Annotated in this window: 45 protein-coding genes, 2 tRNA genes and 1 pseudogene; 28 read left to right on the plus strand and 20 right to left on the minus strand. The window is 60.7% G+C overall.

What is annotated here, in order from left to right; all coding sequences use genetic code 11:
- Positions 1-594: 594 nt before the first annotated feature.
- The 8 genes from H7847_RS24125 to H7847_RS24160 all read right to left on the minus strand — a co-directional run bounded on the left by H7847_RS24125 (position 595) and on the right by H7847_RS24160 (position 5855).
- Positions 595-897, minus strand: coding sequence for a hypothetical protein (locus H7847_RS24125; RefSeq protein WP_227272053.1), 303 nt, complete (start codon positions 895-897; stop codon positions 595-597).
- A 60-nt stretch (positions 898-957) separates the two neighbouring features.
- Positions 958-1311: a MerR family transcriptional regulator gene (locus H7847_RS24130; RefSeq protein ID WP_227272054.1), complete on the minus strand. Its 354-nt coding sequence runs from the start codon at positions 1309-1311 to the stop codon at positions 958-960.
- A complete protein-coding gene (locus H7847_RS24135) occupies positions 1308-2255 on the minus strand; it encodes a DnaJ C-terminal domain-containing protein (RefSeq protein WP_227272055.1) in 948 nt (315 codons plus the stop codon). The genes H7847_RS24130 and H7847_RS24135 overlap by 4 nt, the downstream gene beginning before the upstream one ends.
- 130 nt (positions 2256-2385) lie before the next feature.
- On the minus strand, positions 2386-3765 hold the full coding sequence (locus tag H7847_RS24140; RefSeq protein WP_227272056.1) for a Do family serine endopeptidase: 1380 nt from the start codon (positions 3763-3765) through the stop codon (positions 2386-2388).
- Positions 3766-3826: 61 nt separating this feature from the next.
- Positions 3827-4318, minus strand: a complete 492-nt coding sequence (locus H7847_RS24145) for an Hsp20/alpha crystallin family protein (protein WP_227272057.1) — start codon at positions 4316-4318, stop codon at positions 3827-3829.
- A 37-nt stretch (positions 4319-4355) separates the two neighbouring features.
- Positions 4356-4763, minus strand: a complete 408-nt coding sequence (locus tag H7847_RS24150; RefSeq protein WP_227272058.1) for an Hsp20/alpha crystallin family protein — start codon at positions 4761-4763, stop codon at positions 4356-4358.
- A gap of 15 nt (positions 4764-4778) precedes the next feature.
- Positions 4779-5207 carry an Hsp20/alpha crystallin family protein gene (locus H7847_RS24155; protein WP_227272059.1) on the minus strand — a complete coding sequence of 143 codons (429 nt, stop codon included), beginning with the start codon at positions 5205-5207 and terminating at the stop codon, positions 4779-4781.
- A gap of 270 nt (positions 5208-5477) precedes the next feature.
- Positions 5478-5855, minus strand: a complete 378-nt coding sequence (locus tag H7847_RS24160) for a M48 family metalloprotease (protein ID WP_227272060.1) — start codon at positions 5853-5855, stop codon at positions 5478-5480.
- Between the two features lie 29 nt (positions 5856-5884).
- Here H7847_RS24160 and H7847_RS24165 point away from each other — a divergent pair, with 29 nt between their 5' ends.
- The 13 genes and pseudogenes from H7847_RS24165 (at position 5885) to H7847_RS24225 (ending at position 19748) form a co-directional block, all read left to right on the plus strand.
- On the plus strand, positions 5885-6817 hold the full coding sequence (locus H7847_RS24165; RefSeq protein WP_227272061.1) for an MFS transporter: 933 nt from the start codon (positions 5885-5887) through the stop codon (positions 6815-6817).
- Positions 6818-6893: 76 nt separating this feature from the next.
- Positions 6894-7139 (plus strand): EF-hand domain-containing protein, encoded by a 246-nt coding sequence (locus tag H7847_RS24170; protein ID WP_227272062.1) that lies wholly within the window; start codon positions 6894-6896, stop codon positions 7137-7139.
- Between the two features lie 44 nt (positions 7140-7183).
- A complete protein-coding gene (locus H7847_RS24175; RefSeq protein ID WP_227272063.1) occupies positions 7184-7357 on the plus strand; it encodes a hypothetical protein in 174 nt (57 codons plus the stop codon).
- 311 nt (positions 7358-7668) lie between these two features.
- Positions 7669-8547: a zinc metalloprotease HtpX gene (gene htpX / locus H7847_RS24180; protein WP_227272064.1), complete on the plus strand. Its 879-nt coding sequence runs from the start codon at positions 7669-7671 to the stop codon at positions 8545-8547.
- 69 nt (positions 8548-8616) lie between these two features.
- Entirely contained in the window at positions 8617-10464 is a 1848-nt protein-coding gene (gene htpG, locus H7847_RS24185; protein ID WP_227272065.1) for a molecular chaperone HtpG, read from the plus strand.
- A 17-nt stretch (positions 10465-10481) separates the two neighbouring features.
- Positions 10482-11516 (plus strand): S1C family serine protease, encoded by a 1035-nt coding sequence (locus H7847_RS24190; protein WP_227272066.1) that lies wholly within the window; start codon positions 10482-10484, stop codon positions 11514-11516.
- Positions 11517-11792: 276 nt separating this feature from the next.
- Entirely contained in the window at positions 11793-12104 is a 312-nt protein-coding gene (locus tag H7847_RS24195; RefSeq protein WP_227272067.1) for a co-chaperone GroES, read from the plus strand.
- A gap of 30 nt (positions 12105-12134) precedes the next feature.
- Entirely contained in the window at positions 12135-13766 is a 1632-nt protein-coding gene (gene groL, locus H7847_RS24200; protein ID WP_227272068.1) for a chaperonin GroEL, read from the plus strand.
- A 189-nt stretch (positions 13767-13955) separates the two neighbouring features.
- Positions 13956-14903: an ABC transporter ATP-binding protein gene (locus H7847_RS24205; RefSeq protein ID WP_227272069.1), complete on the plus strand. Its 948-nt coding sequence runs from the start codon at positions 13956-13958 to the stop codon at positions 14901-14903.
- A 14-nt stretch (positions 14904-14917) separates the two neighbouring features.
- The gene (locus H7847_RS24210; RefSeq protein ID WP_227272070.1) at positions 14918-15664 is read left to right on the plus strand and encodes an ABC transporter permease; all 747 of its coding nucleotides are present in this window, start codon (positions 14918-14920) and stop codon (positions 15662-15664) included.
- Positions 15665-15666: 2 nt separating this feature from the next.
- Complete coding sequence (locus tag H7847_RS24215; RefSeq protein ID WP_227272071.1) at positions 15667-17556, plus strand: GldG family protein; 1890 nt, start codon at positions 15667-15669, stop codon at positions 17554-17556.
- Positions 17557-17580: 24 nt separating this feature from the next.
- Positions 17581-18594: a DUF4340 domain-containing protein gene (locus H7847_RS24220; RefSeq protein ID WP_227272072.1), complete on the plus strand. Its 1014-nt coding sequence runs from the start codon at positions 17581-17583 to the stop codon at positions 18592-18594.
- A 521-nt stretch (positions 18595-19115) separates the two neighbouring features.
- A pseudogene (locus H7847_RS24225) lies at positions 19116-19748 on the plus strand (tyrosine-type recombinase/integrase).
- Positions 19749-20228: 480 nt separating this feature from the next.
- Here H7847_RS24225 and H7847_RS26875 read toward each other — a convergent pair.
- The 3 genes from H7847_RS26875 to H7847_RS24235 form a co-directional block, all read right to left on the minus strand.
- A complete protein-coding gene (locus H7847_RS26875) occupies positions 20229-20363 on the minus strand; it encodes a hypothetical protein (protein WP_264479696.1) in 135 nt (44 codons plus the stop codon).
- Between the two features lie 32 nt (positions 20364-20395).
- Positions 20396-21649, minus strand: a complete 1254-nt coding sequence (locus H7847_RS24230) for a tyrosine-type recombinase/integrase (RefSeq protein ID WP_227272073.1) — start codon at positions 21647-21649, stop codon at positions 20396-20398.
- Between the two features lie 236 nt (positions 21650-21885).
- Positions 21886-22197, minus strand: a complete 312-nt coding sequence (locus H7847_RS24235) for a DUF6476 family protein (RefSeq protein WP_227272074.1) — start codon at positions 22195-22197, stop codon at positions 21886-21888.
- On the opposite strand from H7847_RS24235, the gene H7847_RS24240 reads away from it, so the two are divergent.
- Positions 22196-23230 (plus strand): RluA family pseudouridine synthase, encoded by a 1035-nt coding sequence (locus tag H7847_RS24240; RefSeq protein ID WP_227272075.1) that lies wholly within the window; start codon positions 22196-22198, stop codon positions 23228-23230. The genes H7847_RS24235 and H7847_RS24240 overlap by 2 nt on opposite strands.
- Positions 23231-23407: 177 nt before the next feature.
- Positions 23408-24304 (plus strand): RNA polymerase sigma factor RpoH, encoded by an 897-nt coding sequence (gene rpoH, locus H7847_RS24245; RefSeq protein ID WP_227272076.1) that lies wholly within the window; start codon positions 23408-23410, stop codon positions 24302-24304.
- 118 nt (positions 24305-24422) lie between these two features.
- Here rpoH and H7847_RS24250 read toward each other — a convergent pair.
- A tRNA-Tyr gene (locus H7847_RS24250) sits at positions 24423-24506 on the minus strand.
- Between the two features lie 111 nt (positions 24507-24617).
- Between H7847_RS24250 and rlmB the strand changes: the two genes are divergently transcribed.
- From rlmB to H7847_RS24265, 3 genes are all read left to right on the plus strand, one after another.
- The gene (rlmB, locus tag H7847_RS24255) at positions 24618-25400 is read left to right on the plus strand and encodes a 23S rRNA (guanosine(2251)-2'-O)-methyltransferase RlmB (RefSeq protein WP_227272077.1); all 783 of its coding nucleotides are present in this window, start codon (positions 24618-24620) and stop codon (positions 25398-25400) included.
- A gap of 14 nt (positions 25401-25414) precedes the next feature.
- Positions 25415-25729, plus strand: coding sequence for a hypothetical protein (locus tag H7847_RS24260; RefSeq protein ID WP_227272078.1), 315 nt, complete (start codon positions 25415-25417; stop codon positions 25727-25729).
- Between the two features lie 212 nt (positions 25730-25941).
- The gene (locus tag H7847_RS24265; RefSeq protein WP_227272079.1) at positions 25942-26409 is read left to right on the plus strand and encodes a CoA-binding protein; all 468 of its coding nucleotides are present in this window, start codon (positions 25942-25944) and stop codon (positions 26407-26409) included.
- Positions 26410-26425: 16 nt separating this feature from the next.
- Here the strand turns inward: H7847_RS24265 and H7847_RS24270 are convergent, their stop codons facing one another.
- From H7847_RS24270 to hisA, 3 genes are read right to left on the minus strand one after another with little or no spacing between them, the layout of a single operon-like run.
- Entirely contained in the window at positions 26426-26731 is a 306-nt protein-coding gene (locus tag H7847_RS24270; RefSeq protein ID WP_227272080.1) for a phosphoribosyl-ATP diphosphatase, read from the minus strand.
- Complete coding sequence (gene hisF, locus H7847_RS24275) at positions 26728-27489, minus strand: imidazole glycerol phosphate synthase subunit HisF (protein WP_227272081.1); 762 nt, start codon at positions 27487-27489, stop codon at positions 26728-26730. Before hisF ends, H7847_RS24270 begins: the two co-directional genes overlap by 4 nt.
- A gap of 46 nt (positions 27490-27535) precedes the next feature.
- Positions 27536-28258: a 1-(5-phosphoribosyl)-5-[(5-phosphoribosylamino)methylideneamino]imidazole-4-carboxamide isomerase gene (gene hisA, locus H7847_RS24280; protein WP_227272095.1), complete on the minus strand. Its 723-nt coding sequence runs from the start codon at positions 28256-28258 to the stop codon at positions 27536-27538.
- A gap of 160 nt (positions 28259-28418) precedes the next feature.
- Here hisA and H7847_RS24285 point away from each other — a divergent pair, with 160 nt between their 5' ends.
- Positions 28419-28805, plus strand: coding sequence for a DUF2147 domain-containing protein (locus tag H7847_RS24285; RefSeq protein ID WP_227272082.1), 387 nt, complete (start codon positions 28419-28421; stop codon positions 28803-28805).
- 126 nt (positions 28806-28931) lie between these two features.
- Positions 28932-29693, plus strand: a complete 762-nt coding sequence (locus tag H7847_RS24290) for a copper chaperone PCu(A)C (RefSeq protein ID WP_227272083.1) — start codon at positions 28932-28934, stop codon at positions 29691-29693.
- Between the two features lie 3 nt (positions 29694-29696).
- Here the strand turns inward: H7847_RS24290 and hisH are convergent, their stop codons facing one another.
- Both hisH and hisB read right to left on the minus strand, forming a co-directional pair.
- Positions 29697-30335 carry an imidazole glycerol phosphate synthase subunit HisH gene (gene hisH, locus H7847_RS24295; RefSeq protein ID WP_227272084.1) on the minus strand — a complete coding sequence of 213 codons (639 nt, stop codon included), beginning with the start codon at positions 30333-30335 and terminating at the stop codon, positions 29697-29699.
- 1 nt (position 30336) lies between these two features.
- Entirely contained in the window at positions 30337-30924 is a 588-nt protein-coding gene (gene hisB, locus H7847_RS24300; RefSeq protein ID WP_227272085.1) for an imidazoleglycerol-phosphate dehydratase HisB, read from the minus strand.
- Positions 30925-31070: 146 nt separating this feature from the next.
- Between hisB and H7847_RS24305 the strand changes: the two genes are divergently transcribed.
- The 8 genes from H7847_RS24305 to mnhG all read left to right on the plus strand — a co-directional run bounded on the left by H7847_RS24305 (position 31071) and on the right by mnhG (position 37841).
- Entirely contained in the window at positions 31071-31310 is a 240-nt protein-coding gene (locus tag H7847_RS24305; RefSeq protein ID WP_227272086.1) for an Lrp/AsnC family transcriptional regulator, read from the plus strand.
- A complete protein-coding gene (locus H7847_RS24310; protein ID WP_227272087.1) occupies positions 31307-31651 on the plus strand; it encodes a hypothetical protein in 345 nt (114 codons plus the stop codon). Before H7847_RS24305 ends, H7847_RS24310 begins: the two co-directional genes overlap by 4 nt.
- A 236-nt stretch (positions 31652-31887) precedes the next feature.
- Positions 31888-34758, plus strand: coding sequence for a monovalent cation/H+ antiporter subunit A (locus H7847_RS24315; RefSeq protein WP_227272088.1), 2871 nt, complete (start codon positions 31888-31890; stop codon positions 34756-34758).
- 1 nt (position 34759) lies between these two features.
- A complete protein-coding gene (locus H7847_RS24320; RefSeq protein ID WP_227272089.1) occupies positions 34760-35119 on the plus strand; it encodes a Na+/H+ antiporter subunit C in 360 nt (119 codons plus the stop codon).
- Positions 35116-36657 carry a monovalent cation/H+ antiporter subunit D gene (locus H7847_RS24325; RefSeq protein WP_227272090.1) on the plus strand — a complete coding sequence of 514 codons (1542 nt, stop codon included), beginning with the start codon at positions 35116-35118 and terminating at the stop codon, positions 36655-36657. The genes H7847_RS24320 and H7847_RS24325 overlap by 4 nt, the downstream gene beginning before the upstream one ends.
- Position 36658: 1 nt before the next feature.
- Positions 36659-37159 (plus strand): Na+/H+ antiporter subunit E, encoded by a 501-nt coding sequence (locus H7847_RS24330; RefSeq protein WP_227272091.1) that lies wholly within the window; start codon positions 36659-36661, stop codon positions 37157-37159.
- Entirely contained in the window at positions 37156-37443 is a 288-nt protein-coding gene (locus tag H7847_RS24335; protein WP_319799793.1) for a K+/H+ antiporter subunit F, read from the plus strand. Before H7847_RS24330 ends, H7847_RS24335 begins: the two co-directional genes overlap by 4 nt.
- Positions 37440-37841 (plus strand): monovalent cation/H(+) antiporter subunit G, encoded by a 402-nt coding sequence (gene mnhG, locus H7847_RS24340; protein ID WP_227272092.1) that lies wholly within the window; start codon positions 37440-37442, stop codon positions 37839-37841. Before H7847_RS24335 ends, mnhG begins: the two co-directional genes overlap by 4 nt.
- A 74-nt stretch (positions 37842-37915) precedes the next feature.
- On the opposite strand, the gene H7847_RS24345 is transcribed toward mnhG, so the two are convergent.
- The 3 genes from H7847_RS24345 to H7847_RS24355 form a co-directional block, all read right to left on the minus strand.
- A tRNA-Gly gene (locus H7847_RS24345) sits at positions 37916-37990 on the minus strand.
- Between the two features lie 105 nt (positions 37991-38095).
- Complete coding sequence (locus H7847_RS24350; RefSeq protein WP_227272093.1) at positions 38096-38929, minus strand: cobalamin B12-binding domain-containing protein; 834 nt, start codon at positions 38927-38929, stop codon at positions 38096-38098.
- Between the two features lie 174 nt (positions 38930-39103).
- On the minus strand, positions 39104-42544 hold the full coding sequence (locus H7847_RS24355) for a pyruvate carboxylase (protein ID WP_227272094.1): 3441 nt from the start codon (positions 42542-42544) through the stop codon (positions 39104-39106).
- Positions 42545-42792: the final 248 nt, after the last annotated feature.

Consider the following 42792-nt stretch of genomic DNA (forward strand, 5'->3'; position numbering starts at 1 on the left):
AAGACGTGCTTGCCATCGGCATCAATCACGCAAACGGCCACAGATCGTAGCGACACGTCCAAACCCACATAGTAATCCATCTCGTTCTCCTCAGGTTGCAGTAATCACCGCAACTCTATCGAGAACCTGACCCATCCAACAGGCCAGCCCGATTACTCATGCTGTGTCCCGCTGACCCGCCATGGGTCGTCCAAATTTAATGTCGGCTTTGGGCTGGCACCCGTCAACGATCAAAAGCGTCAGATGACGGCAGTGAGCCCATAGGAGACCATGCATTTTTTTGCTGCACGCGCTCGCAGCGCGGAAATCGCCGCATTTGCAAAGTTTTTATACCCACTGCTTCTTGGGAAAACCTGCCATTTATGCTCCGCGTAGCGAAGATCAGTCTGGAGCTTTACGAGGCACAGACAAAGCGACAATTAGATGGATATGAACGGCTACGGCTTTGATCCGGCGTATCAGTACTTCCGCTCCTCAAACGCTTCACTTTGTGACAGTAGAAGAGTGAGCCTCAGTGATTGCTTCAGGACTTAACATACGGCCCGGGATTTATGCTTCAGTTATGTTCAACGCACTTTGCCGACTATTAACTTCTCAAATTCGTACGCTCAGAAGGCGAGTTTCCCTTCGCATCTCTTGTCTCCGTGCAAGACGCGCCGTCGCGGCTCTGTATTTCGCATGACAAGACTGCAATCGGAGCAACGCCCGGTCGCGCGCCTCGCGCTGACGTCGAACGTACGACCCCGGCGCGCCGAGCGTGCCGGGATGCGGCGCGGTGCCGATGGGGAAGTAGCCATTCGCCTCGTCCAATGCGATCCTCAGGCTTCGTTCCGCTTCGAGGTACCGAAAATACGCGACCGTCAAGAGGCGGAAGTGAGCGGCGATGTCTTGGTGCATCTTGTTGTCCTCCTGTCCTGATACCAGTAATCGCATGGAACTCGCTGGCATTGACGAATGTCATCGATCTTTTTCGGGTGCGTCACCTTCCAGTTGCGCGCGAAAACGTGACGCGACGGCGCGCCTTACATCGCGCGGTTGATCGTCGAGGGCCGCGAGTAGCATGCGCAAATCACGCCGGGTTTGATGCAACCGGTCGATGAGGGACAAGACCATGTGAACCGCGTCGGAAGTGAGCGCCATCTCCTGCCGCAAATCACAAAGCAGACGCAGGCGCGCGACATCAATGTCATCGAACTTAGGGCCACTTTCGCTCATCGCGGGCCGCACCAAGCCCTCGCGCACCCAAACCCGCAAGTCACGACGGGTGAGCCTGCGTATCTCCGACAGGACCTTCTCTTCGGTATAGATCATGTCGCCCTCCGCAACTCAGTTCGCGGGTCGAATCCGGCCGTCTCGCGCCAGCGCTTCGCCAAATTCTCCATGTCCTTGTCGATCTTCTTCGGCAGCACAATCTTCAGCCGCAAGATCTGATCGCCCGCCTTTCCCTTGACCGGTTTGATGCCTTTGCCACCGAGGCGCAGGCGCTGGCCGGAGGACGCCCCTTTCGGGATGGTGAGCGAGACGGGTCCCCACACCGTGGGCACATCGACAGATCCGCCGAGCACCGCCTCGTCGAACGTGATCGGTAGCTCCAACTCGATGTTGTCGCCCGCACGGCCAAACACAGCATGCGGTCTGACCGAGACAGTGACCAGCGCGTCACCCGACGCGCCCTCACCGTACCCCGGTGCACCCTTGCCGCGCAGTCGTAGCGTCTGGCCATCCTTCAGGCCCGGCGGGATGCTGATTTCAATGTTGTTGCCATCGGGCATGGTCACGCGACGCTTTGTACCGCGCACGGCATCGAGGAAATCGACATCGAGATGGTAACGCAGATCCTGACCGCGCGCGTGGACCTCCCTGTGGAACCCACTCTGGCGTGGACCGCCGACGCGGCCGCCGAAAAACTGTGAAAAAATATCGCCCAAATCGTCGTCGCCGACACCGCCGCCGAAGCCAGGGCCGGGGTCGTAGCGGCGGCCAGCATCCTGTCCGGCATAATGATGATAGTACTGGCGTTCAGGGCGTTCCTGGCCGCTGGCGTCAATCTCGCCTGCATCAAAGCGACGGCGCTTCTCGGGATCGCTCAGCAGATCGTAAGCCGCCGAGACGGCCTTGAAGCGTTCCTGCTTTGCCGCGTCATCCGGGTGAAGGTCGGGATGCAACTCCTTCGCCAGCTTGCGATACGCCTTCTTGATCTCGGCCTGGGGTGCGCTCTTTGGAACACCTAGGACTTTGTATGGGTCGATACTCATCTTGTTTCGCTTTCAATCCCCTGGCCATGCCGCAAAACAGGCGAGGCGGGTGATTGCCAAAAGGCCAGTGGCATTACCCGAGATGCAATGTCAGACACCCGGGCGCGCCAAGGATATCCGGATCGACGGGTCATGATCTGAGCACAATCAACAGGGTCCGACCATCACGCCAGACGGTCAACGCCACCGCGTTTGGCGCGTCCTCGAGAGCGCGGTCGATGTCGCGGATCGACCCTACCGTTTGACGGTTGACCGCCGTGATGACGTCCCCCGCCTCCAGACCGGCCTGCGCGGCACGGCTGCCTGGCGCGATCTCCGAAACGACAACGCCGTCTGCGTCGCCCCAAGCCGGATGGTTCCGATCGAGCGGGGAAAGGCGAACACCCGCCAACGCATCAATTGCGCCACGATCGCGCTCTGCCAAGCGGGGGCCCCCGCCACCTGCGAGTGCGACCTGCGTCACGAGGCGCTCACCATCTCGAACATAGGCGATTTCGACCTCATCGCCCGGCCTGCGCAGGCCGATTCTCTGACGCAAGTCGGCGGATCCGTCGACACCCTCGCCGTCAACCGCGACAATGACGTCTCCGGCGGCAAGACCCGCGTCGTCCGCAGGGGTGCCCGGCTCGACCGAGCTGACGATGGCGCCTGTCTCGGCGTCGACACCAAGCGCTTCAGCCAGGTCTGGCGTCAGGTCCTGGATCATCACGCCAAGCCGACCGCGCTGGACTTCGCCGAACTCGACCAGCTGATCCATAACGGACAGCGCCATGTTGATGGGCACCGCAAAACCGATCCCGACGTTGCCGCCGCCATTGGGCGCAATGATCGCCGTGTTAATACCGACGAGATTACCATCAAGAGTGATCAGCGCACCGCCTGAGTTACCCGGGTTGATTGAGGCATCGGTCTGGATGAAGTCTTCATAGCCTTCGGGATTGATCCCCGACCGTCCAAGCGCCGAGACGATGCCGCTTGTCACGGTCTGGCCGAGACCGAATGGATTACCGATGGCGACAACAAAGTCACCCACGAGCAGGTTTTCAGAGTTGCCGAGCGGCACCTCCGTCAGGTCTTCCGCCTCGATCCTTAATACAGCGATATCCGTGGCCGGATCACGGCCGATCAACTCGGCTTCGATGGTCCGGTTGTCGCGCAGTGTGACGCGGATCTCATCTCCGTTTTCGATGACGTGATTGTTCGTCAGGATGTATCCCTCACCAGCATCGACGATCACGCCGGATCCAGCGCTCATCTGCCGCTGCGGTGGCAGTTGCTCGAGCGGCGGCAAGAAGGGCTGGAAGAACGGATCGCGAAAAAGCGGCGTCATCTGGGTGGGTCGCTCAGAGACAACCGCGATGTTGACGACAGCGTCGTCCACGGCGTCGATCAGCGGCGCGATGGTCGGGATGCCGCGTTCATCAGGCTCAACCGCTGCGATTTGGGCAACCGCCGGCCCCGCGACAAAACCAATCGAAAAGACGAATACAATAGCCAGACGGCTCAGCATGGTTCATCTCCTTTGCAAAGGCGCCGCCGGGATCGCGCACCGGCGGCGCATCAGGACGGGATCAGGCGGCCTGCACCTCGATGCGTTTCACCTTGGCCTGAGCTTCCGGGGTTTGCGGTAGCTTGATGGTCAGCACGCCGTTCCTGAAGCTGGCCTCGGCCTTTTCGCCATCGACGCCCGGAGGCAACGGGATCGTGCGGTAGATCGCGCCGTAGCTGCGCTCGGAGAGGTAGTAGCCCTTCTTCTCTTCCTGCCGCTCGACCTTCTTTTCGCCCTTCACGGTCAGCATGTCGTCGGTGACCGACACCTCGATGTCCGACATGTCCATGCCGGGCAGCTCGATCGAAACCTCGACATGGTCCTTAGTCTCGACCACGTCAGACTTGGCATCTCCACCGCCCCAGGGCCAGTCGAGGTCGCCGGCGCGGGTCCAGAAGCTTTCGAAGACCCGGTTCATTTCGCGCTGCAAACCGGCGATGGGGCTCTGATCATCGGCCTTCGGTTCGGGCGCATGGTCCTTGCGAACCCAGGGGATCAAATCTTTGATCTGCATGTTTTTTCTCCTTCATATCTGCGCGGAGAGCCCCGGATCAGGACCCTGTCACGGCGATCTTCTTGGGCTGGGCCTCGGCGGCCCGAGGCAGCGTTACGGTCAGCACGCCATGCGAAACCGACGCTCCGATCTTGTCCGGGTCGAAATCGTCGGACAGCGTGAAGGCGCGTTCGTAATCGCCTTCCCCATATTCGGCGTATGCCAGTTGCAGCTTCTCGGGATGCGTGCCCTGGATCTTGCCCCGGACTGTCAGCACGCGCTTTTCAAGCGTGACGTCGACGTCTTCGGCAGAAACGCCGGGCATTTCGAGCATCAGCGTCACGCCCTCATCCGTTTCCACGATATCTGTGAGCGGTTGATAGATGCGCCCGCCTGCCATGGTTTCGGGGCCCTGGGCCGGGGTTTTCTCAACCGTCTCAGGCGTGTGGGTCATTTGGTCCGTCATGTGCGTCTTCTCCTCTCAAGCGGCTTTGATCTCGATCTTCCGTGGCTTGTCCTCGTCCGGACGACCCACGACGATGCGCAGGACACCTGCCGTCATCCGTGCTTCGACCTTGTCGTCGGACGCGGCAAAGGGCAGCCGGATCGCGCGGGTGAATTTTCCGAAACGGCGTTCATTGCGATGCCATCGCGCGGCGTCCGGCACGTCCGGTGCCTTGCGCTCGCCCGAGATCGTCAGAACGTTGTCCTTGACGGAAATATCAATGTCGGACGGGTCGATACCGGGGAGTTCCGCCGTCACGGCAACGGCATCGTCGCCTTGCCAGACATTCACCGCCGGAAAGACGGATTGATCAGAGTTCGTTGGGATAAACCGGTTCACGTCGCGCAGCATGGAACGCATCATCCCAAAGGGGTCGCTGCGGCGCGTGTAGGTGGGATAGTACATGTCTTGCCTCCTCATTTTGCCAATCCAAACGTGCGACAAATGTCGCATGTATTCGAGGCGCCCGAGGAGGTCGGACATGTCTAAAGGTTCGCCGATTAAGCGGCGTTCGATGTCATTCGCGTTTCCGTTCCGCTCCCGAACTGGCGAGTGGCCGGTGGTCCGCTGTCAGAGCCGAACCTTTATGCGTATCCGTGAAACCCCATCTGGGCGTCTCACAGCTGATAAGGTGAGGTCAATCCCGGTTTTCAAGACGGGATCGTGGAAATTTTGTCAACGATAGACACCCCAAGGACCAAATCTCGGTGCATCAATGCGGACAACAACAGGGACGCGAACGGGACCGCGTTCGGCCGAAGACAACGCCTTGCCGGTCAGTTCCTGCAATCGACGGACCCTCTCTTCGGTGGGCGGATGCGTGCGCAACAGCGACGGGTCGGGAATCCGGCGACCGGGCAGGATCATCTCTTCCCAAAATCGCCCTGTTCGACGCTCTAACTTCAGTAGAGCGGAAGCTAAACCTGCGGGGTCGCCGGTCAATTCCGCGCCGCCTCGATCTGCATCGTATTCGCGCGTACGCGACAGTGCGAGCCGAAGAAGGGCCATGATGGTCGGCGACACGACAAGCAAGATGGGAACAATCCACGGCACATGCGCCACTCCGGCAAGGATATGCGGCGATGATCGTGGTTGTCGAAAGCTGGCTGAATGCGTCAACGCCGAGCAGGTCGCGCGGACGCGTCCTTGCAACCTATGGCGCGTTGATGATGGGGGCCTGGGCCGCGAGCCAGCCGTTGATCGGGCTCGCCGATCCTGAAGGCTTCGTGCTCTTCGCGATCATCTCAATTCTGGTGTCTCTGTCTCTCGTCCCATTGACGTTATCTCGGGGTGCAGTCTCTCCGGACATTCAGGCGAGCCGAAGTTCAATATCAAGGCTTTTTGCGATCTCACCTATTGCGTTGGTCGGCGGCTTTCTGATCGGTGTCTGGACGAGCGCGTTCTGGGGGCTGGGGCCAACCTACGGGCAGTTGTCCGGCCTTTCCGACACTGAGGTCGCGACCTTCATGTCCGTTGTCATGATAGGCGCGCTTGTTGCGCAGTGGCCGGTGGGCTGGCTCTCGGATTTGATCGACCGCCGCGTGGTTATCGGGCTCGTGACCCTCTTGGCAGGTTGCTGCGCTGTTACACTCACAAAAATCAGTACAGAAGACTGGGAGGTCTTTTTGTTGACCTCCGCACTCTATGGCGCCGCCAGCATCTCGATTTACTCCGTTTGCCTCGCCCATATCAACGACCGGATCGAGGCTGATGAAGTTGTCGCAGCAGCCAGCGCTCTGTTGCTCTTCTACGCGATCGGGTCGGCGCTTGGTCCGATTACGATCGGTATCCTCATCGAAGCGTTTGGCCCCGCGACCTTTTTTGCGGCTGCGGCTGCGCTTCAGTTCGGTTTCGCCGCCTATGTCATTTGGCGCCTGCTGACCGACAGCCGCCAGCCAGAGGGCGACAAGCAGGGCTTCGTTGCAATGCCCGCTAATTCCACAAGTCACATGGCGACAGAGCTGCATAAGCACGGGACCGCCGACGACAAAAAATTTGCCAGTCAGACCTCTTGAAATCGTTTTTGTCCCAACAAATCTCTGCAGCGCGTGGGAGGATGGTCCTCCCATAACTCAAAAAGGAGACACGCAAATGCGTCGTTTAGCAGTAGGTGCAACCGTGGCCGCTCTGTTGGCGGCACCCGCTTTCGCTCTTTCGGTGTCTGATGTCGACACCGACGGCGACAGCCTCATCTCTTTCGCCGAAATGGCGGAGCTTTACCCCGATCTGACCGAAGAGACCTTTGCCGAGGTCGACACCGGCGGTGATGAGTTTGTCGACGAGGACGAACTGGCAGCCGCACTCGAGGCTGGTCTGATCGAAGAACCCGCTGAGTAACCGGCTTTGTACAAACGTCAATCTTGATCAGGAGGACACTGCACATGGCTATGACTGAAAAACTCCCAAAGCAGATCAACTGGAAGATCTGGGGCGCAGTTGCCGTCGCCGCGATCATCATTCTTGGTGGCGCGGGATACTATTTCGACTGGTTCGGCTCCGGCGCGACCGAAGCCGCGGCTCCAGCCGTTGAAGAGGCGGCACCGGCCAGCGAATAAACGCCATTCCGCCGATGTCGAGAGCCCGGCGGACAAAACCGTCGGGCTCTTTTGTTTCATCTCGGTTATGGCGGTAGTGCCCAGACCGATTTCTTTTGAGTTTTTCTTCCGATAGGTACGTTGCCTTTGGCGCGCCCCGTAATAATGCAAGCTGAACAATCTTCCCATTTATTCCATCGGTTCGATCTCATGTCGCCAACGTTTCACTGAAATTGGAAGCAATTGAAGAAACTCATTGCGGTTTGGACGCTTATTGTCGCTGATTTCGGCCACACCTATATGCGGGTCATAATTACTCGGAGGGTAAACGGATGGTTCGCACCTTCATGCTTATGGCAGGCATGACCGCGTTTGTGGGGGTCGCCGGGCTTATGCTGGGCGGTGAGGCGGGGCTTGTCATTGCGCTTGCCATCGCGGCGGGCATGAACTTCTTCGCCTATTGGAACTCCGACAAGGCCGTTCTGCGGATGCATGGCGCACGGCCTGTGGATCAAAGGTCCGCGCCGGAACTGTGGGAGATGACGGCAAGCATGGCGCGGCGGTCCGGAATGCCCATGCCGGCGCTCTACATCATCGAGACCGAGCAACCCAACGCTTTTGCCACCGGGCGAAACCCCGAAAACGCGGCCGTTGCTGTCACACGCGGACTGCTCCGCAACATGAGCCGAGAGGAGGTTGCGGGCGTCGTGGCCCATGAGCTGGCGCATATCAAGAACCGCGACACGCTGACCATGACGATCACCGCCTCGCTGGCGGGCGCAGTGTCGCTGCTCGCCAACTTCGCCATTTTCTTCGGCGGCGGGCGAGACCGCCCGCTAGGGATGATCGGCACAATCGCCATGATGATCCTTGCCCCTCTTGCGGCTGCGATGGTGCAAATGGCGATCAGCCGGGTGCGCGAGTATGAAGCCGATGCGGAGGGTGCCGCGATCTGCGGGAACCCTGAGTGGCTGGCCTCTGCACTGAACAAACTGGGGGTCCTTTCGGGCCGGATCGACAACATCGCAGCCGAAAGAAACCCGGCCACCGCGCATATGTTCATCGTCAACCCGTTGCATATGCAGGCTGTGGACAGCCTTTTTGCCACGCACCCGCCCATAGAAAAGCGCATCGCGGAACTGCGGAAACTCAGCGGTGCATCCATGCGTCGTGCACCGCGCGCACAAGCAGGCGCGGGTCCGTGGAGCTGAACGACGCCTATTGAAGGCCCCGCCCGCGATCCATAAATCAGCGCCGCGTATGAAACTGGAGGAGAAAACATGACCGAAGTTCTTGAGAAAGAGACCTTTTCGTTCCAGACCGAGGTGGGGCAGCTTCTGGAGATTGTCGCGGGGTCGCTTTACTCCAACCGCGAGGTGTTCCTGCGCGAGCTTGTCTCGAACGCATCTGACGCCTGCGACAAGCTCCGCTACGCGGCGCTGACGGATGCAAGCCTCGCCCCCGCCGACGGGTTCGCGATCACGCTCGCTGCCGATAAGAAAACCCTTTCAATTTCAGACAACGGCATCGGCATGAACCATGCCGATTTGCTCGACACTCTGGGCACAATCGCCAAATCCGGCACCGGCGCGTTCATCGAAGCGTTGAAGGCCGACGAAAAGGATGCCCCCGGCCTTATCGGTCAGTTTGGCGTGGGCTTCTATTCGGCGTTCATGGTTGCGTCCAAGGTTGACGTGCTGACAAGCAAGGCCGGTGAGGACGAGGCCTGGCTCTGGTCCTCTGATGGCAAGGGCTCTTTCACCATCGAGCCTGCGACCCGCGATGCCGCTGGCACCACGGTGACGCTTCACCTCAAAAAAGATGCCAAGGAATTCGCCGACACCGCGCGCATCCGCCAGATCATCACGACCTATTCGGAACATATCAGCTTTCCGGTGAAGCTCGGGGACGAGACCCTCAACGCGGCGCAAGCGCTTTGGACGAAAGCGCCAAAGGACGTAACACAGGACCAGTACATCGAGTTCTACAAGCATACGTCGCATGCCTTCGACACCCCATGGCACACCATTCACAACAAGGTGGAAGGGTCGCTCAACCACACCAGCCTTCTCTTCGTGCCATCCGTGCAGCCGTTCGACCTGTTCGACCCGGAACGCAAAAGCCATGTGAAGCTTTACGTGAACCGCGTGTTCATCTCGGAGACGACGAAAGACCTGATCCCGGCCTATCTGCGGTTCCTGCGGGGCGTGGTGGACAGCCAGGACCTGTCGCTGAATGTCTCGCGTGAGATGCTGCAAACGGACCCGAAGCTTGCCCGGATCAAGGGCCAAGTCACCAAAAAAGTTCTGAGTGAACTCAAGAAGAAAGCGACAAAGGAACCGGACGACTACGCCACCTTCTGGGGCAACTTCGGCGCCGTCCTGAAAGAGGGCCTTGTCGAAGACCCGTCATTACGCGACCGCATACTCGCAGTCTGTCGTTTTGCGTCGACCGGACCCGAGGCGCTCACCAGCCTGTCGGCTTACGTGGAACGGATGAAAGAGGGCCAGGATGCGATTTTCTACATCGCGGGCGAAGACGCGGGCAAACTGGCGCAGTCCCCGCATCTCGAAGGCTTCAAGGCGAAGGGGGTCGAAGTATTGCTGCTGTCAGACCACGTGGACGAGTTCTGGCTCCAGCACATCCATGAATTCGAGGGCAAACCGTTCAAATCCATAACCCGAGGTGCTGCGGATCTGGATGCGATCAAGGCCGACGCGGACCAAGCCGACAAAGACGACGACGCGGCTGACCTGTCCAAACTCATCGCGGCGATCAAGGCAGAACTGGGCGAGACGGTCAAAGACGTCCGTCCGTCCAAGCGCCTGACCGACAGCCCTGTTTGCCTGATTGCGGATGAAGGCGACATCGACGTGAACCTGGAAAGGCTGCTGAAGCGCCACGGACAATTGCTGGAAGGCATGCCAAGGGTCCTCGAATTGAACCCAAATCACGCGCTCATCTCAAAACTGGCCGAACGCGCCGAGAGCGATCCCGACGAGTTGCTCAAAGACGCAGCGCACCTTCTGCTCGATCAGGCCCGCATCGTTGAAGGCGAAGCCTCGGTCGATCCCGCCGGCTTCGCACGTCGTTTGGGGTCCGTAATGTCCCGCGCCTTTGGGGCCTGACTGGAGGAAGCGCGTCGATGCTGAAGCTGTTTGGAACACTTGCGGTTGCGCTCGTGTTCGCAGCGTCGGCGCTCGCCCAAGACCTGACGGCGCCCGAAGAGCGGCTGATCTCGCTCTTTGAGGCGTCGCGGTCTTCGGTCGTGTCGATCACGACGGGGCAAAGGCGGGTGGACCCCTGGCTGCGTCGGGCCGAAATCGTGCCAAGTGGCTCCGGCTCCGGCTTCTTCTGGGGGGAAGACGGCCACATCGTGACGAACGCGCATGTCATCCGAGGGGCCGTGCGGGCGGACATCCACATGTCGGACGGACGCGTCTTGCCTGCACGACTTGTCGGAACCGCACCGCAATTCGATCTCGCCGTGCTTCGGGTCGATCTCGATGGCACATCTGTGCAGCCCCTGGAAAACGGCAACAGTGCCGATCTCCGGGTCGGTCAAAGCGTGTTGGCGATCGGGAACCCGTTCGGGCTCGACTGGACGCTGACGACGGGGATCGTGTCGGCGCTCGATCGCGAGATCCCGATCGGGAACGGTGTGATCGAGGGGCTGATCCAGACCGATGCGGCGATCAATCCCGGGAATTCCGGTGGGCCGCTTCTCGACAGTTCAGGCCGGTTGATCGGTGTGAATACTGCGATCTTCAGCCCGTCCGGCGCAAGTTCGGGGATTGGATTTGCCGTGCCAGTGGATCTTGTGAAACGGGTTGTGCCGCAACTGATCGCGACCGGTGTGTATCGTCCGCCCGTGCTTGGTATCCGGTTTGACCCTCGCATTGACGCGTTGGCGCGCCGCAATGGCATCGAAGGGGCCGTCGTGTTGTCCGTCGATCCTGGTGGCCCCGCAGATGTGGCGGGGCTTATGCCAGCCGAGCGCAGCCCGCATGGCGGCATCATGCCGGGAGATGTCATTCAACGCGTGGATGGCCGGCACATCGCATCGGGCACTGACCTTGGCGCGATCCTAGACGACTATGCATCCGGCGACAGGATCACACTGACCGTTTGGCGAGACGGTGAAACGCGTGAAGTATCCGCGCAGTTGGCCGCCCCGTAGGCCACCATTTGAGCCGGCAGGCACCTTTCCTTCGACCTCATCCCTGCGGCTTGACACGTGTGACACGTAAGAACGCGGCACTGTATATCGAGGCAGTTTGACTACGCGCTGACATGGCATAATTTCGCCAAATCTGCACAACACACTGATTTTGGTACAATAAAATTTTGCCCAAGCATCTTGAAATCGAAAAGCCTCCTTACGATCTACGCAGCGTTGGCACTCCGTCGACGAGAGTGCCAAAAGCATTGACACTCTAACGGAGGAGCCTTGTACATGACATTTACCCCTCTGCATGACCGCGTTCTGGTGCGCCGCGTTAACAGCGACGAAAAGACCGCCGGCGGGTTGATTATCCCCGATACTGCCAAGGAAAAGCCCGGTCGCGGTGAAGTCATCGCGGTTGGCCCTGGCGCGCGTGACGAGCATGGCAAACACATCGATATAGCCGTGAAAGCAGGCGACCACATCTTGTTCGGCAAGTGGTCAGGCACCGAGATTACCATCGATGGTGAGGAGATGCTGATCATGAAAGAGAGCGACATCCTCGGCATCATTGAAGACACAGAAATCGCGAAAGCCGCGTAATTCCATACGAGACACAGGAGAGAGACAAAGATGTCTGCAAAGGACGTCAAATTCGATACCGCCGCCCGCTCCCGGATGCTGCGCGGCGTGAACACATTAGCCGATGCGGTGAAAGTGACGCTTGGCCCAAAGGGCCGCAACGTGGTGATCGACAAGAGCTTCGGCGCGCCCCGCATCACCAAGGATGGCGTGACCGTCGCCAAGGAGATCGAACTGGAAGACAAGTTCGAGAACATGGGTGCGCAGATGGTCAAGGAAGTGGCCAGCCGCACTAACGATCAGGCCGGTGACGGCACCACAACCTCGACCGTTCTAGCGCAGGCCATCGTCAACGAAGGCATGAAAGCCGTGGCTGCGGGCATGAACCCGATGGACCTCAAGCGCGGCATCGATCTCGCCACTTCGAAGGTCGTCGAAGCCATCAAGGCGGCTGCGCGTGACGTCAAGGACAGTGACGAGGTTGCGCAGGTCGGCACCATCTCGGCCAATTGCGAAGCGGAGATCGGGCGTCAGATCGCCGACGCCATGCAGAAGGTTGGCAATGACGGTGTCATCACTGTCGAAGAAAACAAGGGCCTTGAGACCGAAACCGAAGTCGTCGAAGGCATGCAGTTCGACCGCGGCTATCTCAGCCCATACTTCGTGACGAACCCCGACAAGATGACAGCAGAGCTCGAGGATCCCTTCATCCTGATCCACGAGAAGAAACTGTCTTCGCTCCAGCCCCTTGTTCCTCTTCTCGAGTCCATCATTCAGGCAGGCAAGCCGCTTCTGGTGATTGCCGAGGACGTGGAAGGCGAAGCGCTGGCGACCTTGGTTGTCAACAAGCTGCGCGGTGGTCTGAAGATCGCAGCCGTGAAGGCACCGGGCTTCGGCGATCGCCGGAAGGCCATGCTGCAGGACATCGCGATCCTGACCGGCGGCCAGGTGATTTCGGAAGACCTCGGCATGAAGCTCGAGAATGTCACCATCGACATGCTCGGTACCGCGAAGAAAGTCGCGATCACCAAGGACGAGACGACAGTCATCGACGGCGCTGGTGACAAGGCGGAAATCGACGCACGTGTCAGCCAAATCCGCACACAGATCGAAGAGACCACCTCCGACTATGACCGCGAGAAGCTGCAGGAGCGTGTGGCCAAACTCGCAGGCGGTGTGGCCGTAATCCGCGTGGGCGGCATGACCGAAGTCGAAGTGAAAGAGCGCAAAGACCGTGTCGACGACGCGCTTAACGCGACCCGCGCTGCTGTTCAGGAAGGCATTGTCGTCGGTGGTGGCGTCGCCTTGGTTCAAGGTGCAAAGGCACTAGATGGCCTGCAAGGCGCAAACCCCGACCAGAACGCAGGCATCGCCATCGTGCGCCGCGCGCTGGAAGCACCGCTGCGCCAGATTGCCGAGAACGCGGGCGTCGATGGTTCCGTGGTTGCTGGCAAGATCCGGGAAAGCGATGATGTCACCTTCGGCTTCAACGCACAGACCGAAGAGTATGGCGATCTGTTCGCCTTCGGCGTGATCGATCCGGCAAAGGTCGTGCGCACGGCGCTCGAGGATGCGTCTTCTGTCGCCGGCCTTCTCATCACAACCGAAGCCATGGTGGCGGACAAACCGGCCAAGAAAGAGGCCGCCGCGCCTGCCATGTCCGGCATGGACGACTTCATGTAAGTCGATCCGGCGTTCTGCGGGACGCTGTCTCAAAAGACCAGTGTCGCGGGCCTGCGCCCGCGGCACCTCAAGCGACCGTCCAGAAGAGGCGGCCCACGAATACAGGGAGCACCTCCAACGTTCGGTCTGATCTCAACCGCTGGCGCGGCCAATCGTCGGGCACGCTGGCCTGAACTGGAGGCATTCTCAATGACGACGCTTGTCGAAGCCCGCGGGCTGAAAAAGCGCTTCGGGGATACGACCGCGGTCGACGATGTCTCTCTGTCCGTTTCACGGGGAGAGGTCGTCGGGTTTCTCGGTCCGAACGGAGCGGGCAAATCCACCACAATGAAGATGATTACCGGGTTTTTGGAACCCGACTCTGGCACGGCTCAGATCGGCGGCCATGATGTCTGGCGTGACCCCGCGGCAGCGAAGGCGAAACTCGGCTATCTGCCGGAAGGCGCGCCCGCCTACGGCGAAATGCCTGTTGCCGATTTTCTGAGCTTCGTCGGGAAGATGCGGGGGCTGCGCAAAGCTCAACTGAACAACCGGCTGGCCGAAATGGCCGAGCGCGTGCGCCTGACGGAGGTCTGGTCGCGCCCCATCGAGGCACTGTCGAAGGGCTATCGTCGTCGCGTCGGCATCGCTCAGGCGCTGATCCACGATCCGGACGTCCTGATCCTCGACGAGCCGACAGACGGCCTCGACCCGAACCAGAAGCACGAGATGCGTAACCTCATCCGGGAGATCGCGCCGAACAAATCCATCATCGTGTCGACCCATATTCTTGAAGAAGTCGAATCCGTATGCTCTCGCGCGGTGATCATCGCGAGCGGCAAAGTCGTTGCCGACGCCACGCCGCGCGATCTTGTTGGCTCCAAGGATGACGGCCGTGCGATCCAGATCCGCATTAGCTCGCCGGAAGAGGCGTCGGTCATCGAGAAGATCAAGCCGCTCGTAGGTGGAGCCGAACTTGAGGTGATGGAGCGCATGAACGGCTCCACACGCTTGCTTCTGCGCTACAATGACAAGCCAGAGGACACGCACGCCATCAAGACGCGTCTGAAGTCGGCCGATCTGCCCGTCGAGGAGGTTGGCATCTATCGCCCGCGCCTCGAAGACGTCTTCCGCGATGTAACCACCCGCATTCACTAAAAAGGACCGACACCATGACTGCTTCGCTTTCCTCGGTGAGCGTCGTCTTTGGCCGTGAGTTCCGCGCCTATTTTGCGACGCCGCTTGCCGCGATTTTCCTTGTCGTGTTCCTGGCACTTGCCGGGGCCATGACCTTCTTCGTCTCCGGCTTCTTCGCCCGGGGCAGCGCCGATATGGCGGCCTTCTTCACATGGATGCCGTGGCTCTTTCTGGTTCTACTGCCAGCCATCGGCATGCGCCTTTGGGCGGAGGAGCGCCGCTCTGGCACCATCGAACTGTTGATGACCATGCCGGTTGCGCCCTGGACCATCGTGCTGGGCAAGTTTCTGGCAGGCTGGGCCTTTACCGGCGTCGCGCTGGCGCTGACCACGCCGCTTTGGATCACGGTCAATTGGTTGGGTAGTCCTGATAATGGCGTCATCGCAGCTGGATACCTAGGCACGTTCCTGATGGCGGGGGCCTTTCTGGCCGTTGCCGCCTGCATCTCGACCCTGACCAAGAATCAGGTGATCGCCTTCATCTCGGCCGCCATCGTGACCTTCATCCTGGTCACGGCCGGGTTGGAGCTTGTGCTGGGCGCGATCCGCGGCTGGGCCCCCTACTGGCTGACCGAAGCCGTCGCGGCATTGTCCGTGCTCGAACACTTCCAGCGTATCACGCAAGGGCTGATTGAGGCGCCGACGCTGATTTTCTTCGGCTCGCTCATCGTCCTTGCTCTCATGATCAACACGTTCCTCGTGGACCTGAAGAAGGCTCAATAAAAATGGACCGTTTTGCAAAACTCATAAATTGGACCCGCGGCCTGACGCGCCGCCAGATGATCGGGACCTCCATCGCGCTCTGTGCTGTGCTCTTCATCTCGATCAACATCTTCGCCGCCCGCGCCCTCGATGGATGGCGCGGGGATGTTACCGAAACCCAAGTCTGGACTCTGTCTGAGGGGACGGAGACTCTGCTCTCCGATCTCGCGGAGCCCCTGCACCTGCGGCTCTACCTGTCTGACGGGCTGACGGAGGCCGCGCCGCAACTGGCCAGCTACGCCGACCGCGTGCGGGGCATGCTGCAATCCTACGCCGATCAGGCGAATGGGCAGATCACCCTCGAAGTGATCGACCCGGAGCCGTTCTCGGATGCAGAAGATCGTGCCGTGGGTTTTGGCATCAATCGCATCGCATTGGCCGGCGCGGCTGAGCCGATGTTCTTTGGCCTTGCCGCCACGAACTCGACCGATGGGCGCTCCACGATCCCGGTCTTCTCGCCGGATCGCGAGGCTTGGCTGGAATACGACCTGACACGGCTCGTGGCCGAGTTGGGCCAGCCCGAAAAGCCCAAGGTCGCTCTGTTGGATGGTATTGGCCTCTCCGGCAACCCCATGATGGGCGGGGCTGAGCAGCAAAGCCTTGCGATGCTGCGCGAGCTCTATGACGTCGAAATCCTGTCGGGCGATGTGAACAGTTTCCCCCAAGGCACCGAAGTCGTCGCGGTCGTGCATCCGCAGGGTCTGACCGAGCCCACGCTTTATGCGCTCGACCAATGGGTGATGGGCGGCGGTGCCCTGATGGCCTTCGTGGACCCCCATGCCGAGACGCAGATGGGCCCGCAAGGCATGCCCGCGCCGGATGCGGCATCGGACTTCGCGGCACTCTTCGAGGGTTGGGGCGTCGGTTTTGATGCCACGCAAGCTGTTGCCGATCCGACCTACGCGCTCGCCACGAACCGGCGCGTTCAGTGGCGTGACGTGAATGTGGGGAACCCGGCTTGGCTGCGGCTCGATGCGAGCGCGCTCGATCAGGACAGCCCTGCGCTTGCCCGGCTCTCGGCCATGGTCATGACCACGGCGGGCAGCTTCGAGACCGCCGAGGATGGTCCGACCCTGACCCCTCTGGCAACTGTCTCTGACGCGGCTGTGCTGGCGAGTGCCGCGGATGCATCGAACCGCTTTGGCGATCCTCGGGATTTGCTCACAAGTGGTGAGGCAGTGGACACAGCCCCGGTCGTGATTGCGCGCCTCAGCGGTGCATTGTCGTCGGCGTTCCCAGACGGAGCACCGGAAGGCTCGGAATGGGAGGGTGAGCATATCGCAAGCACCGAGGCTGCGAATGTGCTGCTCTCTGGTGATGCCGACATGCTCATGGACCGCAACTGGATCCAACAGCGCAGCATCTTCGGTGCGCAGATCCCGCAGGCCTTTGCCAATAACGGTGACTTCTTCCTGAACGCCGTCGAGCAAATGGCCGGTGGAGCCGCCCTGGCTGACTTGCGTGGCCGGGCCGTGGATTGGCGTCCGCTCACCCGCATCGAGGCAATGGAACGCGCCGCCGAGGCCGAGTACCGCGCCACCGAGCAAGCCCTGCTCGACCGCATTGCCGAGACCGAAGCCGCCTTGCGCAGCCTCGCTCCGCAGGAGGGTGAAGGGAACGGCCTCTTCAGCGCCGAGATGGTGGCTGAGGCAGAAAACCTGCGTGCCGACCTGCTCGCCGCCCGCGCGGAACTGCGTCAGGTGCAATACGATCTGCGCAGCGATGTGGAGGCGCTTCAAGCCAGTGTGACAACGCTGAATGTGGGCCTCGTGCCCTTCCTCGCAGCCGTCATTGCGCTGTTCTTCGCCCTGCGTCGTCCAAAGCGGACAGTGCCGACCCGTGTTGCGGCATAAACGGACACTCAAAGGAGACATCTCATGAACCAGAAGTCTTTTCTGTTGCTTGGCGGCGCCACAGCCTTGTCGCTGATCGCCGCGGGCGCAACGCTGTTTGGCAGCGGGAATGCCCCCGCCTTTGCCGAGGCTGGTGAGCCCCTCTTCCCTGGGCTTGCCGAGGCCAGCGCCTATGTGGCGCGTTTGGAAGTCCGGGAAGGCGATTTCGCCATCACGATTGAGTCCCGTGACGACGTATTCGTCGACGCGGCCTCCGGTTTCCCGGTTGATCCAGAACCTCTGCGAGACCTTGTCAGCGGCATGACCATGGCCACCATCGCGGAAGCCAAGACCGCCGATCCCTCACGACACGCCGATCTGCAACTTGCCTCCATCGGGGCTGAAGAAGGCGCCGGAAGCGAAATCATCCTCCTAGACGGGGATGGCGACACCCTTGCCCATGTGATCGCCGGCCAAAGGGATTTCACCCCGGGCGGTGTCACCGGCGGTCAATACGTCCGGCGCAGCGATGAAGACGCGACGTGGCTCGTCCACGCGCGGCTTGACCCGCCAAGCTCGCGCGCAGGCTGGTTCGACACGCGCCTGATGGAGGTGGACGCAATCGAGCTCACTGGCGCGACACTCACCACAGAAGATGGCAGTGTGATTGCCATGTCGGGCGCAGACGGAACGCTGACTATAGATCCGCTGCTGATGACAGGGCGCGTTCCCGCAGAGAACCAACTGAACCGGATCGTGCGGCTTTTCGAGACGCTCGACTTTGCGGACGTTCGCGCGGGCATGGCGATCGGTAGCGAAGCCGCGGGACCTTCCCTGAAGGCCAGCCTCGAAGATGGAACGACAATCACCCTAACTCAAGTCAGCGGGTCCGAGGGTGGAGATGAAACGCGCTGGTTCCGTATCAACGCAAGCGGCAGCACCCAGATCTCCGAAGAGCTCGCCGCGACAACCACTGGGTTTGAGTTTTCGATGTCGTCATCCGACGCCGAGGTCTTCGACTGGACTTTGGATGACCTGACGGAGGAAACCGCCAGCTAATTGGAGCGCCGCAGCCAAACAACCCGGCTGCGGCTCATTGTCTGAATTACTGAGGTGCACACTGAGCAGCGTCCGGAGCACGCATGCCGCGAGCTTTCAGAAGCTGGGTGACGATCCCATTCGAACCAAGGGCGCTAGAGGAGCGACAAGCATCAATGTCCCTCGCGCTGATGGGTAGCCGCTCAGGCGAGACGAGCGAGGACCACGCGCTAACACGCGACACGGCGGGATCGCGATATGAACATACTCCGCATACGCAACCGCGCAACGCTCTGAAATCTTGAGGAAATCGGCACGATCCTTCGCTAGAGCGGCTTAACGATATGCTAGGGAGTGCCGCTTTAAGACATCTCAGATCTCGGAGCACGGCTTGCATCGGCTCTGGCACCCATAGGGTCCGATCTATACGCAGTATCGGATTTTGGCCGGCGTCTGCAAACGGGGGTTGCCGCTGCTCGTATAATCGCGCTGTCAGCACGGTGCTGAGCAATGGGCGTGGAGGGAGGACCGGAGGGCAAGTCATGCCAAGAGTTCAACTTCCTGCAATCACCCCAAAAAGAAAAGCATGGAACAAAGGGCGGATCATCGGTCAGAAACGTCGACTGCTGCCAAAACAGGTTTGGGCAATCCGTGCCCGGCTCGAGCTTGCTGGCAATCTTCGCGACTTGGTCCTGTTCAACGTCGCTATCGACAGCAAACTGCGGGGATGCGACCTGGTAAGGCTCGCTGTAACTGACCTGGTCAAAGATGACCGCGTGCGGGAGCGAGTATCCGTTATCTAGAGCAAGACCAAGCGTCCAGTACAGTTCGAACTTACGGAAAACTCGCGCGAAACTGTTTTGAACTGGATAAAGTCGCCCGCTATGTTTGCTTGTCGGTTCATGTTCCCAAGCCGCTTTCACGACCGGCCACATATCTCGACACGCCAATACGCACGGCTCGTCCGGGGTTGGGTAACGGCGATTGGGCTTGAACCGAGTGGATATGGCACACATTCGCTTCGCCGCACCAAGGCAGCGGAGATTTATCGAAAGACCGGCAATCTTCGCGCCGTGCAACTGCTGCTTGGTCATACGAAAGTCGACAGCACGGTCCGCTATCTTGGCGTCGAGTTGGAAGATGCTTTAAGCATCGCAGAACGCATCGACATCTGATCAACTTTGGCGAACGGTTACGCCGTTCGCCAAGCTAGTACGACCTTCCGCCTTTCATGTGGTGACCTCGCGGATTTGGCGTTTCGCAGCTAGCGCGCTTGAGTAGCCTGTATGGAAATCGCGATTTTGGTTTCAGGCAGTATCATGCACGCGAATGACCGCTTCAACGGTAGCCGCTGTGCTGCGGCAAATTAAATGCTGCACGTGCGAGCAAATGCTGCACCAGCAACCGCTGCATCCGCACAAGTCGTTCCGCGCTTCCGACCTTCGTCGCTCAAATCCAATGTCGGCTTCCGGGGCTTTGCGACCATCAAGAAGCACAAGGCAAACTGCGGCTCTGCCCTCGCGTGGTATCCCATGAGCGATTTTCCTGCGGCTCCTTTTAACCAATGATGCCTCACCGCCTCAGTTCAGCAGGCGGCTCCGACTACAATCCACCGTTGCAAAGAGTAGGCATCAAAACCGAGGAGCCTTCAAGATTTACTGCTGCGGTGGCACCGCCTTTACCCTGCCCAGCGTCGGCGGTCTCCACTCAGGGCCGCGCAAGGGCACAGGCTGCGGGTCGTCCGCCTCCTGCTGCCGGTCGATCTCGGCCCAGTCGATGGACGATAGCAATCTCTCTGCATCTCTGTGAGCTTTTGCATCGCTCAGGCCTCCAGCCGCAAGACGTTGTCGGTAGCCACGCCTGTGACGATCTCGCGGACCTTGTCAGCCCACGCCTCCAGCGCCGCGCGCTTCTCCTCCTCGAAGTCATAGTGGCCGTAGGTTTGCACCAGCACATCGTCGTCGGTGTGATTGACCACCCGCTTGATGATGTCGCTGGGGATGCGAAGGCGCTGCATGCCGGTGTACAGCGTACGGCGCAGATCGTGGGCACCCCAGTTCTCGCATTCCATGGCCGGGCGCACACGCACCCGCAGCGCCTTCACGAGACCCTGATACGGTGTCTGGCCGTCGGTGGTGAAGACGTAGTCGCCACGTCGTTCAATACCCTCCAGCACCTCCAGCGCCATGGGAGACAGCGGCACGGTATGCTCGCGCCTGTTCTTGGTGCGGGTCGCCGGGATCGTCCAGACGGCAGCATCCATGTCCACCTCACCCCAGCGCATGGCGGCGATCTCGCCGGGGTTGTTGGCCTTGGTGCCGGGGCGCTGGCCCGTCAGCAGACCGAAGCGCAGAGCGGCTCCGTACGGGCTGTCCACGCCCTCTGTGACTTTCCACAGCTTCGCGATCTCCTCGTCGCTCAGGACGCGGGTCTTGGGGGCATTCTTCGGGAAGGCCTTCACACCCAGCACCGGGTTGCGGTCGGTCATGTCGAGATCGACCGCAAGGTTGAACATGGTGCAAAGGACGGCACGCTCGCGGTTGAACGCTGTGGGGTCGTCGGCCCGCATCTTCTTGCGCTTCATGAGGGCGGCCTTGGTGATGTCGCCCAGTGGCGTGTCAGCACCGAAGTGCGGGATAAGGGCGTTCTCGATCTGGCGGCGGTCCTCGCCGATGGACTTCTTGTGCCGCTTCTCGAACAGGTAGGTATCGGCGAGGTTGCGCAGGGTGTTGGTCGCGGTCTTTTGCTCCTCGGCCTCAACGGCTGCCTGAGCCTCCAGCTCAGCCCGCATAGCGGCGTCACGGTCAAAACCGCGCTGGCCTTCCAGCTTGCGCTCTGTGGCCTCCTGCCGGGCTGCCTCCAGCGTCATCTCACCTGTCGCGGCCAGCCGCACCTCCTTCTGCTTCAGGCCGTCGGCGGTGCGTAGTCGGTAGTTCGTGTAGTACGCCTTCTTGCCGGTCGGGGCGATGCGCACGTAGAGGCTGGTCACCTGCGTGTCACGAAGGATGTGGGCCTTCGCCTCGGGCTCCGCGTTCTCGATGGCGCGGACGGTCAGCTTGAGCTTCTGATTGGGCATTTTCGAGTCCTCGTTTTGGTGTGCCGCCGTGGGCGCAGTGCCCCGTGTCGCCAGAGTTCTTTCCAACACTTTTCCAACACTTTGTGACCGGTGTATTTCGAAGTGAAGCGGTCGTTCCCTTTGGAAATAAGGATTTCACCGCCCCCTTTGCAAGCCCACAGGTGGCAAAACCTGATTGTGGATCAGGAGGTCCCCCGTTCAAGCCGGGGAGGTGGTACCATCCCTTTCTCGGAACGTCAGTTTTCAACCATCACCATCTGTTTGAGCTGCCCGGTCACGCGATCATAGATCAGGATCCGCGCGTCATCGGTCACAACCGCGTACCAGTCAGGGCCTTGGGTGAAGGACACAGCATTGGCACCGTCGGGCAGCGCAAGGGTTTCGGGTAAAACGGGCGGCACGTCATAGAAGCGCATGACAATCAGGGCGATGATCAGTAGAACGCCGCCAATCATGGTTGCTGTCAGAACCGTAACCAAACGTCGCAGAAACCTCAGGTTGGCGGGCTCTTCCGTCTGAGGGCCGGGGTCTAGTTCAGGGGTACTCATGTCTGTCCGCCAAATCCGCTTTGTGATCGGTGATGCGCCACCGTCACGCCTTGATAAGGCGCTGGCGCGGGATGTTCCAGCCGAGGCGTCACTTTCGCGCACGCGTCTGGCACGCTTGATTGATGAGGGGGCCGTGGCGGTTGACGGGGCCGTGGTTCAGGACCCAAAGGCCCGCGTCGCGGCGGGGGCAGCGGTTACAGTGGCGGTGGAGGCGGCGCAGGAGAGCCATATTCTGCCTGAACAGATTGAACTGGACGTTATCTTTGAAGATGCGGATCTGATTGTCGTCAACAAACCTGCGGGTATGGTTGTGCATCCCGCGCCGGGAACGGCCTCCGGCACGCTGGTCAATGCGCTGTTGGCGCATTGTGGTGCGGCACTTTCCGGTGTGGGGGGCGTCAAGCGTCCCGGCATCGTGCACCGCATTGATAAAGACACCAGCGGTCTGCTCGTGGTGGCGAAATCCGATGCAGCCCATCACGGTCTGGCGGCGCAGTTTGAGGCCCATTCGGTCGCGCGCTATTATCAGGCTCTGGTCTACGGCGTGCCGGATGCCAATGATCCCAGGCTGCGGGGTATTCGAGGTGCGCGGTTCGAGCCTGGTAACATTCTGAAGCTGACCACACAATTGGCGCGGCACAAGACCGACCGTCAAAAGCAGGCGGTGCTTTTTGAAGGCGGGCGTCATGCCATCACCCGCGCCCGGACACTCGAACGGTTCGGCACGCCTGCGGTGCTCGCGCTGATGGAATGCTGGCTTGAGACCGGTCGCACCCACCAGATCAGGGTGCATATGGCCCATGCCGGGCACGGGCTGGTCGGGGATCCGACCTATGGCGGCAAACGCAAACTTCCGGCCAAAGCGTTGTCCGAAGATGCCGCGGAAGCGGTGAAATGTTTCAATCGTCAGGCGCTTCATGCCGCTGTTTTGGGGTTTCAGCACCCGGTTAATGGGGAAACCGTGCGGTTTGAGGCCCCATTGCCCGCAGATATGATGCAATTGCTGGATTTGTTGCGGCCTCCGTTGACATAATTCGCAAAGCCGCGTGAGCGGCTCCGGTTCAGACTGTTAACGCACGCGCTTGTCGGCAATAATTCAGTAAGACAGAGGGTGTAATGTTTCCGTTAACATTTTGCACAGCTCAAACTTGAACTGACCGGTTTAGACACCATATCGCATGTTAAGACCGTAAACATTGGGAGGCTGATCATGGCCAACTACGCTAATCTACCCGCGCCAACCCCGGAAGGGGGCCTGAACCGCTACATGCAGGAAATCCGCAAGTTTCCGTTGCTGGAGCCGGAAGAGGAATACATGCTGGCCAAACGCTGGGTGGAAGAGCAGGACACGGACGCGGCCCATCGGATGGTGACCTCTCACCTGCGTCTGGCGGCCAAGATTGCCATGGGGTATCGTGGCTACGGGCTCCCACAGGCGGAGGTAATCTCCGAAGCCAACGTCGGTCTGATGCAGGCCGTCAAACGCTTTGACCCCGAAAAAGGGTTCCGCCTGGCGACCTATGCCATGTGGTGGATCAGGGCCTCTATCCAAGAATACATCCTGCGCTCCTGGTCTTTGGTCAAGCTCGGCACGACCTCGGGTCAGAAGAAGCTGTTTTTCAACCTGCGCAAAGCCAAAAGCAAGATCGGCGCGCTGGAAGACGGCGATATGCACCCCGACAACGTCAAGCGGATCGCCACCGACCTCGGCGTGACAGAAGAAGAAGTGATCTCCATGAACCGGCGCATGTCGGGGGGGGATGCGTCGCTCAATGCCACCGTCGGGTCCGAAGGCGAGGGGACCATGCAATGGCAGGACTGGCTCGAGGACGAGGATGCCGATCAGGCTGGCGACTATGAGGCGCGCAACGAGCTTGAGGCGCGACGCGAGTTGCTGGTCGATGCGATGAGCGTTCTGAACGACCGTGAAAAGGACATCCTGACCCAACGACGCTTGTCCGAGAAAACGGTCACCTTGGAGGATTTGAGCTCAGAGTATGATGTCAGCCGGGAACGGATTCGCCAGATCGAAGTGCGCGCCTTTGAAAAGCTACAAAAGAAAATGCGCGAATTGGCCAAGGAAAAGGGAATGATGGCCACCGTTTGAGTGGTCTGATAGTCCCGGACAAAAACCCGTGCAACAGTCTGCGCGGGTTTTTTGCTGGAATAAGGTCGCATCCGGCAGAGATCGGTATTGATGCCGCTTCAAAACTGAGATGAGAAGATGGTGGGCGACCCTGGAATCGAACCAGGCGTGCGTCTCCGCGAGGGAGTTACAGTCCCCTGCCACACCTTGCGGCCTGTCGCCCACGCTGCCGATGCATTGCATAAACAGTGAAGGCGTGATTACAAGCGGTTCCCAGAGCCGTCAAGGCGAAAACAATCGCTTTTTCTGCAACAGAACCAGTTGGAAGCTCGTGATGAAAAAACCCAAGTGGGTCGTGCGTAAAGAGCAGGACAAAAAGGTCGAAAGCCGCGAGACGCTTTGGCTCTTTGGGCTGCACGCGGTTCGCGATGCTCTGCTTAATTCCGCGCGTGAAAAACTGCGGCTCGTGGTGACGTTGAATGCGCAGAGTAAACTACAGGAGGCCATCGATCAGGTCGGCATGACGCCCGAGGTGGCAGATCCGCGCAGGTTCAACGCGCCGCTTGATCCGGGTTCTGTGCATCAAGGGGCCGCCTTGGAAGTGAAACCGCTGAACTGGGGGCGGCTGGAAGATGTCTGCATCGGTGCACAGGCACCCCGTGTGGTGATGCTTGATCGGGTCACGGACCCGCATAACGTGGGGGCGATCCTGCGTTCGGCTGAGGTTCTGGGCGCCTCCGCGGTGATCGGCACGCGGCACCATTCCGCCCCGGAGTCCGGCGCCCTGGCCAAGACCGCCAGCGGTGCGCTGGAGCGTCAACCCTATCTGCGGGTGCGCAATCTCGCGGATGCGATCCGGGCGTTGCAGGGCATGGGCTATCTGGTGCTGGGGCTTGATGGGACGGCCCAACAAACGGTGGAACAGGCGGTCGAGGGCAAGCGGGATCGCGCCATTGCCGTGGTCCTGGGGGCCGAAGGGCCAGGGCTGCGGGACAAGACCAAAGAGACGGTGGATCATCTGGTGCGCATCGACGCGGCAGGGGCTTTTGGGTCACTGAACGTCTCGAACGCAGCCGCAATCGCCTTATATGCTAGTCGTAGGGCACCAGAGGCATAAGCGGGCAGATTTCGATGGCATATCCGACAAAAATTGCGACATGTTGCTACTGTGGATCACGCGCGGCGCTGGTTTTGGGTAAGGACAGGCACGAGCTGACCTGTGCGACCTGCGGCGCGCCGCTGCACGACATGAAGCGTCTGAGACAGGACCCTCAGCAAGCGCGCCCACAGCAGCGGTCCTACGCGCAAAAGCCGCAGAAAAAGAAGAAAAAGCAAAAAGCTGGCTATTACGATGAGCCGCGCAAAAGGCGCTACAAAAAGCGCAAGGGCCTCATGCGGCATATTCTTGAGGAAGCTTTTGACGTGATCGAGGATATTTTCGACTGAATGTGGTCGAGACGCGGAGATTTTAACTTTTTGTTCACAGATTTGCGAGACGCTCTGGAACAGTGCAAAGATGAACTTATGTTAAGTCTATGCCAAAGGGCTCGGAACGCCTTTTGTGCCTTAGACTGTCCCTCGTTCCGTACCTTGCAGCGCCCCTTGCCCTCAGCATCGGGCGCTCTTTTTTTCCCGCACTCGCCTCGTTAGGGTGCGGCATGGCTTATTCAGATCAATTGCTCAAAGATGTGCTGACCCGCACCAAGCGCATCGCGGTGGTGGGGGTTTCTCTGAACCCGGTGCGCCCGAGCTATTACGTGGCGCGCTACCTGGATCTCAAGGGCTTCGAGGTCGTGCCCGTCAACCCGGTCCATGCAGGCAAGACGCTCTTTGCTCAGACCGTGCGCGCCCGCCTGTCGGAGATCACGCCCGGAGTGGATATGGTGGATATCTTTCGCCGTTCCGAGGCGGTGCCGGAGGTCGTGGAGGAGGCGCTGGAGGCTTTTCCGGCGCTTCAGACCATTTGGATGCAAATCGGCGTGACACATGCCGCAGCGGCGGCCCATGCGGAGGCGCGCGGGGTGACCGTCATTCAAGACCGCTGTCCGAAGATCGAGTATCAGCGGCTCTTTGGCGAGTTGCGGATGGGTGGATTTTCGACGGGCATCATTTCGTCCAGGCTTTAGCCTCGAAACCCCACCATTAGCGAGATGACTTTTCAGCGAGACCCGATTGCGTCTGCCGCCGCTCAAGCTCGGCCAGAACATCCGCCAGCGTCACATCGCGGGCGGCCAACATCACCAGCAGGTGATAGAGCACATCCGCCGCTTCGCAGGTCAGCGCATCGCGGTCCCCTTTGACCGCTTCGATGATCGCCTCAACGGCCTCTTCGCCGAATTTCTCGGCGCATTTCTCGGGTCCCTTGGCCAACAGTTGGGCTGTCCAGCTACCGGCGGGGTCTGCCGTCTTGCGGGCCTCGATGGTCTCAAAGAGCGCCTCAAGCGTCATGTCAGCCTCACGGGGATACCGGCCGCGGCCATATGCGCCTTGGCCTGGGCGATGGTAAAATCCCCGAAGTGAAAGATCGACGCGGCAAGCACGGCGGACGCGCCGCCCTTGGTCACCCCTTCCACCAGATGATCGAGGGTGCCCACCCCGCCCGAGGCGATCACGGGCACCGGCACGGCATCGGAAATCGCTCGGGTCACGGCGATGTTGAAGCCCGCGCGGGTGCCGTCGCGGTCCATCGAGGTCAGCAGAATCTCTCCCGCACCCTTACCGGCCACGGTTTGCGCAAATGCCACCGCATCGATGCCGGTGGGTTTGCGCCCGCCGTGTGTAAAAATCTCCCATTTGCCGGGGCTGACGGTCTTGGCGTCGATGGCTACCACGATGCACTGGCTGCCGAATTGATCTGCCGCCTCCGCGACAACATCCGGGTTTGCGACCGCGGCAGAGTTGAAGGAGACCTTGTCCGCCCCCGCCAGCAGCAGGGCGCGCACATCCGCCACCGTGCGCACGCCACCCCCGACCGTCAGCGGGATGTAGCAATGCTCGGCGGTGCGGGTCACCACATCGAACATGGTGGCGCGGTTTTCGTGGGTTGCGGTGATATCGAGAAAGCAAAGCTCATCCGCCCCCGCGGCGTCATAGGCGATGGCGGCATCCACCGGATCGCCCGCGTCTTGCAGATCGACGAAATTCACGCCTTTGACGACGCGGCCCTCGGCGACATCAAGACAGGGGATGATACGGGTCTTTAGCATGAGGGCGGTGTAGCGGTCTCTGCCGGGGCAGGCAAGAGAGCGGAGCTCAACCGGCGCTCAGGGCTGCCAGCGCGTCAGGGAGGTCGATCGCCCCGTCATAGAGCGCCCGGCCCGAGATTGCACCGGAAATCACCCCCGTCTCTTTCAGCGCCAGAAGGTCCGCCAGCGAGGAGACACCCCCCGAGGCAATCACCGGGATCTTCACCGCGCGCGCCAGCGCTGTCGTGGCCGCAATGTTGGGCCCGCCCATGGCCCCGTCGCGCAGGATATCGGTGTAGATGATCGCCGCCACACCGGCATCTTCAAAGGATTTGGCGAGGTCTGTCACCTGAATGGTGGTCTCCTTGGCCCAGCCCTTGGTTGCCACAAAACCGTTGCGGGCGTCGATCCCGACCGCGACCTGGCCCGGAAAGGCGCGCGCGGCGTCCCGGACGAGCTGCGGGTTTTCCACTGCCACGGTGCCGAGGATGACCCGGGCGAGCCCCTTGTCCAGCCAGCCTTCGATGGTGGCCATATCGCGGATCCCACCGCCCAGTTGGGCGGGGACGGGGCAGGCTTTCAGGATTGCTTCGACCGGGGCGGCATTGACCGGGGCCCCGGCGAAGGCCCCGTTGAGATCGACAAGATGCAGCCATGTGCAGCCCGCCGCCACAAACGCCTTGGCCTGTGCGGCAGGGTCGTCATTGAACACGGTGGAGCGATCCATGTCACCATGCACGAGACGCACGGCCTGGCCGTCCTTGAGGTCGATGGCGGGGTAGAGGATCATGGCGTGTTTTCCGTTCTGTAGCGTCTGATGCGGCGCGGTGCAGGGCAGCGCGCGGGCTTCTTGCACCGAAGCTGCGGGATTTGCAACGCGACGTGTGGTCATGCTTGCGCAGCGCAGCCGCGCGCGGGCAGGGTGCAGGCCATCCAAGGGAGGAGATGATATGAAAAACCTGATGATGGCCGGTGTGGGTCTGATGGCTCTGGCGGGAACGGCGGTGGCGGACCCGCTGGAGGGGCTGTGGCAGACCGAAGCCGATGAGGGTGCCTTCGCCCATGTGCAGATCGGCCCCTGTGGCGCCAATTTCTGTGGCACGATTGAACGCACCTTTAAGGACGGGGCGGAATACGCGTCGCCCAATCAGGGCAAGACCCTGGTGATCGATATGGCCCCGGAAGGGGAGGGCAAATACAAAGGGCAGGTCTGGCGCCCCAGCAACGACAAGGTCTATCTGGGTAAGATCGATCTGAACGGCGACAGCATGCGCCTGTCTGGCTGCGTGGCCGGTGGGCTGCTCTGTTCCAAACAGACGTGGTCGCGGGTTGAATGATTCCTTCAGGCGGCTGTCGGGATAGGAAAAGTCACGCAATCGGCATGAGAGCTGCGCCACTTGGGCCTTGATCGTGCGGCGCATGCCCGCCACAACCAGTGGACGTGCGTTGACTGAGGGCCAGATGTGCAAAATACCAAGATCATCACCGCGCTGTTGTTTGGTCTGGTCGGGTTCTGGGCGCTGACCCTCGTTCCCAACGGGGAGGCGACGCATCTTTTCATCACGGACACCGCCGCGCATTCGACCTACAGTGATGGTCTTGTCGTGACCTTTGCCATTGAAAACCGTGGCGCGCCGGATCGGATCATCGGGGCCAGCAGTTCGGCGGGGGAGGTGTCGCTGCAAGGTGTCGGCACGGCGGAGGGTTTGCCGGTTCCGGCGGGATCCAGCGCCCTGACGCTGGAGGCCGGGCACATCCGTTTTGACGGGTCCCAGGTTTACACGGCCGGGCAGGCAGTGCCGCTGCAATTGATTCTGGAGACGGCAGGCCCCGTCTCCCTGCTGGTGCGTTCTGGGGCTGCCTCAGCGGAGGAGATCGCCCGGCGGATGTCGCGCGACGAGAACGGGGTGACGGTGGCGCAAGGGGCCCCTTCGGTGAGCCTTGCCGCGCATCCCGATGGCACGGGTTGGCGCGTCGATCTTGAGGTCGAGAATTTCGTCTTTGACGGCAGCGAGGGTCACGATCCGCAAGCCGCCGCCCGCGGTTTCGGCCATCTCTATCTTGGGGGCACCAAGGTCGGCCGCATGGCAAGCGAGACTGCAGTACTCGGTGCGCTGCCGCGCGGCACCTACCCCTTGCGTGTTGTGCTAAGGGCGCCGGACGGGACACCTTATTTTGCCGATGGCGCGCTGGTGGCGGCCACATTGCAGATCACCGTGCCCTGATGCTCAGGGCTTCCAGCCCAGAAAATTGGCAATCATGCGCAGTCCGGCGCTTTGGCTCTTTTCGGGGTGAAACTGCAGGCCTACCATGTTGTCGCGCCCGATCACGGCGGTGACATCCCCGGCATAGTCCACATGCGCCAGACGCTGGGCCTGATCTGCAACCACCATGTGGTAACTGTGCACGAAATACGCATGATCGCCCGTTTCGATCCCCTCGAAAATCGCATGCGGGGCCTCCAGCACCAGATCGTTCCAGCCCATATGAGGCACTTTCAACTGCGCGTCTTCGGGCACGATCTTCGTAACCTCTCCCGCCACCCAGTCGAGCCCGGCGGTATCCTCATACTCCCGCCCCCAGGTCGCCATGAGCTGCATGCCGACGCAGATGCCCATGAACGGACGGCCCTTGACCTCCACCGCCTCGACCATCGCGTCGTAGAGCCCGGAATGCCCCTTGAGCTGCGCCATGCAGGCTGGAAACGCCCCATCGCCGGGCAGCACGATGTGATCGGCGCGCGCCACCACATCCGCATCCCCCGTCACGACGATCTCGCCGCCACCGGTTTCACCGGCCATCCGCTCAAACGCCTTTTGTGCGGAGTGCAGGTTGCCGCTTTCGTAGTCGATGATCGCTGTCAGCACCTCAGAGCGCGCCCTTGGTCGAGGGGATCGCATCAGCCTTGCGCGGGTCCGTTTCAACCGCCTGACGCAGGGCGCGGGCGACAGACTTGAAACTCGCCTCGGCGATATGATGCGCATTGAGGCCGTGCAGCTTATCCACATGCAGCGTGATGCCGCCATGCGTGGCAAAGGCGGTAAAGAACTCCCGCACCAGCTCGGTGTCAAAACTGCCGATCTTGGGGCTCGGCAGATCGACGTTCCAGATCAGATAGGGGCGTGCCGAGAGATCGAGCGCACAGCGGATCAGTGCGTCATCCATCGGCAGCAGGCACGCGCCGTAGCGCACGATGCCGCGTTTGTCGCCGAGAGCCGCCGCAAGCGCCTGGCCCAATGCAATCCCGGTGTCCTCCACCGTGTGGTGGTCGTCGATATGCAGATCGCCCTTGGCCCGCACGGTCATGTCAATCAGCGAGTGGCGGGCCAACTGGTCCAACATGTGATCAAAAAAGCCGACACCGGTCTGGTTGTCATACTGGCCCGTGCCGTCCAGGTTGACGGTGACGGTAATCTCTGTCTCCGCGGTCGCGCGGGTGAGCGTGTGAGTGCGCATGGCTTTGGCCTCCGGGCCTCTCAATTCAGCGGTCCTTATAGCAGTCTCGCGGCGCAGGCCAAGACGGCACATTCAGGGATTGCCCCGCCTGTGCCGGATATGCCAGCCTAGGGTCAGGGGCGAGCCTGCCCAAAGAGGAAGTGTTCATGACAACCTGCGTCTTTGTCCAAATCCGCTGCACGCCCGGCACTACCTACAAGGTTGCCGAAGAGATCGCGTTGCGGGAAATTCATTCAGAGCTCTATTCGACCAGCGGCGAGTACGATCTGCTGATGAAGCTCTACATCCCCGAAGGTGCTGATGTGGGCAAGTTCATCAACGAAAACCTGCATCAGATCAAGGGGATCGAGCGGTCGATGACGACCATGACGTTCAAAGTCTTTTGAAGGGGCCGTGGGCGGCCGCACTGGTGATCCCGGCGCTGATGGCCGGGGGCGTGCAGGCGCAGGACCGGGTCTATTCCGGCGAAGAGGCCGCGGCTTTGCGCTGCGCCAACACGATGGCCTTGACGGCGGTTGCCCTGTCAGATGCGGGACGCATGGGAGAGGCGGAGAAAGAGATCATGCTGGGTATCTCTTTTCTGATCCTCGACCGGCATACCACGGGCACCTGGACGCAGAAAAAGGCCGGGCTGGAAGCGGTCCGGGACCGGCGCGGCGTTGAAGAGACGCTGCAGGACTTTGAGCGTCTGGCAGAGCAATGTCTGCGGCAATTCCCGATCAATTGACGGGGGGCGGCCGGATTTGCGGTCGCTACCGAGGCGTCGGGCATTCCTGATAAATCGGCGCGCCCATTGTGCTGGCGTAAGGCGGGAATGCGACATCCCGCCGCAGGAGCACGGTTAGCAGGCGCGAATTTCCACACCAACCCCATATTCGAACCGGATTGGGCGAGTTTCGCTTGAGCTTTCGCTAAATCTGCCACATTACAGGGCAATTTCCGGCCCCAAGATCAGGAGTTCGCGTGTCCCTCTTCCTTATCGTCGCCTTGCCCTTTCTGGGTGCCTTGTTGCCCGGGCTCATGAATTCGGCAGGTCGTCAGGCCTGCGCAGGCATCACCTTCACCGTGACACTGTCGGCGTTCATCGGGCTTTTGACCAATGCGCCTGCGGTCTTTGCCGGGAATGTCGTGACCGTGGGGGTGGATTGGATGCCGCTCTTGGGGTTGAACTTCAATCTGATGCTCGATGGGCTCGGATTCTTCTTTGCAATGCTGATCCTTGGAATTGGTCTTCTCATCATCACCTATGCGCGGTTCTACCTGTCGCGTGAGGACAACATGGGGGAGTTCTTCACCTATCTCCTGCTCTTTCAAGGCGCGATGGTCGGCATTGTATTGAGCGATAACATACTGCTTTTGCTGATCTTCTGGGAACTGACATCGCTATCGTCCTTCCTGCTGATCGGCTATTGGAAACATCTGCCAGAAGGCCGTCAGGGCGCCCGGATGGCGCTGACCGTCACCGGTATGGGCGGCCTCTCGATGATCGGGGGCATGCTGATCCTCGGCCAGATCGCGGGCAGCTATGACCTCAGCGTGATTCTGGAAAACCGCGAGCTCATCCAGGAAAGCCCGCTGTATCTGCCCGCGCTGATCCTGATCCTGCTCGGCTGCTTTACCAAATCGGCACAGTTTCCGTTCCACTTCTGGCTGCCGCATGCGATGGCGGCGCCCACGCCGGTGTCGGCCTATCTGCACTCCGCCACCATGGTCAAGGCGGGCATCTTCCTGATGGCGCGCATGTGGCCGGTGCTGTCGGGCACGACCGAATGGTTTGTGATCGTCACCACCGCAGGTCTCATCACCATGGTGCTGGGGGCCGTGATCGCGCTGTTCAAACATGACCTGAAGGCGTTGCTGGCGTTCTCCACGGTCAGTCATCTGGGGCTCATCACCATGCTTCTGGGCACCGGCACCGCCTTTGGCGCGATGGCTGCGATGTTCCATATTCTCAACCATGCGACGTTCAAGGCAGCCCTGTTCATGTCGGCGGGGATCGTGGATCACGAGGCCCACACCCGTGATATCCGGCGGCTGGGGGGCTTGCGCCACCTGATGCCGATTACCTTTGTCATTGCGACGCTCGGCGCCCTGTCGATGGCAGGTATTCCGCTGCTCAACGGGTTCCTGTCCAAGGAAATGATGCTCGAGGAGGCAAACCGCACGGTTCTGTTCAACACGCCCTGGCTGGTGCCGGTGATGGCAACCGTCGGATCCTTGTTCTCTGCCGCCTACTGCTTTCGCCTGATCAGCCATACCTTCCTGGGGCCGGTGCGCAAGGATTATCCGTCTGCACCGCATGACCCCGGTGCGGGTCTGTGGATGCCGCCCGCGATCCTGATCGTGCCGGTGATTGCCATCGGGGTCGCCCCCTTCCTGGCGGAGCCCTTCGTCAAGATGGTGACCGCCTCTGTTCTGGGGGAGGCCGCAGAGGTGCCAACCGCCTATTTCAAGATCTGGCATGGGCTGGTGCCGGCGCTCTTCATGTCGATCATCGCGACGGTGGGCGGCCTGATCCTGCTGGGGCTGTTCAAGCCGCTGCTGCGGGGCTGGGACGCCGCCCCGCGCCCCGAGGCCAAGGTTATTTTCGAAGGTCTGGTCGAAGGGATCGTGGCGGTCGCCAAGCGCCTCGTTCTGCCGCTGCATGACGGCTCGTTTTCACGTTATTCGGCCTTTGCGGCGGTCACCATCATCGGGGTGGGCTACTATGCCTGGATGACCGGGACGGTCGGCACGGCGACCCGCGAGCTGCAACCGGCGGGACCGGTGCCTGTGGCGGGCTGGCTTATGCTGGTCGCTGCGGCCCTCGGGCTGGTGTTTCTGCACCGCAACCGCTTGCTCTCGCTTGTGCTGATCGGGATTGCCGGGCTGATGGTATCGGTGGGCTTTGTGTTCTTCAGCGCACCTGATCTGGCTATGACGCAGTTCACGGTGGAGGCCGTTACCATCATCCTGCTGTTGCTGGCGCTGAATTTCCTGCCCAACCGGACCCCGGTGGAAAGCACGGTGCTGCGCCGCAGCCGCGATACGGTCATTGCGGTGGCAGGCGGGCTGGCGACTTTTGCCCTCTCCTATCACTACCTCTTGCGCGACAGTGTGGCCCCGGCGATCTCGGCCTTTCATGTGGAGAACTCCTACAAAGGCGGCGGTGGCACCAATATGGTCAATGTCATCCTCGTGGATTTCCGGGGGTTTGACACCTACGGCGAGATCATCGTGCTGGGGATCGCGGCCCTGGTGATCTATGCCCTGACAGAAGCGCTGCTGGGCGGGCCGGTGCGCGCACGTCTGCTGAACCGTTTGCCGGATCAGCCGCGGGCCGGGGATATGCACCCGATGATGATGGTGGTCATGACACGCGTCATGATGCCGATCATCATGATGGTGGGCTTTTACATTTTCCTGCGGGGCCATAATGAGCCAGGGGGCGGGTTTATCTCCGGTCTGGTGGTCTCCATCGGGGTGGTGATCCAGTATATGGCTAGTGGTTTCGGCTGGACAACGGCGCGGCTGCGCTATCCCTATCACGGCATCATCGGGGCGGGCGTGCTCATTGCCGGTCTGACGGGGATCGGGTCCTGGTTTGTCGCCAAACCCTTCCTGACCTCCGATTTCACCTATGTGCGCATCCCGCCCTTCAACGAGTTTGAACTGGCCACGGCCGCGCTCTTTGATCTTGGGGTGTTCCTGGCGGTTGTGGGGGCCGTAATGCTGGCGCTGGAAAGCCTGTCGCGCCTGGCCCGCAGGCAGGAGGCGATGGAGAGCGAGTACCCGATGGATATCGACCCCTCCCGCGAAGACAATGATGTCGCGCTGCAAAAGGAGGAGGCATAACATGGAGCTTCTCGTCGCATCCGCGATTGGCGTTCTGACGGCCACCGGGCTTTATCTGGTGTTCCGCATGCGCAGCTTTCCCGTCATTCTGGGGATTTCGCTGCTGACCTACGCGGTCAATGTGTTCCTCTTTGCCTCCGGCCGTCTGGCTGTGGGCGCCCCACCCATCCTGGACAAAACGGCCGATCTGACCTACGCCGACCCGCTGCCGCAAGCCTTGGTGCTGACGGCCATCGTGATCTCTTTCGGGATGACCGCCGTGGTCGTGATGATTGCCCTTGGCGCCTATCTGGGCGGCGATGACGACACGGTGAACGATGCCGTCCAAGACGATACGACCGCCAAGGAGGACGCGGCATGACCCATTGGATTGTCCTCCCGGTTCTGCTGCCGGCGCTGGTTGCGCCCTTTATCGTTCTGGCGGCACGCTATCATATCGGCATCCAGAGGGTGTTTTCCGTGGCCGGTGTGCTCATGCTCATTGCCATCGCAGCAGGGCTGGCGTGGCAGGCCTCCGATGGTACGATCACACTCTATCAGCTTGGCGACTGGGCGGCGCCTTTCGGCATCGTGCTCGTGGGGGACAGGTTGTCAACGATCATGGTGCTGCTGACGGCGGTGCTGGGCCTGATGGTGCTGCTTTATGCCATCGGGTCGGGGTGGGATGAAAAAGGGCGACACTTCCACGCGCTCTTTCAGTTCCAGCTGATGGGCATCATGGGCGCGTTCCTGACCGGAGACCTCTTCAACCTCTTTGTTTTCTTCGAAGTGCTTCTGATCGCCTCTTATGGGCTTATGATCCACTCAGGTGGCAACACCCGGCTGCGTGCCGGGGTGCAATACGTGCTTTTCAACCTCATCGGCTCCACGCTCTTTCTCTTTGCCCTTGGCGCCATCTACGCCGAGACCGGGACGCTGAACATGGCCGATCTGGCGCAGCGGGTGACCCTCATCGACCCATCGGAGACGGTGGGCATTCGGGTGGCGGCTGTGCTGCTGTTGCTGGTCTTTGCGATCAAGGCGGCCCTGGTACCGCTGCATTTCTGGCTGCCCTCCAGCTATGCCGAGGCACCGGGCCCCGTGGCGGCGCTTTTCGCCATCATGACCAAGGTCGGGGCCTATGCGATCATCCGGGTCTACACGATGGTCTTCCCGCCCGAACTGGAGGCGACCGCCGGTCTGCATGGTGCATGGCTGCTGCCTGCGGCGCTGATCTCGCTGGCCATCGGGGCAATTGGCGTTCTGGCGGCACGCAAGCTCGACCGTCTGGTCACATTTGCGGTCATCGGATCGATGGGGATGGTGATGGTCACGATCTCGCTCTTTACCCCGCAAAGCATTGCCGCGGCCCTCTACTATATCATCCATTCCACGCTGGCCGCGGCGGCGTTGTTCCTGATCGCCGATATGGTGCGGTCTGGTCGCACAGACCTGCGGCTGGTGCCGATGCCCGCCGTGGCGGGGGCTGTCCTGACGGCAGCGCTGTTTTTCATCGCCGCGATTGCGATGACGGGGCTGCCCCCCCTTTCGGGCTTCTTGGGCAAGCTGCTGGTGCTGGATGCATCCTTCGCGACCACGGCGATGAGCTGGGTCTTTGCTGTCGTTCTGCTGTCCAGTCTGGTCAATGTCGTGGGCTTTTCGCGCGCGGGCAGTATCCTGTTCTGGAAATCCAAGAGCGTGGAGAGGCCTGCCGACGATCCGCTGCCTGCGGCCCCGGCGACACTGTCTTACGTGGCCGTGGGCGGGTTGATAGCCCTATTGGCGGTGCACACGGCATTCGCAGGACCGATCCACGGCTATATGACAACGACCTCCGCGCAGCTTTTTGCCCCGGAGCCCTATATTTCCACCGTGCTGGAAACACCCGGAAAGCTCAGCACACCGACGGAGGGCCAATGACATGACGAAGGTGCTTAACTGGCTTTTCCCGCATCCGCTGATGACCGTGATCCTTGCGGTTGTCTGGGTCATGCTGCAGAACAAGGTCTCTGCCGGGATGGTCGTCTTTGGCCTGATCCTTGGCATCATCATTCCGCGCGCCACGGCAGTCTGGTGGCCGGACCGGCCCAAGGCCATCGTCACCGCAAAGTTCGTTGTGTACTGCATCATCGTGGTCTGGGACATCATCGTGGCGAACATCGAAGTGGCCTGGATCGTGCTGACAAAGCCAAATTCGAAGCTGCGTCCGATCTGGGTTGAAGTTCCGCTTGATCTGCGCCAGCCCGAAGCGATCACACTGCTGGCGGGCACGATTACACTGACACCCGGCACGGTCTCGGCGGATCTGTCCAACGAGGGCCGCAGCCTGCTGGTACACGCGCTGGATGCGGCAGACGCAGACGCGGTGCGTGACGAGATCAAGCACCGCTACGAGCGACGGTTGAAGGAGATTTTCGAATGAATACTGCCATCGATCTGATGAACGGCGCGATGATGTTGTCCTTTGTCATTCTGGGCCTTAGCCAGCTTATGGCGATGGTGCGTCTGGTGATCGGCCCGGACACCGGGGATCGCATCCTGGCGCTGGATACCATGGTGATCAATGCCATCGGGCTGATTGTCCTGCTGGGGATCGCACAGGGCACGCAGGTGTATTTCGAAGTGACGCTGATCATTGCCATGCTCGGGTTTGTCTCGACGGTGGCCTATGCGCGGTTTGTTCTGCGGGGAGATATCATCGAATGACCCTGGAGCTTTTTGCAGTATATGCCACCCTCTTTTTGCTATCGGTCGGGGCGGTTTTCACGCTGGTTGCAGCGATCGGCCTGGTCAAGCTCAACGACCCGATGACCCGTCTGCATGCACCGACGAAAGCCGCGACCGTGGGGATCGGAGCGTTTTTGCTCGCCTCCATGAGCCATTCCTTCGCGCTTGGACAAGGTTCTTTCCACGAGCTTTTAGTGCTGGCCTTTTTGTTTGTGACGGCGCCGATCTCGGCCAATTTCATCGCCAAGGTGAACCTTCACAAACGGGCCTGTGACATGCCTGACGCGCCCAAACATGATGAAATGTGGTCCACGCTCGACGTCCCGGAAAGTGACCGCAAGATTGCAACGGAAAAGAACGGTCCTGCCACGGGCTAAGCCGAATTTGTTTTCTGGACTTAAAAAACAAGGGCCGCAACAATTGTTGCGGCCCTTTGTTCCGAAATCCCAATTGGAGCGGGCGAGGCGATTCGAACGCCCGACCCTAACCTTGGCAAGGTTATGCTCTACCCCTGAGCTACGCCCGCATCCTTGGGTGAGCCGGAGATACCTATTGCGGCCTCGCGCTGCAAGAGGCAATTTGTGCTTTAGCGCACTTTTTTGCCGTCATCCCGGCGCGTTGCAGCAGCGGGTCAGGCGGGTTCGGCCTCAAGCTCAGACCAGAAGCCCTGCAGGATCTGTTGTGCCTCGTCGACGTCTGTCGAGGCCGCGTCAATGTCCATTAGGTCTACGATATCACCGGCTTCCTTGATGATTTGCCCGCTGAGAAAAATACGCAGGTCAGGGCGACTGACGCGGAGCGCCAGAACAAGCCGCGCCAGCGCCGGCGCCGAATGCTCTCCGCCCGCCGAGAGGCCGAGGATACGGCAGGGGCTCTGGGTCACTTCACTGACCAAAGCGTCATGCGTGCGCCCTGTCTTTACCTCGATGTTCCAGCCTTCCTTCCCGAAAAGATCAGCCGCCATCTGGACGCCGAGCGTGTGGATCTCGTCCGGGACAGTGGCAAAAATGGCGGATTTCACTTCGACCGGATGGTCGGGGACAAACAGATAGCTGAACTCGCGCAGAATGGCGTAGATACGACTGCTCCCGATCATCACCTCATGGAACGTCACGTGGTCGTCGTTCCACCATTCGCCAAGGATGCTGGCCGCCTCTGCCAGATAACTGAGGTAGATAGCTTCAAGGCTGGCGCCCTCTTTCTGCACGTCGCGGATGAAAGCAGCCCCTTCTGTCCCATCCTCCGAGATCAGCGCGTAGCAGAGTTGTTCAACTTTCTTGCGGGTTGGCAGGTTGATCCGGTCGCCGTTTACAGTGCGATACGCTGTGACCCGGTTGAGCACTTCGTGAACGATATCCCCTACCGCTTCCTGTGGCAGTCTGGATTTCAGCTGCAAAACGTCGGATTGAACCTGATGATAGCGGCCCAGAGCCTGCGGCTCGGGTATAACTTCGGACTTCGACATTTTCCCCCCACAGGTCTTTCGGCAATTCCTTCTTCGTCGTCAGTGATTCACAGGTATCAGGGTACCTGACACGCGTTACGTGTGTCAACGAAAGTTGACAAATGCGCTCTTGCGCGTGCCGGACTTGCCCGCTGTCGGCACCGGGGATGGTGCTGACAGCCAGGCATTGCTGGTCTACTCCAGCTCTATGAGCAGGTCTTTTGCGTCAATCTGGCCGCCGGGGCTGACGTGTACAGCCTGGATGACGGCGTTACGTTCCGCGTGAATGCCGGTTTCCATCTTCATGGCCTCAATTGTGAGCAGTAGATCACCCGCCTTGACCTTGGCCCCCACCTTGGCCGCGACAGAGGCCACGACCCCCGGCATCGGCGCGCCGATATGCTTTGTGTTGCCGCTCTCGGCCTTGGGGCGCTGTTGCGTTGTCGCCTTGACCAGCCGGTTGGGGACCCGGATCACGCGGGGCTGGCCGTTAAGTTCGAAGAAGACCTTGACCTCCCCGTCCTCGTTGGTGTCACCCACCGCCTGAAGACGGATCTCAAGCGTCTTGCCGGGGTCGATCTCCGCGCTTATCTCTTCGCCGGGCTCCATGCCGTAAAAGAATGTACGCGTGGGCAGCGAGCGGACAGGGCCGTACATCCGGTGGCGGCCCATGTAGTCTAGAAACACCTTGGGATACATCAGGTAGCCCGAGAGGTCTTCGTCATCGACCGATTTGCCCTCAAGCGCTTCCGAGACCTCGGCGCGCACCGCTTCCAGATCGGCGGAGGGAAGATGTTTGCCGGGGCGCTCAAGGTTGGGTGTTTCGTCTTTGAGCACCTTTTTCACGATTGTATCGGGAAAGCCGCCCGGCGGCTGGCCCAGATTGCCACGCATCATGTCGATCACACTGTCTGGAAAGGACACTTCCGTATTGGGGTCTTCGACCTCTGCACGGGTCAGTCCCTGCGCCACCATCATCAGGGCCATGTCCCCCACCACCTTGGAGGAGGGTGTGACCTTGACGATATCGCCGAACATCTGGTTCACATCCGCATAGGTCTGGGCCACCTCATGCCAGCGGTCTTCCAGACCTAGGGACGCCGCCTGCGCCTTGAGGTTGGTAAACTGGCCGCCCGGCATCTCGTGCAGGTAGACCTCGGAGGAGGGCGCCTGCATGCCGGTCTCAAAGGCCGCGTAGTGGCTGCGCACCTCTTCCCAATAGTCAGAGATTTCGCGCACCGCCGCCATGTCCAGCCCGGTGTCGCGGTCGGTGTGTTTCAGCGCGGAGACAACCGACCCCAACGTGGCCTGAGAGGTGTTGCCCGAGAGCGCATCCATGGCGCAATCCACCGCGTCCACGCCCGCCTCGGAAGCGGCAAGGATCGTCGCACAGGCGACGCCTGCCGTGTCGTGGGTGTGGAAGTGAATGGGCAGCCCGACCTCGGACTTCAGCGCCTTGACCAGTTGGCGGGCCGCGCCGGGTTTCAGCAGACCTGCCATGTCCTTGAGGCCCAGCACATGGGCCCCTGCATCGCGCAGTTCCTTGCCCATATCCACGTAGTACTTGAGGCTGTATTTGGCGCGGTCGGGGTCGTTGATATCGCCGGTGTAGCAGATCGCCCCTTCACAGATCTTGCCATTCTCGATCACGGCGTCCATGGCCACGCGCATGTTCTCGACCCAGTTGAGGCTGTCGAAGACGCGGAAGATATCGACGCCGGTCTTGGCCGCGACCCGCACGAATTCCTGCACCACATTATCGGGGTAATTCGTGTATCCCACGCCGTTGGAGGCGCGCAGCAGCATCTGGGTCATCAGGTTGGGCATGGCGGCGCGCAGATCGCGCAGGCGCTGCCAGGGGCATTCCTGCAAAAACCTGTAGGCCACGTCAAAGGTGGCCCCGCCCCAGCATTCGACCGAGAAGAGCTGCGGCAGATTGGCGGAATAGGCCGGCGCCACCTTTATCATGTCGTGGCTGCGCATGCGGGTGGCCAGCAGGCTCTGGTGCCCGTCGCGCATGGTGGTGTCGGTGATGAGCAGCTGGCGTTGGCTTTTCATCCAGTCTGCCACGGCCTGCGGGCCCTTCTGTTCCAGCAGGTTGCGTGTGCCCATCATCGGTTCGGCCTTCAGCGCGGGCGGGCGCGGGTCTCTGACCTGCGCACCGGGCCGCGGATGGTTCTTGGTCTCCGGATGCCCGTTCACGGTGATATCCGCGATATAGGTCAGCACCTTGGTGCCCCGGTCGCGGCGCTTTGAAAATTGGAAAAGATCCGGCGTCTCGTCGATGAACTTGGTGTGGTAGGTGTTGTCGAGAAACGTCGGGTGCTTGAGCAGGTTCTCGACAAAGGCGATGTTGGTGCTGACGCCGCGGATCCGGAACTCCCGCAGCGCGCGATCCATCCGGGCAATGGCTGCCTCCGGCGTCTGCGCCTTGGCGGTCACTTTCACCAGCAGGCTGTCATAATACCGCGTGATCACCCCGCCGGAATAGGCGGTGCCGCCATCGAGCCGGATGCCCATGCCCGTGGCCTCACGAAAGGCGGTGATCCGGCCATAATCCGGGATGAAGTTGTTCTGCGGGTCTTCGGTGGTGATCCGGGTCTGCAGGGCATGGCCGTTCAACTGAACATCCGCCTGCGTGGCTTTGCCGGTCGCCTCGGCGATGGTCTTGCCCTCGGCGATGAGGATCTGGGCCTGGACGATATCAATGCCGGTGACTTCCTCGGTGACGGTATGTTCGACCTGCACGCGCGGGTTCACTTCGATAAAGTAGAATTTCTCATCGGCCATATCCATCAGGAACTCGACCGTGCCGGCGCATTCGTAGTTGACGTGTTTGCAAATTTTGTAGCCAAGTTTGCAAACTTCTTCCCGTCGCTTTTCGGTGAGATATGGCGCAGGCGCGCGTTCCACCACCTTCTGGTTGCGCCGCTGGACCGAGCAATCGCGCTCGTAGAGGTGATACATCCCGCCATGCTTGTCGCCGAGGATCTGCACTTCGACGTGACGTGCCTTGAGGATCATCTTTTCCAGATAGCCCTCACCATTGCCAAAAGCGGCTTCGGCTTCGCGCCGGCCCTCGCGGACCTTTTCCTCAAGCTCGTCTGCCTTGAGGATCGGTCGCATGCCGCGCCCGCCGCCGCCCCAGGACGCCTTGAGCATCAGGGGGTAGCCGACCTCTTTGGCCGCGGCCTTGATGGCTTTCATATCGTCGCCGAGCACTTCCGTGGCCGGGATCACCGGCACCCCTGCCTCAATCGCGACGCGGCGCGCCGAGGCCTTGTCGCCCAAGGCCCGCATGGTTTCAGCGCGCGGTCCGATAAAGGTGATGCCGTTCTGGTCGCAGGCATCGACGAAATCGGGGTTCTCCGACAACAGCCCATAGCCTGGATGGATCGCATCCGCACCAGAAGCCTTCGCGACCCGGATCATCTCGTCAATCGAGAGATAGGCCGCCACCGGTCCCAGGCCTTCACCGATGCGATAGGCTTCATCGGCCTTGAAGCGGTGCAGGCCCAGCTTGTCCTCTTCGGCGTAGACCGCTACGGTTTTCTTGCCCATCTCATTGGCGGCCCGCATGATGCGGATGGCAATTTCACCCCGGTTGGCGATGAGGATCTTGTGGAACTCTGGCATGGTGGCCTCTTCAGGTTGGCGCAGATGCGCAATGTTTAGGCGCAATTACCGTCTGCGTAAACGCGGAGGAAAGGCTATATCAGGTGCGCCGCAGTGCAGCATTTTGCACCCCCTTTGTAAAGTTCTCTATCTGCGGCTTCGATTTCAAGGACGGATTTAGGTCGCATCGGGCTCATGGTTCTCTCCGGGGTCGAACGTGCCGCCCCATAATGGCGTCGGTGACGGGATGCCTTCTAGAAGTCCGCTGC

It is taken from the genome of Roseobacter weihaiensis, assembly GCF_020622345.1.
GTDB classification, from domain to species: domain Bacteria; phylum Pseudomonadota; class Alphaproteobacteria; order Rhodobacterales; family Rhodobacteraceae; genus Roseobacter; species Roseobacter weihaiensis.

Coding starts and splice junctions, on each gene's coding strand:
- H7847_RS24330 (WP_227272091.1), top strand. CDS start 36,659: ATGACGAAGGTGCTTAACTGGCTTTTCCCGCATCCGCTGATGACCGTG.
- H7847_RS24235 (WP_227272074.1), bottom strand. CDS start 22,197: ATGAGTACCCCTGAACTAGACCCCGGCCCTCAGACGGAAGAGCCCGCC.
- rlmB (WP_227272077.1), top strand. CDS start 24,618: ATGAAAAAACCCAAGTGGGTCGTGCGTAAAGAGCAGGACAAAAAGGTC.
- hisB (WP_227272085.1), bottom strand. CDS start 30,924: ATGCGCACTCACACGCTCACCCGCGCGACCGCGGAGACAGAGATTACC.
- H7847_RS24215 (WP_227272071.1), top strand. CDS start 15,667: ATGGACCGTTTTGCAAAACTCATAAATTGGACCCGCGGCCTGACGCGC.
- H7847_RS24220 (WP_227272072.1), top strand. CDS start 17,581: ATGAACCAGAAGTCTTTTCTGTTGCTTGGCGGCGCCACAGCCTTGTCG.
- H7847_RS24335 (WP_319799793.1), top strand. CDS start 37,156: ATGAATACTGCCATCGATCTGATGAACGGCGCGATGATGTTGTCCTTT.
- H7847_RS24285 (WP_227272082.1), top strand. CDS start 28,419: ATGAAAAACCTGATGATGGCCGGTGTGGGTCTGATGGCTCTGGCGGGA.
- htpX (WP_227272064.1), top strand. CDS start 7,669: ATGGTTCGCACCTTCATGCTTATGGCAGGCATGACCGCGTTTGTGGGG.
- mnhG (WP_227272092.1), top strand. CDS start 37,440: ATGACCCTGGAGCTTTTTGCAGTATATGCCACCCTCTTTTTGCTATCG.
- H7847_RS24270 (WP_227272080.1), bottom strand. CDS start 26,731: ATGACGCTTGAGGCGCTCTTTGAGACCATCGAGGCCCGCAAGACGGCA.
- H7847_RS24355 (WP_227272094.1), bottom strand. CDS start 42,544: ATGCCAGAGTTCCACAAGATCCTCATCGCCAACCGGGGTGAAATTGCC.
- H7847_RS24175 (WP_227272063.1), top strand. CDS start 7,184: ATGGCTATGACTGAAAAACTCCCAAAGCAGATCAACTGGAAGATCTGG.
- H7847_RS24155 (WP_227272059.1), bottom strand. CDS start 5,207: ATGTACTATCCCACCTACACGCGCCGCAGCGACCCCTTTGGGATGATG.
- H7847_RS24325 (WP_227272090.1), top strand. CDS start 35,116: ATGACCCATTGGATTGTCCTCCCGGTTCTGCTGCCGGCGCTGGTTGCG.
- H7847_RS24205 (WP_227272069.1), top strand. CDS start 13,956: ATGACGACGCTTGTCGAAGCCCGCGGGCTGAAAAAGCGCTTCGGGGAT.
- H7847_RS24130 (WP_227272054.1), bottom strand. CDS start 1,311: ATGATCTATACCGAAGAGAAGGTCCTGTCGGAGATACGCAGGCTCACC.
- H7847_RS24165 (WP_227272061.1), top strand. CDS start 5,885: ATGATCGTGGTTGTCGAAAGCTGGCTGAATGCGTCAACGCCGAGCAGG.
- H7847_RS24125 (WP_227272053.1), bottom strand. CDS start 897: ATGCACCAAGACATCGCCGCTCACTTCCGCCTCTTGACGGTCGCGTAT.
- hisF (WP_227272081.1), bottom strand. CDS start 27,489: ATGCTAAAGACCCGTATCATCCCCTGTCTTGATGTCGCCGAGGGCCGC.
- H7847_RS24230 (WP_227272073.1), bottom strand. CDS start 21,649: ATGCCCAATCAGAAGCTCAAGCTGACCGTCCGCGCCATCGAGAACGCG.
- H7847_RS24150 (WP_227272058.1), bottom strand. CDS start 4,763: ATGACGGACCAAATGACCCACACGCCTGAGACGGTTGAGAAAACCCCG.
- H7847_RS24240 (WP_227272075.1), top strand. CDS start 22,196: ATGTCTGTCCGCCAAATCCGCTTTGTGATCGGTGATGCGCCACCGTCA.
- htpG (WP_227272065.1), top strand. CDS start 8,617: ATGACCGAAGTTCTTGAGAAAGAGACCTTTTCGTTCCAGACCGAGGTG.
- H7847_RS24320 (WP_227272089.1), top strand. CDS start 34,760: ATGGAGCTTCTCGTCGCATCCGCGATTGGCGTTCTGACGGCCACCGGG.
- rpoH (WP_227272076.1), top strand. CDS start 23,408: ATGGCCAACTACGCTAATCTACCCGCGCCAACCCCGGAAGGGGGCCTG.
- H7847_RS24305 (WP_227272086.1), top strand. CDS start 31,071: ATGACAACCTGCGTCTTTGTCCAAATCCGCTGCACGCCCGGCACTACC.
- H7847_RS24350 (WP_227272093.1), bottom strand. CDS start 38,929: ATGTCGAAGTCCGAAGTTATACCCGAGCCGCAGGCTCTGGGCCGCTAT.
- H7847_RS24210 (WP_227272070.1), top strand. CDS start 14,918: ATGACTGCTTCGCTTTCCTCGGTGAGCGTCGTCTTTGGCCGTGAGTTC.
- hisA (WP_227272095.1), bottom strand. CDS start 28,258: ATGATCCTCTACCCCGCCATCGACCTCAAGGACGGCCAGGCCGTGCGT.
- H7847_RS24135 (WP_227272055.1), bottom strand. CDS start 2,255: ATGAGTATCGACCCATACAAAGTCCTAGGTGTTCCAAAGAGCGCACCC.
- H7847_RS24265 (WP_227272079.1), top strand. CDS start 25,942: ATGGCTTATTCAGATCAATTGCTCAAAGATGTGCTGACCCGCACCAAG.
- H7847_RS24195 (WP_227272067.1), top strand. CDS start 11,793: ATGACATTTACCCCTCTGCATGACCGCGTTCTGGTGCGCCGCGTTAAC.
- groL (WP_227272068.1), top strand. CDS start 12,135: ATGTCTGCAAAGGACGTCAAATTCGATACCGCCGCCCGCTCCCGGATG.
- H7847_RS24170 (WP_227272062.1), top strand. CDS start 6,894: ATGCGTCGTTTAGCAGTAGGTGCAACCGTGGCCGCTCTGTTGGCGGCA.
- H7847_RS24260 (WP_227272078.1), top strand. CDS start 25,415: ATGGCATATCCGACAAAAATTGCGACATGTTGCTACTGTGGATCACGC.
- H7847_RS24190 (WP_227272066.1), top strand. CDS start 10,482: ATGCTGAAGCTGTTTGGAACACTTGCGGTTGCGCTCGTGTTCGCAGCG.
- H7847_RS24140 (WP_227272056.1), bottom strand. CDS start 3,765: ATGCTGAGCCGTCTGGCTATTGTATTCGTCTTTTCGATTGGTTTTGTC.
- H7847_RS24145 (WP_227272057.1), bottom strand. CDS start 4,318: ATGCAGATCAAAGATTTGATCCCCTGGGTTCGCAAGGACCATGCGCCC.